Annotated in this window: 63 protein-coding genes and 1 riboswitch (2 of these 64 cut by a window edge); of the genes, 14 read left to right on the forward strand and 49 right to left on the reverse strand. The window is 30.3% G+C overall.

What is annotated here, in order from left to right:
- The 8 genes from GOQ27_RS07765 to glpX all read right to left on the reverse strand — a co-directional run.
- A protein-coding gene (locus GOQ27_RS07765; RefSeq protein ID WP_203366280.1) for a Na(+)/H(+) antiporter subunit B crosses the window boundary here: on the reverse strand, positions 1-137 show its 5' end (the start). It extends 397 nt beyond the left edge of the window; the window shows 137 of its 534 coding nt (coding positions 1-137); the start codon lies at positions 135-137; its stop codon lies beyond the left edge, outside the window.
- On the reverse strand, positions 134-427 hold the full coding sequence (mnhG, locus tag GOQ27_RS07770; RefSeq protein WP_203366281.1) for a monovalent cation/H(+) antiporter subunit G: 294 nt from the start codon (positions 425-427) through the stop codon (positions 134-136). Before mnhG ends, GOQ27_RS07765 begins: the two co-directional genes overlap by 4 nt.
- Complete coding sequence (locus GOQ27_RS07775) at positions 424-687, reverse strand: MrpF/PhaF family protein (RefSeq protein ID WP_350445887.1); 264 nt, start codon at positions 685-687, stop codon at positions 424-426. The genes mnhG and GOQ27_RS07775 overlap by 4 nt, the downstream gene beginning before the upstream one ends.
- Positions 674-1,174, reverse strand: coding sequence for a Na+/H+ antiporter subunit E (locus tag GOQ27_RS07780; protein WP_203366282.1), 501 nt, complete (start codon positions 1,172-1,174; stop codon positions 674-676). Before GOQ27_RS07780 ends, GOQ27_RS07775 begins: the two co-directional genes overlap by 14 nt.
- Positions 1,174-1,533: a hypothetical protein gene (locus GOQ27_RS07785; protein WP_203366283.1), complete on the reverse strand. Its 360-nt coding sequence runs from the start codon at positions 1,531-1,533 to the stop codon at positions 1,174-1,176. The genes GOQ27_RS07780 and GOQ27_RS07785 overlap by 1 nt, the downstream gene beginning before the upstream one ends.
- Positions 1,534-1,775: 242 nt before the next feature.
- Complete coding sequence (gene rho, locus GOQ27_RS07790) at positions 1,776-3,104, reverse strand: transcription termination factor Rho (protein ID WP_203366284.1); 1,329 nt, start codon at positions 3,102-3,104, stop codon at positions 1,776-1,778.
- 267 nt (positions 3,105-3,371) lie between these two features.
- A complete protein-coding gene (locus GOQ27_RS07795; RefSeq protein ID WP_203366285.1) occupies positions 3,372-4,112 on the reverse strand; it encodes an NADPH-dependent oxidoreductase in 741 nt (246 codons plus the stop codon).
- Positions 4,113-4,204: 92 nt separating this feature from the next.
- Positions 4,205-5,212: a class II fructose-bisphosphatase gene (gene glpX, locus GOQ27_RS07800; protein ID WP_203366286.1), complete on the reverse strand. Its 1,008-nt coding sequence runs from the start codon at positions 5,210-5,212 to the stop codon at positions 4,205-4,207.
- 229 nt (positions 5,213-5,441) lie between these two features.
- On the opposite strand from glpX, the gene GOQ27_RS07805 reads away from it, so the two are divergent.
- From GOQ27_RS07805 to pulA, 6 genes are all read left to right on the forward strand, one after another.
- Positions 5,442-6,254 (forward strand): M15 family metallopeptidase, encoded by an 813-nt coding sequence (locus GOQ27_RS07805; RefSeq protein ID WP_203366287.1) that lies wholly within the window; start codon positions 5,442-5,444, stop codon positions 6,252-6,254.
- Positions 6,255-6,394: 140 nt separating this feature from the next.
- A complete protein-coding gene (glgB, locus tag GOQ27_RS07810) occupies positions 6,395-8,302 on the forward strand; it encodes a 1,4-alpha-glucan branching protein GlgB (protein ID WP_207751279.1) in 1,908 nt (635 codons plus the stop codon).
- Positions 8,295-9,428, forward strand: coding sequence for a glucose-1-phosphate adenylyltransferase (locus GOQ27_RS07815; RefSeq protein ID WP_484477109.1), 1,134 nt, complete (start codon positions 8,295-8,297; stop codon positions 9,426-9,428). Before glgB ends, GOQ27_RS07815 begins: the two co-directional genes overlap by 8 nt.
- Positions 9,429-9,440: 12 nt before the next feature.
- Positions 9,441-10,565, forward strand: coding sequence for a glucose-1-phosphate adenylyltransferase subunit GlgD (gene glgD, locus GOQ27_RS07820; RefSeq protein WP_203366289.1), 1,125 nt, complete (start codon positions 9,441-9,443; stop codon positions 10,563-10,565).
- A 14-nt stretch (positions 10,566-10,579) separates the two neighbouring features.
- On the forward strand, positions 10,580-12,013 hold the full coding sequence (gene glgA / locus GOQ27_RS07825) for a glycogen synthase GlgA (protein ID WP_203366290.1): 1,434 nt from the start codon (positions 10,580-10,582) through the stop codon (positions 12,011-12,013).
- Positions 12,014-12,021: 8 nt separating this feature from the next.
- Positions 12,022-13,932 carry a type I pullulanase gene (pulA, locus tag GOQ27_RS07830; protein WP_203366291.1) on the forward strand — a complete coding sequence of 637 codons (1,911 nt, stop codon included), beginning with the start codon at positions 12,022-12,024 and terminating at the stop codon, positions 13,930-13,932.
- 24 nt (positions 13,933-13,956) lie between these two features.
- Here pulA and GOQ27_RS07835 read toward each other — a convergent pair whose 3' ends face one another.
- The 5 genes from GOQ27_RS07835 to GOQ27_RS07855 all read right to left on the reverse strand — a co-directional run bounded on the left by GOQ27_RS07835 (position 13,957) and on the right by GOQ27_RS07855 (position 20,660).
- Entirely contained in the window at positions 13,957-15,267 is a 1,311-nt protein-coding gene (locus tag GOQ27_RS07835) for a hemolysin family protein (protein ID WP_203366292.1), read from the reverse strand.
- Between the two features lie 74 nt (positions 15,268-15,341).
- Positions 15,342-16,583: a HAMP domain-containing sensor histidine kinase gene (locus tag GOQ27_RS07840; protein ID WP_203366293.1), complete on the reverse strand. Its 1,242-nt coding sequence runs from the start codon at positions 16,581-16,583 to the stop codon at positions 15,342-15,344.
- A 6-nt stretch (positions 16,584-16,589) separates the two neighbouring features.
- Entirely contained in the window at positions 16,590-17,285 is a 696-nt protein-coding gene (locus GOQ27_RS07845; RefSeq protein WP_203366294.1) for a response regulator transcription factor, read from the reverse strand.
- 181 nt (positions 17,286-17,466) lie between these two features.
- On the reverse strand, positions 17,467-19,962 hold the full coding sequence (locus tag GOQ27_RS07850; protein ID WP_203366295.1) for an ABC transporter permease: 2,496 nt from the start codon (positions 19,960-19,962) through the stop codon (positions 17,467-17,469).
- Between the two features lie 11 nt (positions 19,963-19,973).
- Entirely contained in the window at positions 19,974-20,660 is a 687-nt protein-coding gene (locus GOQ27_RS07855) for an ABC transporter ATP-binding protein (RefSeq protein ID WP_203366296.1), read from the reverse strand.
- Between the two features lie 243 nt (positions 20,661-20,903).
- On the opposite strand from GOQ27_RS07855, the gene GOQ27_RS07860 reads away from it, so the two are divergent.
- On the forward strand, positions 20,904-21,725 hold the full coding sequence (locus GOQ27_RS07860; protein ID WP_203366297.1) for an undecaprenyl-diphosphate phosphatase: 822 nt from the start codon (positions 20,904-20,906) through the stop codon (positions 21,723-21,725).
- Positions 21,726-21,769: 44 nt separating this feature from the next.
- Here the strand turns inward: GOQ27_RS07860 and GOQ27_RS07865 are convergent, their stop codons facing one another.
- From GOQ27_RS07865 to GOQ27_RS07885, 5 genes are all read right to left on the reverse strand, one after another.
- Positions 21,770-22,360 carry a hypothetical protein gene (locus tag GOQ27_RS07865; RefSeq protein ID WP_203366298.1) on the reverse strand — a complete coding sequence of 197 codons (591 nt, stop codon included), beginning with the start codon at positions 22,358-22,360 and terminating at the stop codon, positions 21,770-21,772.
- A gap of 124 nt (positions 22,361-22,484) precedes the next feature.
- Positions 22,485-24,533, reverse strand: a complete 2,049-nt coding sequence (locus GOQ27_RS07870) for a thioredoxin domain-containing protein (protein ID WP_203366299.1) — start codon at positions 24,531-24,533, stop codon at positions 22,485-22,487.
- A 97-nt stretch (positions 24,534-24,630) separates the two neighbouring features.
- Positions 24,631-25,179: a GrpB family protein gene (locus GOQ27_RS07875; RefSeq protein WP_203366300.1), complete on the reverse strand. Its 549-nt coding sequence runs from the start codon at positions 25,177-25,179 to the stop codon at positions 24,631-24,633.
- 267 nt (positions 25,180-25,446) lie between these two features.
- Positions 25,447-25,671, reverse strand: a complete 225-nt coding sequence (locus tag GOQ27_RS07880) for a hypothetical protein (RefSeq protein ID WP_203366301.1) — start codon at positions 25,669-25,671, stop codon at positions 25,447-25,449.
- A gap of 381 nt (positions 25,672-26,052) precedes the next feature.
- Positions 26,053-26,586 (reverse strand): hypothetical protein, encoded by a 534-nt coding sequence (locus tag GOQ27_RS07885; protein WP_203366302.1) that lies wholly within the window; start codon positions 26,584-26,586, stop codon positions 26,053-26,055.
- A gap of 383 nt (positions 26,587-26,969) precedes the next feature.
- Here GOQ27_RS07885 and GOQ27_RS07890 point away from each other — a divergent pair, with 383 nt between their 5' ends.
- The 3 genes from GOQ27_RS07890 to GOQ27_RS07900 all read left to right on the forward strand — a co-directional run bounded on the left by GOQ27_RS07890 (position 26,970) and on the right by GOQ27_RS07900 (position 28,256).
- Positions 26,970-27,446, forward strand: coding sequence for a hypothetical protein (locus GOQ27_RS07890; RefSeq protein ID WP_203366303.1), 477 nt, complete (start codon positions 26,970-26,972; stop codon positions 27,444-27,446).
- Positions 27,447-27,648: 202 nt separating this feature from the next.
- Positions 27,649-27,900, forward strand: a complete 252-nt coding sequence (locus tag GOQ27_RS07895; protein WP_203366304.1) for a hypothetical protein — start codon at positions 27,649-27,651, stop codon at positions 27,898-27,900.
- Positions 27,901-28,046: 146 nt separating this feature from the next.
- Positions 28,047-28,256, forward strand: coding sequence for a hypothetical protein (locus GOQ27_RS07900; RefSeq protein ID WP_203366305.1), 210 nt, complete (start codon positions 28,047-28,049; stop codon positions 28,254-28,256).
- A 221-nt stretch (positions 28,257-28,477) separates the two neighbouring features.
- Here GOQ27_RS07900 and GOQ27_RS07905 read toward each other — a convergent pair whose 3' ends face one another.
- From GOQ27_RS07905 to GOQ27_RS17315, 3 genes are all read right to left on the reverse strand, one after another.
- Positions 28,478-28,852, reverse strand: a complete 375-nt coding sequence (locus GOQ27_RS07905; RefSeq protein WP_203366306.1) for a hypothetical protein — start codon at positions 28,850-28,852, stop codon at positions 28,478-28,480.
- A gap of 87 nt (positions 28,853-28,939) precedes the next feature.
- Entirely contained in the window at positions 28,940-29,839 is a 900-nt protein-coding gene (locus GOQ27_RS07910; protein ID WP_203366307.1) for a GNAT family N-acetyltransferase, read from the reverse strand.
- A 136-nt stretch (positions 29,840-29,975) separates the two neighbouring features.
- A complete protein-coding gene (locus GOQ27_RS17315) occupies positions 29,976-30,107 on the reverse strand; it encodes a DUF255 domain-containing protein (protein WP_203366365.1) in 132 nt (43 codons plus the stop codon).
- A 113-nt stretch (positions 30,108-30,220) separates the two neighbouring features.
- Between GOQ27_RS17315 and GOQ27_RS07920 the strand changes: the two genes are divergently transcribed.
- Genes GOQ27_RS07920 through GOQ27_RS07935 form a run of 4 tightly spaced genes read left to right on the forward strand, consistent with a single transcriptional unit; the run spans position 30,221 to position 33,429 of the window.
- The gene (locus tag GOQ27_RS07920) at positions 30,221-30,970 is read left to right on the forward strand and encodes a polysaccharide deacetylase family protein (RefSeq protein WP_203366308.1); all 750 of its coding nucleotides are present in this window, start codon (positions 30,221-30,223) and stop codon (positions 30,968-30,970) included.
- 17 nt (positions 30,971-30,987) lie between these two features.
- Entirely contained in the window at positions 30,988-31,911 is a 924-nt protein-coding gene (locus GOQ27_RS07925; RefSeq protein WP_203366309.1) for an ABC transporter substrate-binding protein, read from the forward strand.
- A gap of 26 nt (positions 31,912-31,937) precedes the next feature.
- A complete protein-coding gene (locus GOQ27_RS07930; protein WP_203366310.1) occupies positions 31,938-32,684 on the forward strand; it encodes an ABC transporter ATP-binding protein in 747 nt (248 codons plus the stop codon).
- Entirely contained in the window at positions 32,668-33,429 is a 762-nt protein-coding gene (locus tag GOQ27_RS07935) for an ABC transporter permease (protein WP_203366311.1), read from the forward strand. The genes GOQ27_RS07930 and GOQ27_RS07935 overlap by 17 nt, the downstream gene beginning before the upstream one ends.
- A gap of 82 nt (positions 33,430-33,511) precedes the next feature.
- Here GOQ27_RS07935 and GOQ27_RS07940 read toward each other — a convergent pair whose 3' ends face one another.
- The 28 genes from GOQ27_RS07940 to citE all read right to left on the reverse strand — a co-directional run.
- On the reverse strand, positions 33,512-33,955 hold the full coding sequence (locus GOQ27_RS07940) for a GNAT family N-acetyltransferase (protein ID WP_207751280.1): 444 nt from the start codon (positions 33,953-33,955) through the stop codon (positions 33,512-33,514).
- A 12-nt stretch (positions 33,956-33,967) separates the two neighbouring features.
- Positions 33,968-34,843 carry an alpha/beta fold hydrolase gene (locus GOQ27_RS07945; RefSeq protein WP_203366312.1) on the reverse strand — a complete coding sequence of 292 codons (876 nt, stop codon included), beginning with the start codon at positions 34,841-34,843 and terminating at the stop codon, positions 33,968-33,970.
- A gap of 92 nt (positions 34,844-34,935) precedes the next feature.
- Positions 34,936-35,481 carry a GNAT family N-acetyltransferase gene (locus tag GOQ27_RS07950; protein ID WP_203366313.1) on the reverse strand — a complete coding sequence of 182 codons (546 nt, stop codon included), beginning with the start codon at positions 35,479-35,481 and terminating at the stop codon, positions 34,936-34,938.
- A gap of 124 nt (positions 35,482-35,605) precedes the next feature.
- Positions 35,606-36,313: a YetF domain-containing protein gene (locus GOQ27_RS07955; RefSeq protein ID WP_350445889.1), complete on the reverse strand. Its 708-nt coding sequence runs from the start codon at positions 36,311-36,313 to the stop codon at positions 35,606-35,608.
- Between the two features lie 101 nt (positions 36,314-36,414).
- Entirely contained in the window at positions 36,415-36,687 is a 273-nt protein-coding gene (locus tag GOQ27_RS07960) for a hypothetical protein (protein WP_203366315.1), read from the reverse strand.
- A 21-nt stretch (positions 36,688-36,708) separates the two neighbouring features.
- Positions 36,709-38,133, reverse strand: a complete 1,425-nt coding sequence (locus tag GOQ27_RS07965; RefSeq protein ID WP_203366316.1) for a HAMP domain-containing sensor histidine kinase — start codon at positions 38,131-38,133, stop codon at positions 36,709-36,711.
- Complete coding sequence (locus GOQ27_RS07970; protein WP_203366317.1) at positions 38,117-38,821, reverse strand: response regulator transcription factor; 705 nt, start codon at positions 38,819-38,821, stop codon at positions 38,117-38,119. The genes GOQ27_RS07965 and GOQ27_RS07970 overlap by 17 nt, the downstream gene beginning before the upstream one ends.
- Positions 38,821-39,804 (reverse strand): hypothetical protein, encoded by a 984-nt coding sequence (locus tag GOQ27_RS07975; RefSeq protein ID WP_203366318.1) that lies wholly within the window; start codon positions 39,802-39,804, stop codon positions 38,821-38,823. The genes GOQ27_RS07970 and GOQ27_RS07975 overlap by 1 nt, the downstream gene beginning before the upstream one ends.
- Before the next feature lies 1 nt (position 39,805).
- On the reverse strand, positions 39,806-40,561 hold the full coding sequence (locus GOQ27_RS07980) for an ABC transporter permease (RefSeq protein WP_203366319.1): 756 nt from the start codon (positions 40,559-40,561) through the stop codon (positions 39,806-39,808).
- Between the two features lies 1 nt (position 40,562).
- A complete protein-coding gene (locus GOQ27_RS07985; RefSeq protein WP_203366320.1) occupies positions 40,563-41,249 on the reverse strand; it encodes an ABC transporter ATP-binding protein in 687 nt (228 codons plus the stop codon).
- Positions 41,250-41,380: 131 nt separating this feature from the next.
- Positions 41,381-42,694, reverse strand: a complete 1,314-nt coding sequence (gene thiC / locus GOQ27_RS07990) for a phosphomethylpyrimidine synthase ThiC (protein ID WP_203366321.1) — start codon at positions 42,692-42,694, stop codon at positions 41,381-41,383.
- 56 nt (positions 42,695-42,750) lie between these two features.
- On the reverse strand, positions 42,751-44,094 hold the full coding sequence (purF, locus tag GOQ27_RS07995) for an amidophosphoribosyltransferase (RefSeq protein WP_203366322.1): 1,344 nt from the start codon (positions 44,092-44,094) through the stop codon (positions 42,751-42,753).
- Positions 44,095-44,199: 105 nt separating this feature from the next.
- A riboswitch (TPP riboswitch) is annotated at positions 44,200-44,307 on the reverse strand.
- 53 nt (positions 44,308-44,360) lie between these two features.
- The gene (locus GOQ27_RS08000) at positions 44,361-44,696 is read right to left on the reverse strand and encodes a YddF family protein (RefSeq protein ID WP_203366323.1); all 336 of its coding nucleotides are present in this window, start codon (positions 44,694-44,696) and stop codon (positions 44,361-44,363) included.
- A gap of 65 nt (positions 44,697-44,761) precedes the next feature.
- Positions 44,762-45,277, reverse strand: coding sequence for a cob(I)yrinic acid a,c-diamide adenosyltransferase (cobO, locus tag GOQ27_RS08005; RefSeq protein ID WP_425475013.1), 516 nt, complete (start codon positions 45,275-45,277; stop codon positions 44,762-44,764).
- 943 nt (positions 45,278-46,220) lie between these two features.
- Positions 46,221-46,661, reverse strand: coding sequence for an NUDIX domain-containing protein (locus tag GOQ27_RS08010; RefSeq protein ID WP_203366325.1), 441 nt, complete (start codon positions 46,659-46,661; stop codon positions 46,221-46,223).
- Positions 46,662-46,769: 108 nt separating this feature from the next.
- Positions 46,770-46,940, reverse strand: coding sequence for a hypothetical protein (locus GOQ27_RS08015; RefSeq protein ID WP_203366326.1), 171 nt, complete (start codon positions 46,938-46,940; stop codon positions 46,770-46,772).
- 53 nt (positions 46,941-46,993) lie between these two features.
- Complete coding sequence (locus tag GOQ27_RS08020; RefSeq protein ID WP_203366327.1) at positions 46,994-47,368, reverse strand: YhfM domain-containing protein; 375 nt, start codon at positions 47,366-47,368, stop codon at positions 46,994-46,996.
- Between the two features lie 45 nt (positions 47,369-47,413).
- Positions 47,414-47,932: a GNAT family N-acetyltransferase gene (locus GOQ27_RS08025; RefSeq protein ID WP_203366328.1), complete on the reverse strand. Its 519-nt coding sequence runs from the start codon at positions 47,930-47,932 to the stop codon at positions 47,414-47,416.
- A gap of 139 nt (positions 47,933-48,071) precedes the next feature.
- Positions 48,072-49,394, reverse strand: a complete 1,323-nt coding sequence (gene citS / locus GOQ27_RS08030) for a citrate/sodium symporter CitS (RefSeq protein ID WP_203366329.1) — start codon at positions 49,392-49,394, stop codon at positions 48,072-48,074.
- A gap of 240 nt (positions 49,395-49,634) precedes the next feature.
- Positions 49,635-50,405: a Na-translocating system protein MpsC family protein gene (locus GOQ27_RS08035; RefSeq protein ID WP_203366330.1), complete on the reverse strand. Its 771-nt coding sequence runs from the start codon at positions 50,403-50,405 to the stop codon at positions 49,635-49,637.
- A complete protein-coding gene (locus GOQ27_RS08040) occupies positions 50,389-52,152 on the reverse strand; it encodes a sensor histidine kinase (protein WP_203366331.1) in 1,764 nt (587 codons plus the stop codon). The genes GOQ27_RS08035 and GOQ27_RS08040 overlap by 17 nt, the downstream gene beginning before the upstream one ends.
- A 117-nt stretch (positions 52,153-52,269) precedes the next feature.
- A complete protein-coding gene (locus tag GOQ27_RS08045; RefSeq protein WP_484477110.1) occupies positions 52,270-53,400 on the reverse strand; it encodes a sodium ion-translocating decarboxylase subunit beta in 1,131 nt (376 codons plus the stop codon).
- 15 nt (positions 53,401-53,415) lie between these two features.
- Positions 53,416-53,790 carry a biotin/lipoyl-containing protein gene (locus tag GOQ27_RS08050; RefSeq protein ID WP_203366333.1) on the reverse strand — a complete coding sequence of 125 codons (375 nt, stop codon included), beginning with the start codon at positions 53,788-53,790 and terminating at the stop codon, positions 53,416-53,418.
- A gap of 23 nt (positions 53,791-53,813) precedes the next feature.
- Positions 53,814-54,092, reverse strand: a complete 279-nt coding sequence (locus GOQ27_RS08055) for an OadG family transporter subunit (protein WP_203366334.1) — start codon at positions 54,090-54,092, stop codon at positions 53,814-53,816.
- Positions 54,093-54,108: 16 nt separating this feature from the next.
- Positions 54,109-55,476 carry an oxaloacetate decarboxylase subunit alpha gene (locus GOQ27_RS08060; protein WP_203366335.1) on the reverse strand — a complete coding sequence of 456 codons (1,368 nt, stop codon included), beginning with the start codon at positions 55,474-55,476 and terminating at the stop codon, positions 54,109-54,111.
- A gap of 85 nt (positions 55,477-55,561) precedes the next feature.
- Positions 55,562-56,092: a citrate lyase holo-[acyl-carrier protein] synthase gene (citX, locus tag GOQ27_RS08065; RefSeq protein ID WP_203366336.1), complete on the reverse strand. Its 531-nt coding sequence runs from the start codon at positions 56,090-56,092 to the stop codon at positions 55,562-55,564.
- Positions 56,093-56,106: 14 nt separating this feature from the next.
- Positions 56,107-57,639 carry a citrate lyase subunit alpha gene (gene citF, locus GOQ27_RS08070; protein WP_203366337.1) on the reverse strand — a complete coding sequence of 511 codons (1,533 nt, stop codon included), beginning with the start codon at positions 57,637-57,639 and terminating at the stop codon, positions 56,107-56,109.
- A protein-coding gene (gene citE / locus GOQ27_RS08075) for a citrate (pro-3S)-lyase subunit beta (RefSeq protein ID WP_203366338.1) crosses the window boundary here: on the reverse strand, positions 57,629-57,671 show its 3' end. It continues 857 nt past the right edge of the window; 43 of the gene's 900 nt are visible here — the last part of the coding sequence; its start codon lies off the right edge, out of view; its stop codon occupies positions 57,629-57,631. Before citE ends, citF begins: the two co-directional genes overlap by 11 nt.

Raw genomic sequence — 57,671 nt, forward strand, 5'->3', positions numbered from 1 at the left:
CTATAAAAGTAATATAAACTTGCACAAATAAGAGAAAAAACGGAAAAGAATATTACCATATTTAAATTATCCTTACCAAATGTTATTACTAAAGATATTATTATGAGAAGTATTTGTAAATATATTATTATACTCATATTTCATCATCATCCTTTAAGGGAATACCATTTAAATAAGCAGATCTAGTAATGATATGACTACTTACAGGTCCTGTTAATAAAATAAATATCAGTATTATTATAAGTCGAATAGAAATTGGACTTAATCCAGCTTCAAATATTAGAGCAAATATTATAGTTATAAAAGCTACTGTGTCTATTTTGCTGCTTACTAGAAGTCTCGCATACATATTTTTAAATCTATATATTCCTATTAATCCAAAGGCTATAAAAATCCATGATATAGAAAAAAGCAATCCTGAAATCATTTTTGTCGTCCTCCCCGTAAGATAAATCTAGAAAGAAGGGTTATAGTCAAAAAACCAATAATTCCATAGGATATAGCTATATCTAATAGCATAATATTATCTCTATATACTCCATAGATAGCTAATAGTAATATTGTCTTTGCAGATATTAAGTTTAGGCATAGGAGTCTATCCCATAGTGTTGGACCTAATATCATTTTAATTATTAATCCTAGCATGCCTAGAATTAAAACTATTAATGTTATCCTAAGAAATATCACTATTATCTTCCTTTCTTAAAAATATACTTTCAAAAGTAGACTTGATATTATTTTCTACTTCATTATTCCTATCTTCTTTTATATATAAGACTAACAATTTACTACCCTTTTTTTCCACCGTTATTGTCCCTGGAGTCAATGTAATAGAATTTGCTACAATAGTAATTAAGAGAGGATCTTCTAATTCTAAATTCACTTCCACTATTGAGGGGGAATATTCATTATTTATTATTGTTTTAATAAGTTCAAAAGAAGCCTTATATATCTCTATAAATAGTATCATTATATATTTAAAGACCACAAAAAATGTAGGAAATTCAAATACAAATCCTTTTTCATCATATAAAATTCCATAGGATGAGTAAGTAACTAATAAACTGACAATAAGTCCACCTACGATATTCGAAGGATTTGTATTCATAGTTAATAAAAACCAAAATCCATAGAGAATTAAAAAGGTTTTAATATGGAACCTTTTACCAATCATTACTCTACCTCGGTAGTTCCTTCTTTTTTTCTTATTAATGTTAGATGCATATATTCTCCATCAAAATCTAAATGAAAGCTGTCTATCATTACTCCCAATAGATATAAATCTTCTTCCTCCAATGTATCTGACAATTCCCAGTAAGGTTCTTCTATATCCATACTTCTAGCATTATCTAATTTTTTTCTAAAGCCTTCAACTTCTTCTTTAGTTAAGCCTTCCATATTTCCTGATATATTTATCCTGGCTTCTATATCAGTATTCTCTACTTGAATGTCAACCTTTGTAGCCTTTCTTTTCAACATTATAGCTAATATGGAGCTTATCATGTTGGTGATTTTAAGTCTTTCTGTATTCATAAAATCCCTCCTATTTAAATACATTTATTTATTTATTTGTTATAATTTTATCAATGTTTTCATTTTTTTACTAGCTTTAAAATTGGATTTTAAATTAATTTAATAGATATGAATTAAAAATTAGTTTAATTTTATCTCGAATGAGATTAGATAAGGATTAAAAATATATTATGAGGTATTTACCCAGAATTATTACAATAAAACATTTTTTATAAAACAAGCTAGAAGATATACCTTCTAGCCTATTTCATATTTCTCATTAGTCCAATGAATTCATAGTTAGTTTTTGTTGCCATTAGCCTCTCTAATATCATCTCTGTTACTTCTATTGATGGAGAGTTACTTTGAGCTTTTCTTATATTCCATATAGTTTCAAGCTCTTTTTGGCTTAATAGAAGATCCTCTCTTCTTGTTCCAGACTTATTGATATCTATTGCTGGGAAGATTCTCTTCTCTGATAGTTTTCTATCTAAATGTACTTCCATATTTCCTGTTCCTTTAAATTCTTCAAATATTACATCATCCATCCTACTTCCTGTATCAATTAATGCAGTAGCAAGGATAGTAAGGCTTCCACCATCTTCTATTTTTCTAGCGGCACCAAAGAAGCTTTTAGGCTTATGTAATGCCCCTGGATCTAAACCTCCAGATAGGGTTCTTCCTGTAGGTGGTATTATAAGATTATATGCTCGAGCAAGACGAGTTATACTATCTAATAAAATAACTACATCTTTTCCATGTTCTACTAGACGTTTTGCTCTCTCTAAAACCATTTCTGCTACCTTTGTATGATGTTTAGGAAGTTCATCAAATGTAGAGTATGCCACATCTCCCTTTACAGATCTCTGCATATCTGTAACTTCTTCTGGTCTTTCATCTATTAATAATATTATGATTTCTATCTCTGGATAATTCTGAGCAATACTATTTGCAACCTTTTTTAGTAGAATAGTTTTTCCAGCCTTTGGAGGCGCTACTATCATACCTCTTTGGCCTCTACCTATAGGTGCTATAAGATCTATTATTCTAGTTGAAAGTTCATTAGGAGAAGTTTCAAGTGTTATCTTTTGAATAGGATATATAGGAGTTAATGTATCAAAGTCAGGTCTATTTCTTGCTTTCTCAGGATCTAAATCATTTACCTTTTTAACATATAAAAGGGCATTGTATTTTTCTCCAGCCTTAGCTGGTCTTGTGATACCAAATACTTTATCTCCTGTCCTAAGATTAAATCTTCTTATTTGTGAAGGAGATATATATACATCATCATCACTGGAAAGATAATTTGTACGTCTTAAAAATCCATATCCACCATCTGGGTGTAACTCTAATATTCCTTCTACAGTGTTTATCTCTTTGCTATTGTCTATCTCATCGGATAGTCTATCAGGCAAATCCTTTTTATGCTTCTCTTTTTCGCCTAGTTTTTCTATTTTTTCTAAATCTCCTATACTAAGTAATTCATCAATTAAATCTTCCTTTTTCAACTTAGTATATCCTTTTAGACCTACATTCTTAGCCATAGCCTTAAGCTGGTCTAATTTCATCGACTCTAGGTCAGTTCGTTTCAAAACTCCACCCCCAAATTTTTACAATTAATATTTAGTATACACAATAATAAATATATCTATAACCCATTGGTTAATATATACTTCAAATAAATCCATCTATTAAATTTAAATTTATAATTTTATTCAGAAATAACAGGGAAATAACCGAAGAGAAATATGATAAGCTTATATAATAAGACTCTTGTATCAGATAAATATATACTATCACTTGGATATTTATAAGTCAATTATAATATATGATTAGATGAATAGAGGCAAAGTCTGCCCCTATTCTGATTTATAACCTTTCTTTCTTATAGCATCACTTACTTTAGGGAAATATACAAATGAGTACGTGGAAGCCACTGTTTCACTCCAATCTCTATCACTTTCCCCTTCTGTTCTTTCTTTCATATAATTACTGATAGTACTATCATATTCATCAATTAACCTTTCCATTTGAGATGTATCATATGTTTCTTTATGAAATACTGCATTCTTTGGTAGTCTAGGCTTTTGTCCTGGATCATGGTCAGGAAATCCTACACAAAGACCTGCTATTGGAAATACGTACTTAGGAAGCTCTAACATGTCTGATATGGCTTCTGGCTCTTTTCTTACAGCTCCTATAGGAACTATACCTAATCCTAATGACTCTGCTGCTGCAATACCTGCTCCCATACCTATTCCTACGTCTACTGCTCCTACTAATGTAGCTTCTATATTATCTATTAATTTTAATTCCTTATTGTGCTTTTTAAGGGCTAAATCACTTCTATAAAAGTCTGCACAGAATATTAACATAACTGGAGCTTCATCTACCCATTTTTGATCCCCTACTAATTGAGATAATTTTCTTTTCTTATCCTTATCAGTTACAGCAATTATTGATAGTTGCTGTCCATTTATAGATGTAGGAGCTGATTGTATAGCCTTAACTATACTATCTAAATATTCCTCTGGGACTTCCTTATCCTTATATTTTCTAATTGATCTATGGTTATTTAGTGTCTTTAAAACTTCATTCACAATATGCAACTCCTTTATCAGATTACTCTTTTATACTATACCCCTTGCTGATAAAATTTAATCTTAAAAAATAAGAACCCTTAATAGGGTCCTTATGCTTCACCATGCTTTTTCATTAAATTAACTAATATATCATTTTTATCAAGTTTATGAGTTGCCTCTACAAATCTGATTGTTCCAGTTTTTGCTCTCATAACTACTGAATGGGTAGTAGCTTGATTATTTCCTTTATATACTACTCCTTTTAGTAACTCTCCATCACTTATTCCAGTAGCTGCAAAAAATGCTTCATCACCCTTTACTAGATCATCTAGCATAAGTATTCTATCTATTTCATCTTGAGTAAGACCTAAGTCCTTACATCTTTCCATTTCTTCGTCACTTCTAACATTTAGCTGTCCTTGCATATCTCCACCTAAGCATTTTAGTGCCGCAGCGGTTATAACTCCTTCAGGAGCTCCACCGATACCCATAAGCATATCTACTCCAGTATCATCAAAACATGTAGCTAAACTAGCTGCCACATCTCCTTCTCCAAATAGCTTTATTCTAGCTCCTATTCTCCTGATTTCCTTTATCAATTCATAATGTCTAGGTCTATCTTGGATTATAACTGTTAAATCAGATATATCTTTATCTAATGCTTCAGCTACAGCCTTAATATTCTCTTCTACAGGAGCCTCTATATCTATTTTACCTTTAGCCTTAGGACCTACAGCTATTTTCTTCATATATGTATCTGGCGCATGTAATAAACAACCTCTTGGGGCCATAGCTATTACAGCTATTGCATTAGGTAATCCCTTTGCTACTAATGTAGTACCATCTAATGGATCTACAGCTATATCTACTTCCATAGCATCCTCATTTCCCGCTCCTATCTCTTCTCCTATAAATAGCATTGGTGCTTTATCCTTCTCTCCTTCACCAATAACCACTGTACCTCTTATATCTGCTAGATCAAAAGCTCCTCTCATTCCATCTACTGCTGCTTGATCTGCTGCTATCTTATTTCCTCTACCCATATATTTGGCAGCTGCTAGCGATGCTATCTCTGTAACTCTAACTAAAGACATGGCTAAATTTCTATCAAGTTTCATCCGATTCATCCTTTCAATCTTTATATTATTTAATATTTTTTCCCTATTGTATGTTACTTTATCATATAAAGTATACTTTTATAGCAGTCTTTAGTCAAATAATTTCCCTGGTAAATCTTAATAGTATGTAAAATAAGTCTAACTTTGTTATAATAGTAAATAATATAATTTAAATATTGCATATTATAAAACTTACATTAAAGTTTTGACTTAATTAAGGAGGATAAATATGAAAAAATTACTAATGATGATATCCATTCTAGTATTTATATCCATAAGTGGATGTGGAATAGTAGATAATGATACTAATGATATAGAAGATACACCAAAGGAAGAAGAACCAGAAGAGCCTAACGATAAAGATGATAAAGATCAGGCTAATAATGAAGACAAAGAGCCAGTAGAAAAGGAGCCTTACTTAGAATCTACTATAAGAACCGATTCTGATGGTAAAAATATAGTGACAAATCCTTCAGATATAATTGTATTAGTTAATAAAAATAGAAATCTTCCTTCTGATTATGAGCCAGAGGATTTAATCTCCCCTGGAACTCCTTTCCGTCAAGGACAGGATAGTCCTGTAAGATTTATGAGGGAAGAGGCAGGACTTGCTTTAAGGGAAATGTTTGCTGCAGGAGAAGAAGCAGGATTTATATACTATGGAAGATCCGGATATCGATCCTATCAAATCCAGCAAATATTATTTAATAATTATGCAGAGGCCCATGGTGAAGAGGCTGCTAATAAATTTAGTGCCCGCCCTGGCCAAAGTGAACATCAAACCGGTTTAGTTATGGATATTACAAGTGAAGTAGCCAATTTTGATCTTACTGAAGAATTTGGTGAAACAGAAGATGGAAAGTGGCTACAAGAAAATGCCCATAGATTTGGTTTTATCCTCCGATATCCTAAGGGAAAAGAAGATATTACAGGATATCAGTATGAGCCTTGGCATTACAGATATGTAGGTAAAGAAATGGCAAAAGAGGTATATGAATTAGATGTAACTTTAGAAGAATATTTCAAGGACTACTATAATTAGTAGTCCTTTTTTATTACAAAAAAATAGGACAAAAAGTCATATTTAAAAACAAAAATCTATACTATATTATAAGGGCTTGTATTCAATAAACAGAGGAGATATCTGCTTATATAACTTGAATTAACAAAGGGGTGATTAAATTGAAAGATACAGGAGAAAAGTTTTTTTATATTAAAAATGAAGATTTAGATGTTCATTTATTTCATGAAGGGACCTTTCATAAAAGTTATAAGTTTTTAGGTGCTCATCCTATAGAAGATGATACAGCCATTAGATTTGTAGTGTGGGCTCCAAGAGCTAAATCAGTTAATTTAATGGGTGATTTTAATGATTGGGATGATAATAATCTTCCTTTAAAAAGAATAGAAAACACTGGTCTTTGGAGTATATGTGTAAAGGATGTAAAGGAATTTGATAATTATAAGTACAGAATACTCTCAGCTAAAGATGAAGTTAGAATAAAGGCAGACCCTTATGCTTTCTATGCTGAAGAAAGACCTTTAACAGCTTCAAAGTATTACGACATTAGAGGGTTTGAGTGGAAAGATGATAAATGGATGGATAAAAGAAAGAATGAGGATTCACAAGAAAATCCCATGATCATATACGAAGTGAATTTATGTTCCTGGAAGAAAAAAGAGGATGGGTCTTTGTACTCCTATAGGGAGCTAGCTGACGAATTAGTAAAATATGCCAAGTATATGGGATTTACCCATATAGAACTAATGCCTATAACTGAACATCCCTATGATGGATCTTGGGGATATCAAAACACAGGATATTTTGCTCCTACTTCCCGCTTCGGCACTCCTAAAGATTTTATGTATTTCGTAGATAGATGCCATAGAGCAGATCTTGGGGTGATAATAGACTGGGTTCCTGTCCATTTTACAAAAGATGATCATGGTCTAGCAAGATTTGATGGGACCTATTGCTATGAATCCTCAGACTATATCAAGGCAGAAAATGAAGCATGGGGAACATTAAATTTTGACTTTCATAAACCAGAAGTATTTAGCTTTTTAATTTCCAGTGCCTTATATTGGATGGATTATTATCATATAGATGGCATCAGAGTCGATGCTGTAGCTTATATGATTTATCATGATTCATATGGAAAAGATATCAAAAATATTTATGGTGGAAGAGAAAATCTACAAGCCATAGACTTTATAAAGAAACTAAATAGTGCAGCGAAAAAATATTTTCCTCATGTTTTAATGATAGCGGAAGAATCAACCACCTGGCCTAAGCTCACATATCCAGTAGAGGTTGGAGGATTAGGATTTGATTATAAATGGAATATGGGTTGGATGAATGACATATTAGAATATATGGAGACAGATCCCTTATTTAGAAAGGGTAATCAAAAAGCATTGACCTTCAGTATTGATTATGCCTTTTCAGAAAATTTCTTATTACCCCTAAGTCATGATGAGGTTGTCCATGGAAAAAAATCTTTAATAGATAAGATGCCAGGAGAATATAACGAGAAGTTTTCAAACTTAAGACTCCTATACCTCTATATGTTTACTCATCCTGGAAAGAAACTCCTATTTATGGGGGGAGAATTTGCTCAATTCGTTGAATGGAATGAATGGAAAGAACTTGACTGGTTCTTATTAGAATATGATAAGCATATAGAACTGCAAAAATTCATAAAGGAACTTAATAAATTATATACCAGAGAAGAAGCTTTGTATTCTATCGATAATAAACCCCAGGGGTTTAATTGGATAGAACATACAAATCATCAAGAAAGCATCATAGCTTTTGAAAGAATAAGTAAAAAAGGCGAAAAAATTATTGGTATCTTCAACTTTACTCCTGTTAAAAGGAAAGATTATTCCATTGGAGTAGATCAAGAAGGAATATATAAAACGATAATGACCAGTGATCATACAAGATATGGCGGTAATACAAAAAGGGTTAAATCCTATAAGACCTATGCTGAACCAAAGCATGAAAGGGACTATAGTATCAGAGTGTATTTACCCGCGCTAGGTGGATTACTTCTTAAAATAAAGGGAGGTCTTAATGATGGATGATAAAGTGGTTGCCATGTTGTTAGCTGGAGGACAGGGTTCAAGACTTAAAACCTTAACAAGTAAAATTGCAAAGCCAGCGGTTCCCTTTGGTGGAAAATATAGAATTATTGACTATGCTCTGAGTAATGCTACAAACTCAGGTATAAGGGATATTGGAATTTTAACTCAGTATAAGCCCTTTTTATTAAATAGTCATATAGGAATAGGATCTTCATGGGATTTTGATAGGACTTTTGGAGGTTTGAAAATATTACCTCCCTTTACTTCAGAAGATGGCGGAAGATGGTATACCGGGACTGCCAATGCTATCTATGAAAATATTGATTTCATAGATAATCTAGCCCCAGAATACGTCTTGATATTATCAGGAGATCATATTTACAAAATGAATTATCAACATCTATTAGATGTTCATAAAGAAAACAATGCCAATGTAACTATTTCTGTTCTAGAGGTTCCTTGGGAAGATACCTCTAGATTTGGAATAATAAATGTAGATAGAGATAAAAGAATAATTGAATTTGAAGAGAAACCAGAAAATGCAAAGAACAATATGGCCTCAATGGGAATATATATGTTCAATTGGAAGGATTTACGAGAATATTTAATTAAAGATAATGAAGATGAAAACTCAAGTAATGACTTCGGGAAAAATATATTACCTAAAATGTTGGATGACGGTAAGAGAATGTATGCTTGGGTCTTTGAAGATTATTGGAAAGATGTTGGTACAATAAGAAGCTATTGGGAAGCAAATATGGATTTATTGGATGAAAAAAACACCCTAAATCTCTATGATAGAGATTGGAGAATATATACTAAAAATAAAAATCTTCCTCCTCAACACATAGCTAAGAACTCAATAATAAAAAACTCTCTAGTTAATGAAGCCTGTGATGTAAAGGGAGAGGTTAAAAATAGTGTTTTATTCAGTAATATAGTAATAGAAAAGGATGCAAAGATAAATAACTCGGTTATATTATCAAATTGTGTGATCAGATCTGGAGCTGAGGTAAATAATGCTGTAATTTTAGAAGATATAACTATTGAAGTAGGATCAAAAATTGGAACAAAAAATGATGATAATATCTACTTAGTTTCTGATGAAGGTATTCTAATTGAATAGGAGGTATATTGAATGGATAGTTGTTTAGGTATCATTACCACAGGAGATATTGATTTCAATTTTGGTGTCCTTTGTAATCATAGGCCTGTCTATATGTTACCCTTTGGTGGAAGATATAGACTAGTTGATTTTGCCATTTCTAATATGGTTAATCATAACTTATCTACAATAGCATTATACACTGGAGAAAAGATAAATTCTACAATGGATCATTTGGGTAATGGAGAGCCTTGGGACTTAAATAGAAGATTTAGTGGCTTGTTCCTCTTTGCACCTATGGTTGAAAAAGATCAAGGGATACCCCTAGGTGACATATCTCAATTCTGCAGTACAGAAGAGTTTTTTAATAGAGTAAAAGAAGAGAATATTTTAGTTCGACATCCAAACTATCTAGCTAAGGTGAATTTAACTGAGGCCTATAAATACTTTATAGATTCTGAAGCTGATATCACCTTAATATATCATAAGTCTAAAGATACTGAAGGCAAATTAGTCAACTGCAATAAAATGTACTTAGACGAAGAAAGTAATCTCATAGATATTGGAATCAATCTAGGCACTGAAGAAACTTTTAATCATTTTATAAGAATGGCTTTTCTAAAGAAAGATGTATTTTTAAGATTAGTAAAAGAATCGAGAGAAAAAGGAGATCCAAAGTTCTTAATTGATGCTATAAGCCAATATAGAGGTAAACTCAAAATAAATGCCTATGAATTTAAAGGTCATGTAGAAAGCATTAAGGACTTAAAGTCTTATTATGATGCTAATTTAAATTTATTAAAAGAAGATGTTTCTAAGGAAGTTTTCTATGAAGGAGGTCAAGTCTTTACTAAAACCAAGGATGAACCCTCCACCTATTATACTGATGAATCTAATGTAGAAAACTCCCTAGTCGCTAATGGTTGCATTATAAAAGGTAAAGTTGAAAACTCTATTATTTTTAGAGGAGTAAAAGTCGGTGAAAATGCTATAGTTAAAAATTCTATTATAATGCAAAAAACTCAAATTCAAGATGGGGCTATTGTTGTAAATTCTATTATAGATAAAAGTGCCACCATTTCAGAAAAGGTGAATATTGCAGGAAGTTCTGCTATGCCTTATATAGTAGAGAGATATAGACATATCACCAATGATTAGAAAGGATTGATATAATGAAAATATTGTACTCAACTTCTGAAGCTGTTCCATTTATTAAAACAGGAGGTCTGGCAGATGTAGCCGGCTCCCTACCTATTGCTTTAAAAGAAAAAGGCAACGATGTTAGGGTGATAATGCCTCTTTATTCTAGTATATCTAAAGAATATAAAGAAAAAATGAAAAAAATATGTGATTTCAATGTGGATCTAGGATGGAGAAGACAATATGCTGGAGTATTTTCTTATACATATAATGATGTTATTTACTACTTTATAGACAACGAGTACTATTTTAAAAGAGATAAAATATATGGAGAATGGGATGATGGTGAGAGATTTATATTTTTCTCAAAGGTTATAGCCCTTTTACCTAAAATATTATCCTTTAAACCAGATATCGTCCATTCAAATGATTGGCACACTGGTTTAGTTCCTCTATATATAAAAGATTTTTCAAAGGGTGATCCTTTTTATAAAGATATAAAAACAGTGTTCACTATTCATAATCTAAAATATCAAGGAGTCTTCCCTGTAGGTATATTGGAGGATGTTGCTGGATTACCCATAGAATACTATATTGATGATGGAGTAAAATTTTATGATAATGTAAATTTCATGAAGGCTGGGATAGTATATTCTGATGCTCTAACTACGGTATCTAACTCTTATTCTGAGGAAATAAAATATCCTTATTTCGGAGAACAATTGGATGGTATTATAAGAGAAAATGAAGATAAGTTGGTAGGTATAGTAAACGGTATAGATTGTACTAAATATGACCCTGCTACTGATAAGGCTCTATCTGAAAATTATAGTATAGAAACTCTACATAAGAAAAAAGAAAATAAAAGTGCCCTACAGAAACTTTTTAACCTACCTCAAAGAGAGGATATTCCTCTAATAGGTATGGTATCTCGATTAGAATCAATGAAGGGACTAGATTTAGTTTCCCATATATTAGATGAATTATTACAAGAGGACATTCAATTTGTGTTACTTGGAACTGGAGACAAAAAATATGAGAATATGTTTAATAATTTTAGTGAAAAATATCCTGATAAATTAACTTCTAGAATTTACTTTAACGAAAAAGAAGCTCATTTAATATATGCTGGATCTGATATATTCCTTATGCCCTCTATGAAAGAACCCTGTGGGATATCCCAATTAATAGCCTTAAGATATGGATCTATACCTATAGTTCGAGAGGTGGGAGGACTTAAAGATACTATAACCCACTATAGTCAGTATACAGGGCAAGGAAATGGCTTTAACTTTAAAAACTTTAATGCCCATGATCTTCTCTTTACTATTAAGGATGCTTTAAGTTTATATACTGATAGAGAAAAGTGGAAAAGATTAATGATAAATGCAATGAACTCTAAAAATGATTGGGAGAAATCCTCAATAGAATATATTGAATTATATAATCACACAAAAGATAAGTAGGTGTATATATGGAAAATAATATTTATACTGACAAAACCCTAGGAATGATATATGAAAAGGATAAAACAATTATTAGAGTATGGTCTCCTCTTAAGGAGGAGATCTCTTTAATTCTTTATCCTAATTCTAAGTCTTTTAAAAAAGAAGTATTACTTATGACAAAGGGTAAGGATGGAGTCCATGAGATAATTTTAAAAGGTGACTATAATGGATATTTTTATACTTTCTTAATAGATGAAAATAAGGAGGTAACAGACCCCTACTCCATTGGATCCTCTATGAATTCTACCCGTTCAGCTATAATAGATTTAAAAGATACTAACCCTAAAGGATGGGATAATCACTCTATACCTGATATTAATTCTAAAAAGGATGCTATTATTTATGAAGTTCATATAAAGGACTTTACTTTTAGTAAAGCCTCTGGAGTAAAAGAAAGAGGAAAATATTTAGGATTTATAGAATATAACACAGATTATAAAGGATTTAAAACAGGTCTTAACCATCTAAAGGAGTTAGGAGTTACCCATATACACCTTATGCCTATATATGACTTCTTCACAGTAGATGAAGATAAAAAGAAGTTTTCTAGGAGTGACAACTATAACTGGGGCTATGATCCTGAGTTATACAATGTTCCAGAAGGATCCTATGCTACAAATCCAGAAGATCCTATAACAAGAATAAAAGAATTAAAGACATTGATAATGACCTTACATAATGAAGGATTCAAGGTAATAATTGATGTGGTATACAATCATACATATAAAAGTCAAGATTCGAATTTTAATATAATAATGCCTAATTATTATCATCGTTTAAATCCCAATGGAAGTTTCTCCAATGGATCTGGTACTGGAAATGAAATATCTTCTGAAAAGCCTATGGCTAGAAAATTCATAATAGACTCTCTATTATATTGGGTAAAGGAATATAAAGTAGATGGATTTAGGTTTGACTTAATGGCCCTTATAGATATAGATACTATTGAACTAGCAATAGAAGAATTAAGAAGGATAAATCCTGCTATACTCATATATGGAGAGTCCTGGACCGCTGCTAGCACTCCCCTTCCCTATGATAAACTTACCCTTAAAGGAAAGCAAAAGAAATTATCTTTTGGATTTTTTAATGATAGATTTAGGGATGGAATCAAAGGAGATAATAATGGAATAAGTAAAGGATTTGTAGGGGGAAATACGGATTTGAAACTAGATGTAGAGTCTGGTATAACAGGTTCTATTGATTATGACTATTTACATATTGGCTTTGCTAAAAAACCTATAGAATCGATAAATTATATAAACAGTCATGATGATCTGATTGTGTATGATAAGTTTAAGAACACCTTCCCTCATATGGCAGAGGAGGATATTGAAAGATTAAATAGATTAGCCTTTAGTATAATTTTCTGTTCCCAAGGTATACCTTTTTTCCATGGAGGAAATGAGTTTTTGAGAACTAAATATATGATTCACAACACTTATAAATCTAATATAGAAATAAATCAAATAGACTGGTCTCTAAAAGAAAAAAACATAAACTTTTTTAATTATTTTAAGGATTTAATCATTTTAAGAAAAACTTATGATGAGTTTAGGATTAATGATGTGAAAGAGATAAAGAAACGCTTAAAATTCTATCATTATACCAAGTCAGAAAATGTAATTGTATATACTATAGCTAAGGAAAATAATCACCTATTAATAATACATAATAGTGAATTTTTCTCTATTGATATATCAAAGAATAATATACTTGAACACCTAAATACCTCCTATGGATTAGATAAAAAGAACCTTAGAGTTACCCCTATATTTACTAATGAAGGATTAATAAAAGACAAAACATCTATAGATTTAAAAGCTGAAAATCTAGAAATACCTTATTTTTCAACATATATTTATGACATAAAATAAGATGGTAGGAATATTCCTACTATCTTATTTTATTGTAATTTTTAAAATTTTAATCCTTTTATTCTCTACTTTCTCTACTTTAAATATTATATCCTCATAGGTAACCATTGGATTTTGACCCTTTGTAGGTATATCATCAATTAAGCTAAGTACAAATCCCCCAATAGTGTCTGATACATCTAAAGGAATATCTATTTCTAATTCTTGATTAATCTTTTTAACACTTTCTAATCCATCTACTATATACACATTTTCTTCTAATTCCTTTATAGATTCTACCTTTTCTTCAAATTCATCAAATATCTCTCCCACAATCTCTTCTAATATATCCTCCATTGTAACTAATCCAGATATTTTACCATACTCATCTATAATTATTGCCATATGGTTTTGACTTGCTTTTAATTCTTTATACAATACATCTATCTTCTTTGTCTCGGGAATAAAGTAAGGATCTCTTAATAACTTTCTTATATTAATTTCTTCCTTTGATTTATCCTCCATCTCAGAGAATAAATCCTTAATATATAATATACCTATAATCTCATCCTTATCCTTTTCATATATAGGCACTCGAGACAACTGTCTTTTTATAATTTTATCAGTCAATTCTTCTACAGGAATTTCTATATCTAATCTAAACATCTTATTCTTAGAAGTCATTATATCCTTAGATTCTTTATCATCAAACTCAAATATCCTTTGAAGCATCTGAGTCTCAGTTTCATTTAGTACTCCATGCCTTTTACCTTTATTAATCATATTCCTTATTTCACTTTCGGTTATCTTCTCTTCTGCATTTTCAGTTTTACTTCCTAGAAGTCTAGCTACAATATCTGTGGATTTTGTAAGAATAAATACTACTGGTTTCATTATTTTAGCCAAAAAGGTTATTGGCTTTACTGCAATTAAGGCTACTTTATCAGTATATTCTAAAGCTAGCCTTTTAGGTACTAGCTCCCCCAATACTAGAGTAATAAAGGATAGTATCACTGTACCTATTACTACTGCAATCTGCTGAGCAAATCCAGCTATAAAAGGTATCCCTGTAGCCTCTAAAACCTCTGCAAAGGGTCTAGATATGGTTACTGCTGCTGATGCACTGGCTAAAAATCCTGCTAGGGTTATACCCACTTGAATAGTAGCTAAAAACCTACTGGGATTTTCCGTTAAATCCAGTAAAAGGACTGCTTTTTTATTTCCTTCTTCTCTCTTACTTTTTAATTTATCTCTATTTACTGATACCAAAGCAAACTCTGATGCTGCAAAAAAGCCATTAAGCAGTACCAATATAAGTATCAAACCTAAATCTATCACTAATTTTTGTGATTCCATAAAAAATCCTCCTTAGTAAAACTATCCATTACAGATAATATACCCTAAGAAGGCTCAGGATAATATATAGTTTTTTAATACTGTAAAAAAGTAATAATAAATTTTGTCCCCACTCCTAATTCACTTTGGGCCTCAATTACCCCCTCATGTCCTTCTATTATTGTCTTTGCTAAAGCTAATCCAATCCCTACCGAATCACTATTTTTAGATGTTTTTGCTTTATAGAACCTCTTAAATATATTTGGTAAATCTTCATCACTAATCCCGGTCCCATGATCTTCAATAATAATCCTTTTATATATAGGAGTTTCTATTAATTCTATATTTACTTCTTCTCCCTTTTTACTATGCTGAATACTGTTTACTAAGATATTTATTAACGCTTCCTTTACCCAGTAAAAATCCTGTTCCAAGAGAACTTCTCCTTTAGAACTGAAGTGAATTGGTATGTGTTTTTCTAAAGCTTTATTATCTACGGATTTGATTACCTCTTCTATAGTCCTATTTATACTTCTATTCTCTTTTTCAAACTTTATGGCTTGAACATCTAATCTTGCCAGCTTAAGAAGACTTTTAATTAACCATTCCATTCTCTCAAGCTGCTTTTGGTTATTTCCTAAGAAAGTTAGTTGTTTATTTCTAGGTAACTCTTTTTCCATTAAAATGTCATTATATACGATCATTGAAGAAAGGGGGGTTTTCAATTGATGGGAGATATCTGATAAGAGGTCTACTAAAAATTGTTTTTCTTTATTCAATTCTTCTAAATTATTTCTTATAATTTTTCCCATTGAATTAAAGGCAGTGGTAAGCTTAGGAAAATCACCTTCCTGGTCTTCCTCTATGTATGTATCATATTTACCTTCTACTATGTTTTTAGCTCCAGAAGTAATTTTTCTGGCTCTTTTATAAAAGTAAGTATGTTGATAATAATTAAAAATGAATAGCACTAAAGTCATAATGATAAAAATAGAAATAAAAGTTTGATTATTCACTTTGAATGTAGTGTTTATATATGGAAACAATGAATTCTCAAGATCTTTACTTAATCCATATTCTCTTAAAATCTCAGCCCCTTTAGTTGCTTCTTCTTGAGATATCTCTGTTGTGAGAAGAGGTATAACCTCCTTAGCTAATTCAGGATCCTCTTCATTTATCTTTGCAACTATTCCCCCAAAACTATGGACATAATCCTCTTTTAATTGGCTATAGTGATTATTTAGTAATACAAATATTCCTATTATAAATATGACCATAATCATACCTAAACTTATTGAGCTTTTCTTTAATTGTGGATTTATAAAATAGCTATTCATTTTTACCTACTCCTTTATTACTTCCTTTTGCCATCTGTATCCCAGTCCCCTTTGAGTAATAATATATTGAGGATCCTTTTGATTGTCTTCTATTTTTTCTCTTAGTCTTTTTATATAAACCGATAAAGTATTCTCATCAAAGAAAGCCTCTTCTCCTTCTGTTAAAGCCTTTAGTATTTCCTCCCTCTTTAATAATTGTTGGGATTTATTAATAAAAATCAATAATAATTTATATTCTAAGGCCGTAAGGTTAATTTCTTCCCCATTTTTATCTATATGGGCAGTGGCAGTATTTATGTTTAAATCTCCACTTTTATAAATTGCATCAATATTATCATTTTTCGAAGTTCTTCTTAATATTGCTCTAATTCTAGATAAAAGCTCCCCTACTCTAAAGGGCTTTGTGATATAGTCATCCCCACCGATATCTAATCCTAACACGATATTTACTTCTTCATCTAAGGCAGTCAGAAAGACTATAGGCACATCACTAGAAGTCCTTATATATCTGCAAAGGTCATATCCACTTCCATCAGGGAGATTAATATCTAATAAGATTAGGTCAATGGATTCCTTATCATATAGCTTTTTACCTTCTTCTAAGGTACTACCTGTGTGGACTATATATCCCTTTTCATTTAAAGTAAATTCTATCCCCATGGCTAAAGCCTTATCATCTTCTACTAATAATATTTGACTCATTTCATCACCCCTTAGTATTTCTATTTTCTTAACTTCATTATAACAAATAGAGGAGAATATATTCTCCTCTATTTTATGATTTGAAGAGAAGCAGTGGGGACGGTTCTTTTTGCTTCTCCTCTATTTGTTAATTTTATTTATTCTATATTTTCTTCTGTCATCCTAAACCTAGTGAGGTACCTTAATAATCTCCCCGGATGGTTTCTATTAAATTATCATTCTTAACTTTAGCCAAAGGATATTGTACCGAAAGATATCCAATCATCAATGTAGCTATTGTAGCGATACCAATAGTACTCCATGGGATACTCCAACTAAACTCTCTCATGTCTCCTAATCCCTTATATAAAACAAAAGATAACAGAGTCCCTACTATAGCTCCATATATTATACCCATTACTCCATAGAGCATCCCTTCTAGCACGATCATTTTTCTAAGTCCCTTATGGGTAAGACCAACGGACCTTATTGTAGCAAATTCTCTTTTTCTTAAGAGTATATTTGTAGTCAATGTGTTTATTATATTTACACTACCAATCAAGGACACAACCACTACAAATCCATAAAGTAGTATTTGTACCATTAACTCTCCAGATTTTCCTCTTCTATTATTATCTATATGATTAATTATATTTAAATTTGGATTATTCTTTATAGCATTCTCTATATCTGCTACTGCTACTTTTTCACTATCCTTATTATCTAATACAATATTTAAATTTATTGGTTTAATGGTTTTTTCCTCCATCAATTTCTTTGCTACTTCCTCGGAGGTTATAAGCTTCAAATATTCATGATGCCCACGATAGCTAAACACTTCTTGTTCTATTATCGCTACTACCTTTAATGTTTCTCCTACAGCCCTATTTTTTTCTTCTCTTTGGTACATTTCTTGTATAACATCTATCTCATCTCCTACTTTTATATCTGCCACGGGACCATAATAGGTCTTTTCTGAGTTATAATTATATATCCTATTTCTTCTAATTAGAATTACTCCATTTTCTTTATTCAATTCATCTATATCAATATTCCCTGATTCCACATATTCCTTAGTGTCCTCAAATGCTTCTTTATCATAAATATTTATATTTCCATATACTTTAGTTTTATCCTCTGCATCTGAATCTCTATAAATTTGCTGTCCTAAAGCTTGGATTTCTTTTAGCTCACTATTTTTGTCTATTTCCATATCAAATTGATAGTCCTGATAGACATTATAAATTTTATTAACTGTAGGAATGTCTTTAATTTTTTCTATAATATCTTCCTCGATCCTTATATCTTTTTCTGTTCCTTGAACATCCCTTACTACAGAAAAATGTACATTTTCAGTTTCTCCCATACTATCAGTTATACTGAAAGACATATCTATGAAAGATTTGAATGTGATAAAAAGCATTACACTTATTACTATAGAAAATACAGTTATACGATATCTTTTTCTATTTCTCTTTATATTTTTATAGGCCAGCTCTCCTTCAAATCCTAAGGTCTTTCTAATAATTTTAATAATGGGCCCCTTTCTTCTTTTTATCTTTTCCTTTGTTATAGATTTTCTATTGCTAATGGCTACCAACGGTGAGATTCTTCCAGCAAATATTGCTGGTAATAAAGCGGAAAGATATATTGAGAACAGACCTATCATCCCACTTCCACCCAATATAACTGGTGATATAGAAGGCTTTATAATTATTAAATCCTCCCCACCAATTAACCTGAAAACCAAGCTAATAGAATAAATAGCCACTATACCAAATAACAATCCTATAGGTATCCCTATAAGGGATAATAAAGTAGCTTCTCTTAATATGAGTTTTCTTATTTGTTTAGGTGTTGTACCAACTGCCCTTAATAGCCCAAACTCTTTTATACGCTCCATTACACTGATTTGGAAAGAATTATAAATTACTGCTATAGTAGATATAACAACTATGGCAATAATAACAGCTACTACCATATACAGACCGAAGAATCCTTCATCACCTCTTGTGGCCCCTTGCATAGCAAGTAAATTGATATTTTTCTGAACTTGTCCCTCCTTACCCAAAGCTTCTAATTCTTCTACTGCAGATTTTAAATTTGTCTTTGGGCTAACTTCCGCTAATAGTATTGCTTCTTTATCTTCTGTATAATTATTTCGTGTCAATATAATACTTCTATTATTTATTTGTTCTGTAATATTGTTCTCTAATATTCCTACCAATCTATAGGCTCTATTATTTACATTTATGTTTCCTCCAACATCTGCATTGGGATTAATATGTCTCAATAACCATCCTTCAATAGCCACTTCTCCCTTTTCTTCTGGTAATCTACCCCTTTTAACTTTAGCAGGAAAAAGCTCTAATGCTTTGTTTGTAGCTCCAATTTCCAAGACATTTATTTCCTCATCCAATATAAACTCTGACTCTATATTATAGGTACCACTTCTTCCAACTTTAGGATGATTAGATATCTTTTCTATAAGTTCTCTATCTACATTGTCATAATGTAAATGATAGGAACCATAAGTGTTTCTCATATCTTCTATTTGAGCATCTTGCATCCCTTTTAAAAATAATCCAATGGAGGAGATCAGAGCTACAGATAAAATAATTCCAACAATAGTTAATATAGCTCTTTTTTTATTACTTTTTAAATATTTCTTAGTAAGTTGTTTATATCCTGTAATCATCAATTCCCCTCCTATTCATTCTTTAAAAATTTATCAGAGACTATTTCTCCATCTTTTAAGGTAATAATTCTATCTGCCATAGTAGCAATATTCAGCTCATGGGTTATCAAAATCAATGTTTGATTATATTTTTTTGCTGTAAACTTTAATAACTCTATAACTTCTTTTGAAGTCACACTATCAAGGTTTCCTGTAGGCTCATCAGCGAGGATAATAGAAGGCTTATTGAACAATGCTCTTCCAATAGCTACCCTCTGTTGCTGCCCCCCTGATAATTCTGAAGGAAGATGGGTTTTTCTATCTTCCATCCCTAGAATCTTAATTAATTCATTTAAATATCCTCTATTTATTTTGTCATTATCCAATAATTCCGGAAGGGCAATGTTCTCTTCCACATTTAATATTGGTATCAGATTAAAAAATTGAAATATGAATCCTATTTTCCTTCTCCTAAATATAGCTAGCTTTTCTTCCTTGTAATTATAGATATCTTCACTATCAACTATTACTTTGCCATCAGTAGGTCTATCTAAGCCTCCTAATAAATGAAGAAGGGTACTTTTCCCTGATCCAGAAGCCCCTATAATTGATACAAATTCTCCACTTTTCACTGATAGATTTACATTTTTAAGAGCTTCTACCTTATTTATTCCACTTCCGTAAGTTTTATTTAAGTTTTCTACTTTTAATATCTCCATTTTTTCACTCCCTTTATCTTTATCTTTTTCTCTGTCTCCATTATATTTGCTTTAATTTGTCTTTTCTATAGCAGGTATCTTACAACTTTAAAAGCTATCTTACTATTTAGTAAGATAGCCTTAAAATCATAACCTTCTTCTTGCAATATTAGGAAAACCGTAATAATATATATAATTGTTAAATACTTATTTTAAAAGTAGATTTAGCTAAAGTAATAATTATATGGGTGGAGGTATAAGTAGATGTTTATAGAAATATTAAAAACAATATTCTTAGGAATAGTTGAAGGGATTACCGAATGGCTCCCTGTAAGTAGTACCGGTCATATGATTCTAGTTGAGGAATTTATAAAGCTAAAAGTTTCTCCAGAATTTAAAGAAATGTTTTTTGTAGTGATTCAGTTAGGGGCTATCATGGCTGTAGTGATGTTATTTTTCCATAAATTAAATCCTTTTTCACCTACAAAATCCCTAAAAGAAAAGAAAGATACTATAACATTATGGTTTAAAGTAATCATTGGAGTTATTCCAGCAGCTGTATTAGGACTATTATTTGATGATTGGTTAAATGAAAAACTATACAATTATCAAACAGTTGCGATTATGTTAATTGTTTATGGAGTTTTATTTATTATAGTTGAAAATATGCATAAAGGTCGAGATGGGAGAATCAAAACCTTTAAGGATTTAACTTATAAAACAGCATTCTTAATCGGTATGTTCCAAGTCTTAGCTTTAATTCCAGGCACATCCCGTTCTGGTGCAACAATAATTGGAGCAATAATACTTGGTACTTCCCGTTACATTGCTGCTGAGTATTCATTCTTCTTATCTATCCCAGTAATGTTTGGCGCAAGTGCCTTGAAATTAGTAAAATTTGGTTTTGATTTTACTGGTACAGAAGTAGCTATTTTATCTATAGGTTCCATTGTAGCTTTCGTGGTTTCTATTATATCAATCAAATTCTTATTAACATACATCAAGAACAATGACTTCAAAGCCTTTGGATGGTACCGAATCATTTTAGGTATTATAGTTATTGGATACTTTATTTTATTTGGATAATAAAAATGACTGTCAAACTTAAATTTGACAGTCATTTTTTGCAACTAAAAATTTATCCCAATTTTATTCATTAGAGAATGTAATCTTCTGTTTTTTACTTGATGGGGAAACCTTATCTGCTTTAGATTTCCTTCATAGATGATTTCACCTTCTATATTTAGGAGATTTTGAGGTCTAACAAGATTTCTTGACACTTTAAGATCAGCAATATAACTTTCATTTAAAATGTAATATACAAATTCTGAGCATAAAAATCTATCATCCTTACACACTGGTTTATTTAATAAGTTATATATTAGTCCCTTGTAATTATATTTATATGAATCGCTATTCAGTATAAAATGATCTAATAAGATTTTAGCCCTTTCATATTGCTCCTTTGTTGTCTCAACCTCCATTACTAGCCCCGGTACATCTCTGTGAAATCTATATATTCCCTCATTTATATCCTCTTGTTTGAATCTTCCAATAAAAGGATTATACGTATTTCTTCTTCCAAAGCTATACATATACTCAATATCTTTATCTAATGAAATTGATGCATGAGTAAATTGATCATTCTTAATCAATTTAATCATTTTTGATACTGCTGTATTAGGCCTCGAAAGAACTATATATAAATAGTACTTTTCCATAATAAACCTTTGCCCCCAGTAATTTATTTAGTTACTCTATTATATAATATAATCAAAAAAAATACCTTAATAATAGCATAAATAATTATTAAGATATTCTTAAGTTCTTATATATTAGTATAAACTACTTTAATTGTTCTTTTAAATTATCTAAATCATTAGTTGGCATATTACAAGTAAAATCCTCACAAATATAGGCTGTGGTTTTTCCATCTATTATTTTCTTATACTTTATGCTGGGTACTATCTCCTGTAATTTATTAGAATTATCATTTGCCACTACTGAAATAAATGGCAAGTATTTTTCATTTATTTCTTTGATCATATCATTAAACAAATCATCCTTTTCTTTTATAGATATGACTATAGATTTACCAGATTTTAAGTAGTACATATATGCCATTAAAAAGAAAGAATAGGCTGGTGGATTATCTTTTATTTCTGAAGAGAATTTTTTAAGCATAACCCTGAATTTTTCAGTATACCTCTCACTTTCTGCCATTTTATCTAACCTAAGCATATTTAGAGCAGCTACTGAATTTCCTGAGGGTATTGCTCCATCATATATATCTTTAGGTCTTAGGACTAACTTTTCTCCGTCATGACCATTTATATAGAATCCTCCCTCATCCTTATCCCAGAATAATCTAAAGGATTCCTCCATTAGATTTAGAGCCTTTTCTAAATATTCTACCTTGAATGTGGCCTCATATAGCTCTATCAATCCCCAAGTTAAAAAAGAATAATCTTCTAGATATCCTAAAAATTTAGCTTCTCCATCTCTATATCTAGCTAATAATCTTCCTTCATCATTAAATAAATTTTTATATATAAAATCTATAGCTCTTTCTGCTATTTTAATATATAGTCCATTCTCTAATATCCTACTTCCATAAGCTAGTGCTGCTATCATTAAACCATTCCATGAGGTTAATATTTTATCATCTTTATGGGGATGCACTCTTTTTTCCCTTGCATAAAATAACATATCAGTATAAGCATGAACTCTGTATTTAAACTCTTGAGATTTATCTATAATCTTAATATCTTGTTTGATTAGATTTGGAATACTTTTACCTTCGAAATTCCCTTTTTCTGTTATGTCATAATAATTACATACTAGATTTGCCTCTTCATCTCCTAAAATATCCTTTATCTCTTCAGGATCCCACACATAGAATTTACCTTCTTCTCCTTCAGAGTCAGCATCCTCTGCAGAGTAAAATCCCCCTTCTTCTGATGTCATATCCCTAATGATATAGGTAAATATCTTTTCTGCTACCTCTTTATATATAGGTTTTTTAGTAGCTTGATAGCCTTCAAGATAACTAAAGGCAAGTAGAGCATTATCATATAACATCTTTTCAAAGTGAGGCACTAACCACTTTTCATCTACAGAATATCTAGAAAATCCATAGCCTATATGATCGAAGATTCCTCCTTTATACATTCCTTGTAGAGTTTTTTCCACCATTTCTAAACTCTCTTTATCTCCTGTGTCCTTCCAATATCTTAATAATTGTAATAGATTATGGGCCATGGGAAATTTAGGTTTGTTTCCAAAGCCTCCATATTTAGGATCAAAACTTCTTTTATTATCTTCAAATATATCTTCTAAAATTGATTTATCTAGTTCTTCTCCCTCTATATCTCCTTTTGACCTATTTAAAGCTTCTATAATATTTTCACTGGACTCAATAAGTTCATTTTTCTTTTCCTTCCAAGCCTTACTTAGTTTTTCTAACACATCAAGAAGTCCTATCCTATTCATGATACTTCTCTTTGGAAAATATGTACCGGCATAGATAGGCTTTTGTTCTGGAGTTATGAATACATTCATAGGCCATCCACCCTGACCAGTCAGTGCTTGAGTTATATTCATATAGATATTATCTAAATCTGGACGTTCTTCTCTATCTACTTTAATAGCTATAAAATCCTTATTTAAAGCCTCTGCAACTTCTTCATCTTCAAAAGACTCCCTTTCCATCACATGACACCAATGACAAGTGCTATAGCCTATAGATAAAAATATTAACTTATCCTCTTCTTTGGCCTTTTTGAAAGCCTCCTCACTCCATGGATACCAATCTACAGGATTATAGGCATGTTGAAGTAAATATGGCGACTTCTCCTTGATCAACCTATTGGGTTCTATATTATTTGTTGTCATAGCACCACCTCCAATCTTTATTCTCTACTTTTCTATTATTTCCTATTATTGAGAATATACCCATTAAACATATTCATAAGAGTTCATACATACTCTATTACAATGTTAGCTCTGCTATTTTTAAAACTTTGTTTACAATCACACCTTTAGCTTTTCTATATTCTCCTCTGTCATTTGGATATATAGATACTAATTCAATTTTACGCCTTTTATATATTTGTGCATACTTATAATTCTTAGTTAAGAAATTTTTAAATAATAAATATTCCTCATACTTTCTACTCTGACTACTCACTATATGAATATGATGTGTTATTACTTCCCTATCTTCATCTCTTCCCTTCACAAGGAAAATACACTCGTTGTTGAGATCCCAAGAAACTTGTTCATATCCTAAAAAATTTAATAAGAATGATATTTTACTAGAATATAACTCGAATTTTTTTGATACTAACATCATATCAATTATTGGTTTTGAAGATATTCTTGGAATAGATGTACTCCCTATATGATATATTGTAAAATTATCTAATTCAAAATGATCTTTTAATTTTTCTTTAATCAATATTTTTTCTGCTTCAAAATAGTCTTTCCATTTATCATCATATGGTACTATTCTTAGTTCATTACTTTTTAATCCCAGCATTTAATATACCTCTCATTTAATTATAATATTTTATATCAGAAAAATTAGGCTGTGTTAGTGTAGATTGCATCCATTATTAACCCAAATTAAATTTCTCATAATATAGCTAGAATATGAGTTATGATAACCAGAAAGAGATAAAAAGTGTATAATCTATCCAAGTAGTATCAATGCTTATGGTGCTTTCTCTGAGTTTGTCATAATGAACATTAAGTAAAACTCAAATTTCTTAGATTCATATAGATATTCTTGTTGTAACTGAAATTTTTAAGCATTTATAAGAAATATAAAATACCCTATAAACATTAATATGATTCCAAGTATCATTGAAATAATATATACTTTTTTTATTATGTTTTCTATATTACCCTTTTTAAATTTTATCTTTTCAGAAAGAAATATATCATAAAATATAAAAATTGATACAAAAATTTTGAAAACAACTCCTATTAACATAAAAACAATTCCCATTATTAAAATAGGGTTAATCATTTCAATATGCCTCCTTATACAAGCTTAAAATAGTATTTTATGAGAAAGGCCAGAAGTAAAAATAGAAATAAAACTATTATTTGAAATTTAGATGACTTTTTTAAAAATTCTTTTTCTTTTTTTGATTTACCATAAAAGAAATAAGTAAAATATCTAACTCTAAATACAACAATTATAATACTCAATATGAAAAATAAGAAAAAGATAATAGCATATTTAAATCCCACTTTATTATCACTTCTTTCTCTATATATTAATTTATAGCTAGAAAATCCGTTCAGTTTATCATAATTACTATTAAGTAAAACTCATATTTCACTATTACAAAATAATATAAAAAATCAAGATTAAATATTAATGCCTTTAATTAAATGAGATGATCTAAGCAAAGAATGAAATAATATATATGGAACCTAATAGTAGAAAAAATAAATTTATTTTTGTAACTTTAATTTTATCTTCATTTTTTAGAAGATAAATTGGGCTAAGATTATATGTATTTTTAATACTAATTATTTTTTTGCCGCTTTTAGTTAAATTAATAGAAAATAGATTTTCTGCTAAATTTAATTCTTTAGCAAATTTAGTTTTCGCACTTTTGATATCTACATCATTAGCATTAAACATTACAAAATTACTAAGATCCTTATACTCTTTATTAAAATCAGGGTTAAACTTTTTAGTATCTATAAATAAAAGTGCAAACACAATAATGCTTATAAAAGATAATAAAATATATAAATAAGAAAAGTCATAAATACGAATACTCAGTAGAAATAAAGTTCCAAGTATATAGTTGTGGGTAGTACTTAGTAATTTATTAAGATTCATTGAAGTAACTATATATTTATTATTTAATCTTAATAATGCAAAAACAAGGTATATTATCCCCATTATGAAAATGAACCACTTCAATCTAATCCCCCCCTTTTTGTGTTTATAAATAATTATTGACTTGAAATATATTTGTTATATTATACCATATATTAACAATGAGAGTTTTAATATGACACATAAGGATTTTAAAATAAAGCCAAAATTTTAATACAAAAGATTATTTAAGAATATTAATGACGCATAAAAAATCTTTTGTGTCACAACTTCATTTTTAGTACGAAACCATACATTATTTCATTTTAGAATTCGCTAATAAATAGTATATTTAGAAAAATATTGATTATAATTAGAGGAATTTAATGCTTTCTTATAGAATTTTAGTTTATTACATAGTTGTAGAATAATTCGACATTAAAACAATATGGATATCTGCATAAATATAGATTTAACGGAGGTTAAAGATGCGAAAAGTTTATTTAGATAGAACAGAATTCACTGGAGCTATAAGTGTATTTTTAAAAGATACTGAGATTATATCAGCAGGTACAACAATTTTTTCTATGAGTGTTAATGATAGAAATGAGGAGTATCAAAGATATGCTGACGATTATGATATTAAATTTATATTTGACGACCATATTCCATATTTAGAATTTTATACAGTTCCACAAGTAGATATTATGGCAAAAGATAGTAAAGGTGGATTTATCGGAACCATTGGCGAATCATGTGACTTAGAAAGTGATGCACCAATTTGTTATATCAATAAGGATTTGGAGTGCTTCATAATTTCTGAAAATGAAACAGATTTTCTGAGTAATATAGAATCATGGCAAGACAACTTGAAACCCTATGATAAAATTACCCTTTATCGTTCGAAATCAGAAGCAGAAATGAAACTTGAATTTATCGATTTGTCTCAGATAGGAATAGATTAAGTAAACTATAAATTTTAAGTCATAATAAGTAAAAAATATTTATTATGTCGCATCTTTTATAAACTATGCATTATGCTCTAATCTGAGTTTTACTCAATAGTAATTATGATAAACTCAGAGGTTCCTATGGCTAGGAAATCTCATACATGGTAAAATAAGTATAATGAAAAAGGATTGTTATAATTATATTGGATGGGATGGGGTGAACATAATCACTATATCTAAAGTATCATTAATAATACTGATAATGTTAACGGTAGTTCTATTTATATCAATAAATAAAGGAATTGAAATTTATAAAATACCTTTAACGAATATTCTAATGACTATTATGTTTATTATAGGAGCAATAGGCCTATTAAATACTAATGAAAACAATAAGATAGGTGCTAAAATACTTTTTATAGTAGCATCATTTAACATAGTTTTCATTATTTTTATTTATATTATCTAATTAAGATATAGCTTATAGAATTATGTAGGAATGAATTTTACTTAAGTACCATTATGACAAATTCAGTAGATTTCATTGTTCTGGATTCTTATATATGGCTAAATGCTAAAAATAAAAGTTTGAATTAGATATGGAGGAATTACACTATGCATAAGTTAAAACTAACAAATATTATCGATATATTGATTAAAGTATTGATTGTTACTTTCATACTTTTGAGTATATGGTTTATTGGGATTAAAAATACATTATCAAACCCTGAAAGTTATGATATAAGAACATTATCATCCATTTCTGGTATGCTTCTATTTTTGATAATAATAAAATTTGTTTTTAAGAAAAATACTAATAGTTGATAAGTCTAACAGTAGTAGGTGAGTTTTACTTAATGTTCATTATGATAAACTTAGAAAAAGCTATCTAAATATTGATATTACTAGGACAAAGCAGAAAATCAGATTTGTCCTTTTTTATTTTTGCTTTTTGAGTTTGTCATAATTAAAATTTTAGCTATGTTATGACAAATTAGAATTCACATAAATCTACCTTATATAATTTTAAAAACTCCATATATAAACTAAAAGTACTCTTTATTAGGTTTGCGATGAATATAAACTTGAGATGTTACTTTATAATCATGTTTGCATTTTTCAAACCATAATTGAATATCTTCTGAAAACTTCTTACTTATATATTTATTCTCTACTTCTTCTATATTTTCTAAAATTTTAAATACATTTGTATCACTATCTATTGTATTCTTTATATGATAATCTTCTAACTCTTTATAATGCTCACTTGAATAATATGGATATTTTAAAATGCCATTTTCATAAATACCTAATACATATCTTTCAGAAGAAATATTAATACATCTAATTGCCGTAGCTTCCACGTAATCTTCACATGCCTTAACCTTAACTTTTTTGCTATACTTAGGTTCCCGGTCCATAAAAAAACACCTCCAAGTAGATAATGTAATTTTAATTAATCACACGGTCTACTTTGGAAGTATCATATCACACGACTCTATATTGCTTTATTTTGAATTTAAATAATATTCATGGCATATTGCCACAGATTCTTTTTCAAATCCTTCATTTAAATATAAGGAAACTGCATTCTCATTTTCTGCATTGACAGATAGCATTCCTTTTTGTATACCTTTTCTTTTTCCAAAATTCAATGCAACTTTTAGTAGATTTCTTCCTAACCCCTTTCCTTGGTGTTCAGGAATAACACATAGTGATGAAATAAATACATATTCAATATCATCTTCTACTTCTTTACTTGCACGAACTTGCCCTATTGGCATATTTTTATGATATAGCATTATTATACCGCCAGGTAAATGCCCATAATCTTTTTCCATTTCATTGTACATTTCAGGCGTTTTTGGCGTATCACAACCTTCAATTTTACTAAATCCTAAGTTTCTTACTTTACACCAATCTGCTTCATCCCTCCCAGCTTGAAACTCTCTTAGTTCATAACCGACAGGGAATGATGCTTGCATATCTTCTAAATCATGGTTGATAAGCGTGTAAGAATATCTTTTAATGTCAAAATTTAAATTTTTCAATACTTCAGCCATTTTCTTATCTTCACCATCTATAAACATAAATACCTTCTGCAGTCCCTCTATATGTTTTAATGCTAAGTTTAACATTTTTTCATATGTTTCTTTATTAGATTCTATTGTATGAAAAATTCTAAAACGACCCGAGCCAGCCCTTCTATAATATGAATTAATCATTAGAGAAACTGCTCCAATAACGTTATTATTATCTAACAAAATATACGTTGGGTTTTCTTCATTAGGTTCAAAACTTATCAAATCTTGATCATCCAAAAAAGTAATATCAAACTCATTCCTATACTTCATACAATAATTGATAAAATCTAATTTTCTTTCTGAAGTCAATTTAATTATATTCATAATATCTCCTCTTAAATCTTATAATATATCTCAATTATATAATTTATTACCATGTATTGTAAATAAATATATCAGTATAAGGTATAAGAATAATCTGTTTCAATATAATAATAGATTCTATTATTCGGAAAAAACCTTAGAATATCAACTTATCCTCTTCTTTAGCCTTTTTGAAAACCTCCTCACTCCATGGATACCAGTCTACTGGATTATAGGCATGTTGTAAAAGGTAAGGAGATTTTTCATTAATTAATCTATCAGATAATATTACTGATAGCTTTTTACTTTCCTAATCTGTTATATTGTAAAAAAGTATGATATTCTAATTCTATTATTGATAAAAATAAAACAAAAAACTAAAGATATATAGGGGGGTTAATTATGTTAGGTTTTAATGTATTAATGTACCATGAGATAGTTCATAAACAGGACTTTGATTATAATGAGTATAAAGGAATTAAAGTTCAACAAGATTACCAAGATGTTTTACCACCAGTTTTATTTGCTTACTTAGAAGAATTTGAAAAACAAATTAAGTATTTATTTGATGAAGGGTATGTAACATTGACATTAAAGGATGTTATAGACTTCTATTATAATGATAAGAATTTACTTGAAAAATCAGTGTTATTAACCTTTGATGATATGTATAAGTCCATCCTTACTAGAGTTTATCCTATATTAAAAAAATATAATTTCCATGCAATAGGTTTTGTAGTAAAAGATTGGATTTTTGATGAAAAACAGGATAACTCCAAAACCAAGTCAGTATGTTTATCAAAAGAAGAACTTGAACAAATGAGGGATGTTTTTGAGTATGCTAATCACACAAAATCTTTACATACAAGAATGGATGGACGAGCTGCTCTTGAAACTATAGATAAGATTTCTTTTTTAAAAGATCTTAGATCTTGTGAAGAATTTGTTAGTACCAAAAATGCTTTTGCCTATCCTTTTGGAGTTTACACTGATGAAAATATAGATTGGTTAAAAGAAGAAGGATTTATGCTAGCATTTACCTCAGAAGAAGGGAAAAACACTAAAGAGACTAACCCTTATAAACTACATAGGGATGGTATTTTATTAAACTATAATTTAGAGAAATTTAAGTCTATATTAAATTATAACTAATTAATGGAGGGATAACTATGAAAAAAATATTATCGTTATTATTATTAATAAGTATTCTATCAAGCTTCATCATAGCATGTGAAAAGGATGAATCTTTAGATTATACACTGAAATTTGGTACTTTACCTGCTGAATCAGCTATTCCAATCATCATAGCAAAAGAGAAGGGTTTTTATGAGAAAGAAGGATTAAGTGTAGAGATAGTTCCATTCAATTCTCCAAATGATCGTAATGTGGCTGTTCAAGCTAAAAAAATTGATGCAATAATCGGAGATGTTATGACTTCTTTGACTTTCCACAAAGCAGATTTTGATATGAAGATTACATCTGATATAAATGAAGATTTTAAATTGTTGACTTCACCAAACTCTAGTATTACTAGTATTGAAGATTTAAATAATAAGGATGTTTCATTAGTACCAAATTTTGTTCTAGAATATATCATGGATAAAATAGCACAAGAAAACAATATTGAATATAACCTTGTTAGCATACCATCTTTTACTGCAAGATTTGAAGCCTTGTTAGCAGATGAAATCGACGGTGTAATCTTTACCGAGCCTCAAGCTACTTTATTAGACTCTAAGGGTGCTAATATAATTGCATCATCAAGAGATTATGGCATTAAAGCTGGTACATTATTATTTAATGGAGAAACTTTAGATACACACCCTGCTGAGATAAAAGCTTTCTATAGAGCTTATAATAATGCGGTAGACTATATTAATGATACTGATCCAACTGAGTACAGTAAGGTTTTAAATGAATATGGATTTCCTCCAGCGATAGAGGATTATTTAAAGAGTGAACCAACATATACCAAAGCTCAAGAAATTAGTAATGAAACTTTTAAAGATGTATTGGATTGGACTCAGTCTAAGAATTTAATTAATAAAGAATATAAACTAGAAGATATAAGTGATTTCTCCTTTATAGAGTAATTTTAAGTGGAAGGAAGTAAAATTATATGATTCAAATAAATAACTTGAACTATAGCTATGGTCAAGAAGAAGCCCTAAAAAATATTAATTTAACTATCCCGGAAAATTCAAGCTATGCTGTTATTGGAGAATCCGGATGTGGAAAGACTACCCTGCTATATACTTTAGCAGGACTTCTCCATTATATAGAGGGTGAGATTATCATTAATGATGAAGTTATAAATGGGGTACGAAAGGAAACTGGTATAATACTTCAAGATAGTGGCCTTTTACCCTGGAAAAGAGTATCGGAAAATATCTCTCTAGGTCTAAAAGCTAGAAACATAGATAAGTATAATATCAAAGATATAGTAAATAACACCTTAAGAGAATTAAATCTACTACAACATAAAAACAAATATCCTAATGAATTAAGTGGAGGACAAAAACAAAGGGTAGCAATTGCAAGAACACTAGTAATGGATATAGATACTTTGCTTTTAGATGAGGTTACCTCTTCTTTAGATGCTATTACTAAAGAAAAAATACAAGATTTAATTTTAAAACTATATCATGAAAATCCTATGACTATCATTTTAGTTACTCATAGTATAGAAGAAGCTGTTTTTTTAGGTCAAAAGATTATAGTTATGGAAAAAGGAAGTATTAAAAAGATTATTAATAATCCATATTTTGGGGATAAAGATATCAGAGACAAAGAAGAATATTATATTTTATGTAATGAAGTAAGAAAATGGCTTTATAAGGGTGATAATGATGAGAGTCTTAAATAAATTAACTAAATATAAATCGATATATGGTTTTATTATAATATTAATTCTTTGGTATATTTTACATAAAGGAATTGATTCTAGTATTGTTCCTAGTCCCTATGAAACTATTATCGCATTTATAAATGCTTTAATTAATGGAAGTCTTCTCCTTCACCTTTTAGTAAGTCTATTAAGGATAGTATCCGCGGTGTCTATAGCTATGATTATAGGAATTCCTATGGGTTTATGGATGGGCTCTAATAGTAGAGCTGATGCTATTATATCCCCAGTTACTTATCTATTATATCCTATTCCTAAAATAGCTTTTCTTCCAGTTTTTATGCTACTATTTGGTCTTGGTAACTTGTCTAAAATCGTCCTTATTATAACAATTATTTTTTTTCAAGTACTTTTGGCCACAAGAGATGGAGTAAAGGAAATCCCAACAAACCTAATTTACTCTGTAAAATCCTTAGGGCTAAATCACTGGCAAACTTATCTACATCTTGTTATACCTTCTACTCTACCAAAAATAATTTCTGCCCTAAGAATCAGTGTTGGGATATCAATATCTGTATTGTTTTTTGCTGAAAATTTTGCAACTACCTACGGTATAGGCTATTATATTATGAATTCCTGGGCTATAGTTCAATATAAAGAGATGTTTGCAGGTATTTTAGGTCTTAGTCTAATGAGTTATCTAATTTTCAAGATAATAGATCTAATTGAGGGTAAAGTATGTGCTTGGATGTTCGTAGGAAAATAAACTATAAAAACAGCTATCAAATAATATCTGATAGCTGTTTTATTTTAATTAAAGTCGAAATGAGTACACCAAATTATATCAACTATATTTCTTTTCCCATCATGGACATAAAATCTAGCCCACTAAAACCATTTCTTCTATAGAATTTATCTGTACAATTATCCTTTTCTGTAAACAATATAATAGTATGTACTCCTAAATCCTTTGCTCTCACTTCTAATTCCTGTAACATCTTACTACCTATTTTTTTTCCCTGTAGTTCATTAGTTACATACATCTCTCTTAAATTAAAATGCATACCTTCATACCATTGTTCACAGTTTCCAAATAGTGCTGCTTTTATAATATCTTCTTCAACATATTTAATACCTACAAATCCTGGTGATATATAAGTGTCTCTTAATCTATTATAGGCAGTTTTGGTAGTCCATTTATCATTCCATGGCTCTTTATTAAATACATCAACATAAAGTTCAGCACACTCCTTTATATCTTTCTCTTCTAATTTAAATACCCCTGATATCATCAAATCCACTCCTTATAACCCTTTATAGAACTCTCGAATCACTTCACTAAATTTTCTTGGGTATTGAAATGCCACATAGGCATGAAAGCCACCTGGAATAATATCAACTTTACTTTTCTTCAATAATTTCTGATAATTTTCTATGCTTTCCTTTACTTCTGGTGTAGACCATTCATCTTCACTAGGTATCATTAAAACTGGGCATTTTGTTTTTTTAAAGTATTTTTCAAATTTTATATCCCAATAATTCTCTACATAATTATCAACCACCCATTTTGGACAGCTTGTAGTAAATTTTCCATCCTCAGTTTCTACGGTATCATATTTTTCAAATTTTTCTATATGACTATCCCACTCAATACCGCCTTCTTCAAAATCTTTTCTTTTAGTTTCAACCTTTTCTTCTATAGAGTTATAAACAGGAGTGATCCTTTCTTTCCGCTCTTTTCTGATCTCCTCTTTTTTATTAGGAATCTCTTCTTCTGGTATATCATAGGATCCATTTTTACCAAAAAAATTCTGAATTGCCCCTTCTGCAACAACTGAAACTATTCTATCAGGATAATTTGCTGAAAGGTTTACTCCGATCTCTCCCCCTAGTGAACTTCCTACTATATGAGCTTTGCTTAAATCTAGCTCATCCATTACCCCTATAACATCTTTAGCCATATTATCTAATGTATAGCCTTCTTTTAATTTTTCTGATTTTCCATGCCCTCTAATATCCATAGTGACAATATTATAATCATCCTTAAAATAAGGTATAATTCCACTCCATTGAGCTAAGTTACCTCCTGAGAAATGTAAAAATATAATTGTATCTCCCTCTTTAGGATAGTGATTTACCTCTAGTTCTACTCCATTTGCATTAATCTTTCTATTATCCATTTCAAACTCCCCCTAAATATAAAACATTTTTATTTTCTATGTATATATATGCTTGGCTTCTATTTAATTCCCCCAAGATTAAACGCCATATATTATCTTTCTATAACTTCTTCTAAACTAGGACATTCTTCACGTAAAAGTCCGAGTAATTCACAGTTTTCATATTTACCGTTCTTATAATTAGCACCTCTTTTTAGACCCTCATATTTGAAACCACATTTCTCGGCAACTCTTCTACTTCCAATATTTCCTTGTGCTAATTCAATCTCTAGACGATTTATATCTTTTGATGCAAAGAGATAAGCAGTGAATATTTTTAGCGCCTCTGATACATATCCTTTACCTCTGTCCTCTTTTCGGAATATTTGATATCCTACTTCATATCCTGGCATGTACCATAACCCTTTAAAATAAGTGATATCTCCAACAATCCTATCATCTTTATCAGTGATTAACATAGTTCCATAATCATTATTCCAAAGACCTGTATCTGCATACCTTTTTTTCAAAGATCCTCTAGTTTGTAAACTATAGTGCCAATACTCTCCCCGTTGAGATATATCACTGTTTAATCTATATATCTCATCTAAATCTCCCTCTTCTACTAACCTCAAATTTATCAATTTCCCCTTTAACATTAAATTCATCTCCTTGACTTTCAATTTCTGAATATTTAATATTTTCAGCTAATTATACCACTGAGAAGAAATACTAGGCAATATAAAAATCTATTTAGAAACTTAAGCTCAAAAAAAGAGCCTCTTAAGGCTCTAATACATCCGACTCCATTTGATAAGGCGAAATACTGATATTTCCTTCACTATCCATAGCTGCAAAGAAAACATCTTCAACTCTTGAATACCCTTGTTTATTAAGAATTTTTAATATATCCTCAGGATTTAAATTTAGTCTTTTAATATTTTCTGTTTGTAATTCTTTTTCTACCACTACCGCTACTGGTAATGATGCTTTCTTAGTTACGATATTCATATCCCTTTTTATCACTTCATCATACTCAGTTCTTTTAAGTATCGATAACTTACCGCTAGATTCTATTACCCCATATTCTATTGTGTTAATATCAAATATGTCTTTTTCTCTCAAAAGCATCAATACTTCATCAATTGAGTATTTTATCTTTTTAATATTTTTATGTATTAACTGTCCATCCTGAATTATTATAGTCGGTTCAAAAGTAACCCATTTTTTAAACTTTTTATTCTTAATTATCATTTCACTAACGAACCTTTGAAGAGCGGCAAGGATTATGACAGCAAAGGCAGTTGGAAGATGCTCAATATTTGGATCTGCTATATCCGCACCAACTATAGCCCCAATTACAATAAGTGAAAGAAAGTCAAACACTGGTAATTCACCTATAGGTCTTTTCCCCATAATAAATAAGGTTGAAAACAAAAGTAAAGTCATAATAGTAATTACACGAAGTAGGACAAGTAAATAGGGGTTCATAAAATCATTCCCTTCATTTTTTATATATAATCCCCCAATTTAGTAATGATATATTCAAAAAAATAGAACCTATTTCTAGGTTCCACATCTTTTTTATCTAGTTAATTAAATGCTACTATTAACTGAGAAGTACCGGCAGCAATATTTAACGTTACTGCTATTAGTCCAACAATAAGGGTAAACCTCCACTGACCTTTCTTTATACTGCCCTGATTATATCTCTGTTTATTTGAATAAATGATACTTAACATAACAATTCCTAAAGAAAAAGGACCTAAAGCTGGTATATAAATGTCCTTAATCAGAAATATCAACGAGTTAGATATAGTTATTACTGCTGCTATAATACCTATTATTCTAATTATTTTCTTCACTCCACACTCCTCCTATAGCCCTTAATATTTTGGTAATCTGATGATGAACTTGGTTAGGCTGGTATCATCATCAAGGATTAGCTGCCCATTATGTTTCTCAATAATTCTCTTTGAAATAGCAAGTCCTAGCCCACTTCCTCCACTACTACTTCGAGCTTGATCTCCCCTTACAAAAGGGTCAAAGATATTATTTCTTAAAGTTTCTGGTATTCCCACACCATTATCAGCTACCTGTATCTCTATGTTATCTTCATTATATATTAGTTTAATAAAAAGAGTAGTTCCTTTAGGGTTATATTTAATCGAATTGGAAATTAAATTAGATAGTACCCGTTCTATTTGTCTAGAATCAAAGGAATAAAAGAGTCTTTCTTCTGGCATATCAATGTTTAGTTCAAATCCTTTTTCTTCTATCTCTTCATAATATCCAGCAATAGTTTCTCGAATAAATTCTGTTAAATCCTGATTTGTAATATTAAGCTTATATTCCATGGTATCTAGCTTCACATATTCAAATAGCATATCAATTAAGTTAGTTACTTTAATAGATTTATTATAGATAGTATTCAAATATAACTGCTTTTTCTCATCATCCTCTACCATTCCTTCAGATATTGCCTTTGAATATCCTTGAATAGTAGTAATAGGAGTCTTTAGGTCATGGGAAATATCAACTAACATGTTTTTCTTTTTTTCTTCTATCTGATTTTTTTCCACTTCAATTCTTTCCAGCTCAGAAACCATATAATTAAAGGCATCTCGAATATTAGCAAATTCACTTTCTGCTTCAAAGTTTAATCTTGTATTATATTTCTTCTGAGACATCTTTTTTAACCCCTCTATTATATAAGATAGAGGTTTTGTAATTTTCTTTGTCATCCACCTACTATATAAGGCTACATTCAAGATAAATAATATTAAAAATATACCTAAAGTGTATAATGCAGACTTAATAAATATTTTATTTACAGCATAGGGAACATTTTTAAAATTCATTTGGATACCAATCTTGTCTCCAGGAATCTTTATCAGAGCAATATATTCTTTTCCATCCTCACCTATAAAATATGTGGAAGATGTAAAGTACTCATAATCTTGGTCAATTGTACTTAAAAGCTGAAAAAATTCCTTTTCACTGTAGGATGAATTATATTCTCTAGGAGTTCCTTTGATATATACTACATTTCTATCGGTATCTAAAATCTCTAACCATCCACCCAAAAGTATGATATCACTTATATCTATTTTTTTATAATCAGCTTGAACAATGTCAGTAGCTCTAATATTTGGTAACTCTCCATCTTGAACACTTCTTTCCATAAACACTCCTAGAAAGATAAAAGCGATAATCACTATTAATACTATAGTTAAACTAAAAAATACATAATTTTTTATAAGGGTAGAATATAGCTTTTTCCCGGTTTTTTTATTAAATATTTTTCTCAAATTTATACCCCAATCCTCTTATGGTCTTTAGATAAATTGGATGCTTAGGATCATCCTCTATCTTTTCTCTAATTTTACTTATATGAACCATTATTGTATTATCATCTCCATCGAAGTACTCTCCCCATATCTGTTCAAATATTTGCTTCTTTGTATATACTCTACCGGGAGTTTTTAAGAGATAATTAATGATTTTATACTCAGTGGATGTTAAATCTATTACTCTTTTGTTTTTATATAAAGTACAACTAGACTGATCTAGTTTTAATTCTCCTAGACAAATATTACTTGGATATTCTATTTCTTTCAAAGTTTCATTAAATTGATAAGAACGTCTAAGCTGAGCTTGAACTCTTGCTATAATTTCTAAGGGATTAAAGGGCTTTGTAATGTAATCATCCGCCCCTAATCCAAGACCTAGTATTTTATCACTATCCATATTCTTTGCTGATAAAATAATTATTGGAATCTGATATTGAGCTCTAATTCTTTTCACTAATTCAAATCCATTTATCTCTGGCATCATTATATCTATTACTGCTAGGGAAATATCCTCATACTTTACCTTATCCCATGCCTCTTTACCATCATTAGCTTCAATTACAGTGAAACCATCCTTTTCTAGATAAAGTCTTAAAAGCTCTACTATTTCTTTCTCATCATCGGCCACTAATATCTTTTCATTCATTATAGTCCCTCCAATGCATCTTCTAATCTTTCATTTAAAGGAATGGGGTTTCTAAAAGCATCTTTCTTCCAAGATATATTAAAGCGATCTAATAGTAGACAGATACCCATTCCAGTATTATAATATTTCTGCTTTCCTTCTTGTAATTCCTTTATAGTTTTTAAATATTTTTCTACTATTTCTTCCCTTTCTAAATACTTAAGGATCTGTTCCTCCATATATTTAGCTGTTCCTTCAACCAGTTCATAATAATGTTCTTGCTCCTTTAATACTTCTAGTTCTTCTCTTTTCCAGTGTTTTTCTAAAAACTGTATGCGTTTTTTCCTAGCACTTACATATTCTTTTGCTAAAGATATAGATTCTTTATCATCTTGTGTAGTAATAGCTTGATAAAGTAACTCTCCTTCCTTTTCATAATAGGAAACAATAGCTTCTTCATCTACTCTCCTTAAAACTTCTTTTTCATCTATTTCTTTATATTCATCTTTAGCTATGTTCATCAAATTTTTCTCATAATATTTTAATTGATAAGCATGAAGTCCTTCATGATACATTATGCTTAAATATTGTTCATCAATCATTTTTTTCTTATCTAATCCAAATTGATTGATTAAAAATTCTTCTTCATTTCCAATTCCTTCAGCAAAATCTCCTAAGGTATCTAATTCTTCCTTTGATAACATAAACACATTTACTTCTCCATCTACAGGATAGGCAGTGCACGCAATTACAGGAAGTACAGGGGTTCTCTTTCTCATCTCTTCTTTTCTAAATACATATTCTGTATTCCTTTGTCTGATAGCTACCGGATAATCCCCAAAATTAAAGTCCTTCCACAGATTTTCTTCCACTTCCTTACTTAAATCTAAGGCCTTTCCATATAGTTCTTCTGTTTTATCTGATAATCCTTGGAATCCTAAATATATTAATGAACTAATAAGCACTACACCTATCAATCCATAGATAACAAAAATTTTTTTCATACTAAACCTCCTTCCTAAAGGTTACAAAGGTAAGAGCTAATATTATATATAGAAATAACCCCTGTAGCACAAGGGGATAAATATCTACATAATTCCCTGTAACTAGCTGTCCTGATTGCTTTTGCACAGCTGCAAAGTTTGGTACTAATGTCATAAGTCCTTCTAATAGAAATCTACTAAATCCTTCTCTAGTTTTTACAAAAATAGATAGCATAGAATGAAAAACTCCTACAAAATATATTAAAATCCCAATAAATCCTGTAATAGTTTCTGGTAGTTTAATGCTCAACCAGCTTGTGATTGCACTTAATACACTGATATTTAACCCAAGTATCAAAATACTTCCTAGTATCTTTAATAGCACTTGTATCTCCCCTTGTACTAATGCATAGATTATAACCGATATAGATAAAAGCCCAATACTAAACAAAGATATTATTATATTACTTATAGTTAAAGCTAGAATAAACTGCCATTGCTTGATACCCCTTACTAGTACTAAATGGGTAGTTTTTCTCTCAAACTCTTTTGGTATTGTAGATAGAGATAGCATAATAGCTAATATACTAGCAAATAGATTAACCATTACTAATACTATAGGCACTAATTCATGACAATCAGTTAATATCTTATCATCAAAGCTAAAGGAACCGTTCAAAGCAAGAAATAATATTATAGCTACACCTATACCTCCAACGATATAAATAGTTTTACTCCTAATTTTTTCTCTTAATGAATTTATAATAATGGCTCCCATATCACATACCTCCTATGGATTTAATAAATCTTTCCTCTAATTTCTCTTCTCCATTTTTACTTAGCTTATGAACATCTACTTCTTCTATCATCTTACCTTTACTTAAGATAATCACTCTATCTGCTACTCGTTCTACATCATTTAAGATATGACTATTTAAGAGAATGGTTTTTCCTTCTTTTTTTAAAGAATCAATTAATCCTAGCATCTCAATCCTTCCTAAAGCATCTAATCCTGCTGCTGGTTCATCCAAAATCAAAAGCTCAGGATCTCCCAGCAATGCTTGAGCTACAGCTAAACGTTGTTTCATCCCTTTTGAATAGCCCTTTACTTTTTTATGTTGGTCTTCACCTAATCCTACTTTTTCTAATAATGTTTCTATTTCTTCTTTAATACTCTTAGAAGGTAGTTTTTGTAGCTTTGCAAAAAACTTCATTACTTCATATCCACTAAGAAAAGGATGGAAATATGGTGTTTCTGGAGAATAACCTACAGTCACATTATCCTTGATATAGATATCTCCCTTGGTAATGTTTGTAAGTCCTAATATCATTTTAATAGTAGTGGTTTTTCCCGCTCCATTAGCTCCAAGTAATCCAAACACTTCTCCTTCTTTAACTTCAAAACTTAAATTTGATACTACTTCTTCTTTTCCATATCTTTTTATCAAATTATTACATTTAATCATTATCTCGACCTCCCTTACACTTATAGTCTACTCACCTAATCTTTCAGATTTCTAAATAAAACCTTAAGATTACCTTAAGAAGATTAAAAAAAGGCTGCTAACAAATTTGTTAGCAGCCTTTGATCATAATTCTAAACATCTTCTCTTAAAATATTTATATTTTTCCCTTCCATTACTTTGTTCATATTTCTCATTGAACACATCTTTCCACACATTGTACAAGTATCTTCATGCTCTGGAGTAGATTCTGCTCTATATCTTCTAGCCTTCTCTGAGTCAATTGCTAAGTCAAACATTGTATTCCAATCAAGGGATTGTCTAGCTTTACTCATTTTATAATCCCATTCTTTTGCTCCCTTTACATTGGTAGCTAAATCAGCAGCATGGGCAGCAATTTTTGAAGCTATTATACCTTCCTTCATATCATCTAAGTTTGGCAGACGTAAATGTTCGGCAGGAGTAACATAACATAAGAAATCTGCACCATTAGCTGCAGCTATTGCTCCTCCAATAGCACTGGTTATATGGTCATACCCTGGAGCAATATCTGTTACTATAGGTCCTAGTACATAGAAGGGAGCACCATGACATAATTTCTTTTCTAGTAACATATTTGCTTGAATTTCATTTAGAGCCATATGTCCTGGTCCTTCTATCATAACTTGTACATTCTTCTCCCAAGCTCTCTTAGTTAATTCCCCAAGAACCATTAACTCTTTAATTTGACTGGCATCAGTAGCATCATTAATACTCCCTGGACGACAAGCATCCCCTAGGCTTAAGGTTACATCATATTCTGCACAAATGTCTAAAACTTCATCATAGTACTCAAAGAATGGATTTTCTTTATTATTTAACTCCATCCAAGCATATAATAGAGATCCTCCTCTAGAAACTATATTTGTTAATCTCTTGTTTCTCTTAAATACTTCAGCTGTTTCTCTATTTATTCCAGCATGAATAGTCATAAAGTCTACCCCATCTATGGCATGCTTTTCTACTACCTTTAAAAATTCTTTAGCTGATATGTCACTTAATTCTTTATCATAAAATCCCACTGCATCATACATAGGAACAGTACCAATCATAGCTGGAGACATGTTTATCAGCCTATTTCTAAATTCTTCTGTTTTACCAAAAGAACTTAAATCCATGATAGCTTCAGCCTTCATATCTATAGCTGTTTGCACCTTTTCTAATTCTGCTTCTATATTAGGGCAATCCTTAGATATACCTAAGTTCACATTAATCTTAGTTCTTAATCCTTGTCCAATAGCCTCCGCATCTAAGGATGTATGATTTTTATTAGCAGGAATTACTATCTTTCCTTCCGCAATAAGTGATCTTAGTTCTTCTACATCCACATTTTCTTTCTTAGCCACTACCTCCATTTCTTTGGTGATTGTCCCTTTTCTTGCTGCATCCATTTGAGTTGTATAATTCATTTGATTATTCCTCCCTTTATTTATTATTAAAATTCAATATAAATTTGAATTTCCTACTATTGTGTAAAACATTTCAAGCAAGTACATTTCTGTCCTATAGCATCTTTTAGGCCTTCAATACTTATGTATTTTAAACTATCTGCATTAATTGCCTTTCTAATCTCCTCTACTTTCATATATGAGCCTAATAAGTTGCTACAATCCGCTGTATCTATACCATAGAAACAAGGATATTTTATAACGGGAGAAGCAGATCTAAAATGAATCTCCTTTGCTCCTGCATCACGAAGAAGGGAAACGATCTTTTTGCTGGTTGTTCCTCTTACTATAGAATCATCTACTACAACTACTCTTTTTCCTTTTATACTATCTTTGATAACCCTCAATTTAATATCTAAATTTTTTTCTCTTTTCTTAGATTCCGGTTCGATAAAGGTTCTGCCTATGTAATCATTCTTTACAAAACCTATATCATAGGGAACACCAGAAGCATTAGAGAACCCTATGGCTGCTAAGTTCCCTGATTCGGGGACCCCAATTACTATATCAGCTGATATAGGAGCTTCTTCCCATAACTTTTTTCCCATGTTGATTCTAGATTTATATACACTTAAATTATCAATAATACTATTTGGCCTTGCAAAATAGATATATTCAAAAGCACAAATTGCACTATTATTTTTCCCTTCTATATAACTAGATGATACTCCATTGAAATCTATGGTTACTATTTCTCCCGGATTAACTTCTCTTATTAATTCTCCTCCTAGAGCATCAATTGCACAACTTTCAGAGCATAAAATATAAGAATCTTTTAACTTTCCAATGCAAAGAGGCCTAATTCCTTGAGGATCTCTAAATCCTATAAGTTTCTCCTCTGTTAAGATTAATACAGAATAGCCTCCATTAATTTTTTCTATAGATTTAGATATTGCCTGTTCAATAGGATCTTTATCTAGCTTTTGTATCAGTTTTAATATAACTTCTGAATCTACAGAGGTTTCAAATCCTACTCCTTTATTCATTAATTCTTCTTTTAATTCCATTCCATTAACTATGTTTCCATTATGAGCAAGGGCCATTTTATTACTTAGTATAGGCTGAGCATTAATGAGGTTACTTTCTCCAGAAGTAGAGTAACGTACATGACCTATAAAAGACTTTCCTTTAATCTTTCTTACTTCTTCTTTAATAAAAAAATTAGACACAAGACCCATTTCTTTATAGCATTTTAACTTACTATCTTCATAAATTGCTATACCACAACTTTCTTGCCCCCGATGTTGAAGAGCACTGAGGGCTATATATGAAATATTAGATATATCCACATCTTTATTGTTAAATAAGCCAAATACTCCACACTCCTCTTGCATCTTATCTACAGTATAATTTCTCTCCATGATTCCACCTCCATTAAAGGAAATTTATGCAATAAAAAAAGCACAAATCCATAGGATTTGTGTTTACATTACTCAAGATAAAAATATCATAGTATTAATAATATATTCTCTTAGCAAACAACTTCCTACGCTGGTATTATCCAGTTCAGGTTATAAGGGTCAAAGAATACATCTTAATCTCAGCTGGTTAATCCAGCCCCCCTGTTGTTACATATTAATTCAATTTTTCTATTTTAATAGTACCATACTAATATACTATATACAACTTAATTTAATCTTTTCATTAATTTTAAGTTGTATCCTATTTTCTCCATTTCATATCGTGTTAAAATCTTTCCTTCAGGAGCTCTTTCCTTCATTTTTAATACTATGGCGTATTGTCCAATTTTTTGATGGAATTCGATTCTATTTCTAGGTACTTTCATCTCTAATATTTCTGATAATATTTCAGCTGTAGCTTCATGGCCAATTGCTGAAATAAACCCATGGTCTTTAATCATATTTCTTGCTTCAGCTAAACCTATATCACTTATTTTATATGTTCCATTAGTAGTTGCTATAGTTCCATTAAATAAGGCTATTGGTAGTTTTTCATTGCTCATTTCTTCCCACCCTTCCTTGATCCTTATATTAATTTTACCCTTTTATTAATGTATAAAAATATATTTTAGCTTTCTATACCTTTTCTTGCCTGGACTCCCTGTTGATAATAATGCTTTATTTCCTTCATTTCAGTAACTAAGTCAGCTATTTGGATTAGCTCTTCTGGAGCATATCTACCTGTAATAATGACTTCTACTTCTGGTGATCTATTTTCTAACATTTTAAGCACTTCTTCCACAGTGAATAATTTATAATATAAAGCAATAGTTAATTCATCTAGTACAATGATATCATAATTACCTTCTTCTAATATATCTTTACATACTTTGAGACCTTCTTTTGCTATATCAATATCCTCCTGTTCAGGATCCTTCTCTATAAAGCAGGTTCTACCAAATTGATGTATTTCAAAATTAGGTAGATACTCTACAGCCTTCGTCTCACTATATTTCATTCCCTTTACAAATTGTCCAAAATAGACTTTTTTACCAGCACAAATAGCTCTCATAGACAGTCCTAATGCAGCAGTAGTCTTCCCTTTACCGTTTCCTGTGTATATATGAAAATATCCTTTACTCATCCTTCTCATCCTTTCTAATAAATGTTACTCCTAATCTCTATCTTCAATAAAAATATATTTTCTCCTTTAATACATTTGCCTTTTAACTTAAGAATAATAAAAAATAATCTATCACACACTATTTTTGTGATAAAAATAGTACTAGATGATTTCGAGGTGTTAAAATTGGATAATGAAAACTACGTACAAAATAATTCAGGAAACAATAGTTATTAATTTTGCATCTATTTTCATAGTCAAAGATAATACCATATGATATCTCAAGATAATTAATTTCTATGTTATTAAAACTACTTCTATCAACAAATTTATTAAAATTAAGTGGTATAAACCAATGACCTATTCTTGGGACATTAAGAACACGACCTGAATAAAATAACCTTGATTTTATCCACTTCTATCATAGGATCCACTCCTTATATAAATTTTGCCTAACGGTGTTGTGTTTACAACACCTTTGAGGTCTACCAAGAGCTACATATGCGACTGAATATCACCGTCTTTTTCTTCCCAACTATTTATATGTACTTTTTAGACTTTATAAAGAGATAGCTTTGAAATATATCTTTCAAATGTTTCACTTCTTTTTACTGAGCTCCAATAAGCACAACTAACATCATATAAAAAGTCAGCCCCACTTCTCAGTTATACTCTCAATTGGAATGTAGCTAAGGTCATGTTATATGATGTGGTGCCTGCTTTTCATACTTAAAAATGAAATTTACTAAATAATTTACATTATTATTCACCTTAAAATGTTCTCTATTTATTATTATTTTAAATATTTCATTTGATTTTCTAATTCAAATAGCAACACTAATCTTAGACCTAAAAATATAATATAAATAATCCTTCGTTTTAAAAATGTATTATAAGATATTAATATATTTTTATTTTTTTATAAAATAAATTCAATGTATAAGATGATAAAACCAATAATTTTCTAATAATTATAAAAAATCTCTGCTTTATATTTTGATTCTTCCTTATTTTTTAATTCTATTAGTAATAGTTTTATAAATCCTCCCAAATCGTAATTATCAATTTCTTTTAAATCTACCCACTCATATTCTTGAGCCTCTTCATTCAATATTACGTTATAAGAATCCGTTTTACATATATAATCAATGAATATAAAGTGCTTTTTTTCATGAAAAGATTCATTATGTACACTTTCTTTTATGCTAATTAATTGAATGTCATATATTTCCAATCCAGTTTCTTCTAATATCTCTCTTTTTAATGCTTCTTCCATTTCTTCACCTAATTCAATATGGCCACCAGGAATTATATATTTATTATTCCACTTGTGAGATTTACAAAGAAGTATTTTATTATCTGGATTAAAAATAATAGCACCAACAGTTGGTTCAGGATATCTCATTATTTTGCTCCTCTCTTTTTTTATTTCTTAAAATAATTTAATCTGATTTTAAACACCATGTCGCCTAACGTTTTGAGACTTAACGACGGTTCATATGTTTCTTGTGAACTATCGTGAATACTTTGTTATAGGAAGTGATGACTTTTTACCACCTATCTTACTCCCACACATATTACAATGAATCATCCTTATTGCTATACCTACAATGGTCCAAGGCTGTTTATTCCGTTCTTCAAAAATTACATATGCAAGTAGTTTTTCTTCCTCACTGCCTGGCACTATATTTTTCTTTCAAAACAATACTCTAAGATTTATTTTACAAACTAACTTGTCTATTTTTTTATAATAATATCTTTTAATTTATTACTCTGTTCCTCTGTAATTAAATAATAATTTTCCCTAGGTCTTAATGTAATTGCAGTTCCATCTTCTAAAAACCATATATATGCCCATATTTCTGCAACCCCATCCTTATTTAATGAAATAAATGTATCAGGTTCTCGTGTTAAATTATCAGAAACATCAATTTCTTTTAAGCTATTGAAAATACTACGTACCTGTTGAATCGTTTCTTTATCTTTAATCTCTATATCAAATGTTATTGTATCTTCATTTGGAGAACCTATTCTAAGTATTTCATTAGGTGAACACCCAGTAGTAATTAACACTATTAAAATTACTATAATAATCAAACCTCTTTTAGTCAATTTGATTCCCCCTTTAAACTTAGATTAAATATATTCATCTCCTTATTATTGATAATCCTCGATTTTAATAGTCATGATATAAGAGCCTACATCATTTCCTTCTCTCTTAAATAGCTTTTCTCTATATTCAGTAACCTTAAATCCAACCTTTTCATAGCAGCTAATAGCATTTTTATTAAAATCAAAAACTGCTAATGTAATTTGATTAAGATTATATTCATCAAATCCTATTTGAACTATATTTTTTAATACTCTCTGTCCAAACCCTTTGTTTCTATTCTCTTCATTACCAATTAAAAATCGTCCTATATGACCAATACCTTTTTCTTTATCTTTTAATACTAATTCTATAGTTCCTATTATTTCTTTATTTTCAACATCTACTATTTGAAATATCTGTATCTTAGACCCTTCTTTTTCTATCCTTTCATTAATAGTTTTTTCTGTTAACGGACTAGAATATACAGGGCCTGCCCACTGTCTTATATAATTAGTGGTCTTTCCCTCATTCCACTCTACAATTTTCTTTATCCCCTTATTATTTATCTCTTCTATTCTTAACATTTTTATTCCCCCTAAATTATTTTTCCTACTTATATATTTCTACTCTTTTTATATTATTCCTTCTCATGAAAAAAGCCAGGAGATGAGCAATCATCTCTTGGCTTTTTATCTATAAAGTGTATTTCACTTTAAGGTGATTTTAGAATATCAATCCAAACACAATACTTCCTATAACTAATACCATTCCTCCACCTATCCTTGAAGAAATTTGTCCATAGGATATTAAATCCATTCTCTTAGAAGCACCTAGTACTGCAATATCCCCAGATCCTCCTCTGTTTGCCATACATAACCCAGCAGTAACTGCTGTGTCTATTGGGAAGAACCCTACAAAATAACCAACTATAGCACTTCCTAATACTGCACCAATAACAACAAATGCTGCTATAAATACATTTGAAAGAGTAATTGCTGCTACAAGTTCTCCTAAGTCAGTAAAGGCAATACCGACACCAGCCATTATTACCCAAATAAACTGTCCTGTAAAGAATTTCTGTAACTTTTTAGCTCCACTTCTTAATTCTTCAGGAATTAATCCTAAAGCATTAAATATTGCTACAAATATAACCATATATGCGAAGTGATGAATTACTACTCCACCTATTGAAGGAAGTAAAGCTTTAGAGAATAATCTACCTAGTGAATAGAATGTTGTTGCTAAAATAAGTCCTGCTGCTACATCTCTAAAAGTAGTTTTTGTTTCCTTGTTATCTTCATCAGTTAAAAGGGCTTTTGAATTTCTAATTAATTCTTCCCCATTTCCTGTTAAATTAGGTCTCATTTGTCCAATTTTATTTAATATAGCACCTATAAATATTGCTACAATGTTAGCTATTGTAAGGATTGAAATTGCAAAGGAATAATATGCATCTCTTGGTTGTCCAGTTACTTCTTCCCATATTTCACTTAAAGGAATAGCTCCTGCACCATTTCCTCCACCCATAATAGGTAAAACGTATTTTATAGCAATTTCTTTAAAAGGAACTCCAACTATAAGGCCTGCTATTCCTCCAAATAAGAAAGCAAATGCAAGACCGCCTAAGATAGCTGGAACATATCCTATAAAAGATCTTATTAATAATTTTCTATTTACCGCTAATATTGATCCCGTTATTAATACACTAATAAATAGTGTTAAAAAGTCTGAATCATCCATAAATACTACTACAGAATCAACATATTTCTCTGGTAAAATTCCTTTATATACTAGATATGCTGCACCTAAGAATGCTAATATTGATCCTCCCCCTATATATTCCTTCCAGATAGGGATTCTATCTCCTATTTCTCCAAATACAATACCAAGTAAGAATAATACCGCAAATCCACCAGCTAAATCTGTTGATAAACTTCCTGTTGCCATACCTGCTATTATTACTATTGCAAATATTGCAAATACATGAACAGGCATTCCAAAAAGCTTAAACTTTTGTCCATTATTTATACCTTTAGTCCCTTCCATTGTTTACACCCCACTATTATTTTTTTAATAAAAAAAAGGCCAACTTTGGCACATGAAGTACCAAAGTTGACCTTATTTAAGCTAAGTTAATTAACTTTCCTAAATCAAAATCAACATAATTAATGTTATTAAATTTTATATAAAATTTATTGCTATTATGAAAGTGTTTTCCTCAAACCCTCTCATACTTAGCAGTAACTTAATTATATATTTTTATTGTTACCTTGTCAATAATTTCACTTAATAAATTTCAAATTTTAGTAGTGTTTTATCGTCAGATAAATCAACTTCTATTGAATCCAGTTTTATATCCCAAATAAGATATTCCTTAATTATCTCTTTCATCTGTTCTTCATGATCCCTATATAATATTTCCCTATTATATTTAATAATAGATTTATTTTTATCTAATTCCAATAGGGTCTTTTCCATCCTCGTAAGGGTTCCTAGGACTTCTATCTCTAATACATTAGAATGAATAAATGCCTTTATATTTTGGGGTCCTTTTCCTGTTCTATCTTTAATAAATTTGCCTATAGCATTTTTAATCTGTTCCTCTATACCTATTTTATCTTCCTTTGTTAATACTTTATTTCTTACTGCTAATAGCCTTCCTTTATCCTTTAAAACCTTTATCGCTGTTTTTCTCAACACTTCTGTTAATTCTCTAGCATCTATAGGCTTCACTATATAATTTTCTATCCCTACATCTACAGCCTTTAAGATTATTTCTTTATCAGAAAAGGCTGTGGTAATAATTATTGGTACATCACTTATTTTTCGAATTTCTCGTGCCATTGAAAGACCATCCATTATAGGCATCTTTAGATCAGAAATAATGATATCAGGTCTGTCTTCTTTAAAGGCTTCTAATCCCTCTTTTCCGTTTTGAGCTACTATCAATTTTCCTACTCTTTTTTTTAGAAAAAAGAGCATTTGCTCTAATATTTCTTCTTCATCTTCTACATAAAGTACCTTTATATTTTTCAGTAAGCTACTTTCTAGTGGCATCCCCATCCTCCTTTATTAATATTATTCTTTCTTTTACCCCACCCTCAGTATTTTCTATAAACAAGTCTCCGTTAAATTTTTCCTTCAATATAATCTTTGAAATATATAGTCCTAATCCAGTCCCATGGTTTTCTTTAGTAGTAACGTAGGGTTCAAACAATTTATCCTTTATATCTTCTTTAATTCCTCCACCATTATCCTCTAATTCTATAACTATATTTTTTTCTTCTTCGTGAACTAATATTTTTAAATATCTATCTCCCTCTATATCACTTAAGGCATCTATTGAGTTGTTTATCAAGTTTAAAATAACCTGAGAAAATATATTACTTTCTCCTATTGTGGTAATATCCTTATCTCCCTGGATATCAATATTAATTTCAAAATTATTTATTCTATCTATATTTAAATCTATTGAAAACATTATGGCATTATAAACATTAAACTCGCCATTTTTATTTTGAGGCTTAAAAAAGAATTTAAAATCATCTATTGTTTCAGCCATTTTATCTATAAATTTATAGTTTGATTTAAATAGAGTATTTAAATACTCTTCATCATTTTCCTTTAAATAGTAGTAGTCTTCTATATTATAAAGAGCAAGCTTTAAAGCATTTAGGGGCTGCTTTAATTGATGAGCAATAGTAGCTAACATCTCTCCCATAGCTGCAAACTTAGATTGATGCATCAATAGAGCATTTTTCTCCTGAAGCTCATTGTGATAAATTGATTCCACTAATAGCTTGTTCTTTTTACTTTCAACGGTATATATATATACAATCATTATGATTCCTGTTATTATCATAAGCACTGAAATTATTACTGTTATTTCAGTAATATTCCTTACACTTGATATTACTTCTTTGTAATCAGTGGATAGATTTACTATCAAAAAAGTATCCCCTATAATACAAGGACTATATCCACTTATTTTTTTTACTCTTTTATCTTCTCCGGGCCAGATTGAATGATACTCCCCTACTCCGCTCTCTCTATTCATTTGCTTATTTACTATCTCTTCTAACTCGCTCCAATCATAGTTTGGATATTGTCTTTTTCTAGCCTTTACAACCTCTTCACCATATCCAATATTAGAAGGATGTAGTAGAATTCTTCCATATCTATCTTTTACCGAAATATATCCCTTTTGGTTTATTTTATAATCTTCTAAATAGGTTTCATATATATAGTCTGAATCTATTTTCATCCTTACAAAACCTTGGCTATCTCCTTCTATTAAGACAGGGTGAATTATATTTATGGTACCACTATATTTTGTATCTACATAATATACATCATCCTGATATTTTATTGCCTTATCTATATCCATACCTCTTCTATATTCATACTCCCTATCAGAGGTATAGACTTTTAATAAATTCCCTTCTTTGTTTATTAACTCTATAGAAATATTCTCCTTGCTTTGGATATCATACAGTACTTCCATGAGAGGAACATTCTCTTCTCCTTGGAGTAACTCATTAAATTGACTTTTAAACTGAGATTTATTTATAACTTCCTTTAAATAATAATCTTTTCTATCTAAATATAATTCAAGCTGAGATGATACAGTTGAAACTAAGTTCAAAATATCATTTTTCTCTGTTTCTATTACCATCTTTCTATAATAAAAATAACTTCCTATTAAAATCCCTAGAATAATAGACATAATAATCACTGCAATCAATATTAATTTAGTTATTTTATAATAGGACTTTATATTTAAATCTTTTATTCTAGTTTCCATGGCATCCTCTGCTTTCCTTATCTATAAGAATAGTTTCTACTTATGACCTATATATGATATCACAAAGTCATAAGTAGAAAACAATTTTAATAACGCTTATTTAATTCTCTTTTAGTATTAAAATACTTTTAGTAATATTCCTGCTGCCACAGCTGAACCGATTACACCGGCAACATTAGGTCCCATAGCATGCATTAATAAGAAATTCGATGGATTTTCCTCTTGACCAACCTTTTGAACAACCCTTGCTGCCATCGGTACTGCAGAAACTCCTGCTGCTCCAATCATTGGATTTATCTTTCCACCACTTAGCTTATACATAAGCTTACCAAATAATACTCCAGACATTGTTCCTATAGCAAAGGCAACTAAACCTAAGGCTGTTATCTTAAGAGTTTCAATACTTAAGAAAGCATCTGCACTAGCCTTTGCTCCTACTGTTAATCCTAAAACAATTGTAATTATATACATCAAGGAATTCTGTGCTGTTTCTACTAGCTTTGGAACTACTCCTGATTCTTTGATTAAGTTTCCAAACATAAGCATTCCGATCAAAGGAGCTGCTGATGGTAGCAGTCCTATAGTGAATATTGATACTACCACTGGGAAAAGTATTTTTTCTCTTTTAGATACCGGTCTTAATTGTTCCATTTTTGTCATTCTTTCTTCTTTTGTGGTAAATAACTTAATTATAGGTGGTTGTATAATTGGTACTAAAGCCATATAAGAATACGCTGCTAGAGCAATAGTTCCTAAAAGTTGAGGGGCTAATTTTCCTGTTAAGTATATAGCCGTCGGTCCATCAGCTCCCCCTATAATTCCAATAGATGCAGCTGCAGGACCTGCAAATCCTAATAATATGGAACCTATAAATGCAAAGAATATTCCAAACTGTGCTGCTGCACCCAGTAATATCGTCTTAGGATTTGCTATCAGAGGTCCAAAATCTGTACCAGCCCCTACACATAAGAATATAATGGGTGGATATATTCCTAGTTCCGTACCTTTATATAAATAGTATAATAGTCCACCAGCTTCACCATTCTCAGGATATAGCATTAAATTTGCTCCTGGCATATTTACTAAAAGCATACCGAAAGCAATAGGTATTAATAGATATGGTTCATACTTCTTACTTATTGCTAAATATAAGAACACACAGGCAATTATAATCATAACTACTTGTTTAATTTCAGTGATTGCAAATCCCGAGCTAATCCAAAAATTATATAACATTTCTTTCATGATACTACCTCCTTTTGCTTATCCAATCTGGATTATACTATCTCCGAGATTTACATTTTGTCCTTTACTTACATTTATAGCAGTTATTTTCCCATCTACTGGAGCTACAATTTCGTTTTCCATCTTCATAGCTTCCAGGACTACTAAGGTTTGTCCATTTTTTACGATATCTCCCACATTTACAGCTATATCGAATATTGTTCCTGGCATAGGTGCCTCAACATCTTGACCTCCTGCAGTTACCACAGTTTCACTTACATTCTCTTCTTTAACTTCTTCTTTTTTTACTGGTGTTGCTGCTAGAGATGGGGCTTTAGCTCCTGCTGCTACTTCTTCTATTTCTAATTCATATACCTTGCCGTTTAGTTTAATATGATATGTTTTTGAATTCATTTTTTCCTCCTAAGTTATCCTTCTTATTTAATTCTTTTTATACTAGAAATATGAAAGTTTGGATTTACCTTTCCTTCACCTGCTATTATTGAGGCAGCTAAGGAAACCACTACTCTATCTTCTTCTTCTATTTCTAATTCCTTTTTAATATTTGCTTTAACAGGGACCTTTTTATCTACAACCTCTTCTTTGTAGATAAAGGTTTTAAATGATTTTAATATGAAAAATATCATTGTTAAAGTTATAAATACTAAAGTCATGCTAAAAACTGTTATTGTTAATGCTTTAGACATTGTTATCATTTTTTATCACCCAACTTTACATAGTCACTGTAATATAGTGTACATCTGTATTTTTATTTTCTAAAAACTTCTTTGTTACTTGGGGGAATAGTGCATAGGATAATACATCCTCTGTAGATTTTGCAAGATCTCCTATTTCTTTTTTATATTTATCAAAGGCCGGTTCAATCAAATCAGCAGGACGAACCGTAATTACTTCTTCATTTCCTATAATTTTTTCTTTTATTTCCTTCTCTATAGGAACCGGTGGTCTTCCATAAAGACCTTTAACATACTCTTTTATTTCCTTTGGTATGATTTTATACCTATCTCCAGATAAAATATTAAATACTGCTTGAGTTCCTACCATCTGACTTAATGGAGTAACAAGGGGTGGGAAACCTAAGTCTTCTCTTACTCTTGGTATTTCTCTTAATACATCTTCATATTTATCTAAGGCATTTTGTCCTTTTAATTGAGAAAGTAAGTTGGATAACATACCTCCTGGAACTTGATACATTAATGTATTTGGTTCTACATCCATTACCTTTGGGTTTAGTGTTCCATCTTCTCTATACTTTTCCTTTATAGGTTTAAAATATTGAGCTATTTCATTTAATGCATCTAAATTTAATTTTGGTCCCCTAGAATCTTCTGCTAAGGTAAGAGCTATAGATTCAGTTGGGGGTTGGCTTGTCCCATTTGCAAAGGGAGATATGGCTGTATCAATAATATCAATTCCAGCTTCTACTGCCTTTAAATAAGTCATAGAAGCAATTCCACTGGTACAGTGAGTATGAAGTTCTAATGGAATATTCACTACTTCCTTTAATCTTGTTATAAGTTCATAAGCAGAGTAGGGAGTTAAAATTCCTGCCATATCCTTAATACATATGGAATCGGCTCCTAAATCTTCAAGACTTTTTGATAACTCCACATAATATTCAATATTGTGGACTTTACTTGTCGTATAACTTATGGCACATTGACAGTGAGCTCCTGCTTCCTTTATAGATTTCACTGATGTTTCTAAATTTCTTATATCATTTAGGGCATCAAAAACTCTTATAATATCAATTCCATTTTCTACGGACTTTTTAATAAAAGTTTCTACTACATCATCGGGATAATGTTTATACCCTAAAATATTTTGACCTCTTAAAAGCATTTGAAGTTTTGTGTTCTTAACTACTTTTCTTATCTCTTTTAGTCTTTCCCATGGATCTTCATTTAAAAATCGAAGACAAGCATCAAAAGTTGCCCCTCCCCAAACTTCCATGGCATGGTATCCTACTTCATCCATCTTTGATAGAATTGGTAATATTTCTTCTGTTTTTAGCCTTGTTGCAATTAGAGATTGATGTCCATCTCTAAGGGCTGTTTCAGTTATTTTTACTGGATTCACTGCTGTTTTGCCTCCTTATTAACTAAGACTTAGTTTAGATAGAGTCTAGGCTCTGTCTAAACCTAAAGTCATCGGTTAAGATATCCTATTTATTTTTAAAATAGTCTGTTGCCATATTTTCTATTTTAGTGAGCAACTCTTTCAACTCATGATTTCTAGACCTTCCACATTCAAAGGCATTTTTATCACATACTAAGCATTTTCTAGGATTCATATCTTTATCCTCTCTACTAATCTGTGACCCTTTTTCATCTAAAATATCAAAATCAAATAATCTACCCAAGGGATGTATTTCTTCTATCAGCGTGCATAAATTCTTTACCTCTAAAGGAGAATATTTAAAGCTAATAAAGCATTCAGGACCACTATATTGATAAGTTATTTTTTGATATGAAGTTTCAATTTTTTGTTTTTCTAATACCTTTGTTATCTCTAAAAGTCCCTCATTAAATATATTCTTTATTAAAGGATTGTATTTTACTGGCCCAGGAATATTTAATTTATATGAAATAATAGGATTACTGTATTTCTCTAATAGCTCTCTTTGAAATGCTACTCTTTCATCCTTAGCTTTTAAAATATCCTGTAAAGATTGCTCTACTCCTTTTATGCACATTTTAATTACACTCCTTATTTTACTTTTCTAATAACATCGATAATAGTTCCATCTCTATACTCTACTAAAGCTACTACTTTATCCTCGTATTGTATCCTTTCTGGCTTTCCTACTACCTCTATAGCTTTATCTTTTAATTCTTCTATTGTATATACAGGAACATCTAAATTCTTAAATTCTTCAATTAAATCCTCTCTTCTTGGATTAATTGCTATTCCTATTTCAGTAACTACCACATCAATTGTCTCTCCTGGAGTGATAACAGTATTTACACTATCTACAATAGTTGGTATTCTGCCTCTCACTAAAGGTGCTACTATCATGGTAAGCTTTGAACCAGCAGCAGTATCACAATGTCCGCCGGAAGCTCCTCTAATTACTCCGTCAGATCCTGTTATAACATTTACATTGAAATCTGTGTCTACTTCCAATGCTGAAAGTATAACTATATCCAATTTATTTACAGCAGCTCCCTTATTATGAGGATTTGCATAGAATGTAGAGGATATTTCTTGATGTCTTTCATTTTTACTTACTGAATTTGCTGCTACTAGATCGAAACTTTGTACATCAAATATAGTATTAATTAATCCTTCTTCTAGCATTTCAACCATAGGCTTTGTTATGCCACCTAGGGCAAAGCTTGCATTGATATTTTGTTTAATCATTTCATTCCTTAAAAATCTAGTTACTGCTAATGAAGACCCTCCTGTACCAGTTTGGAAAGAAAAACCCTCTTTAAAGTACTTTGATCCTACTATTGTTTTGCTTGCGTAATCAGCAATTAATAATTCCTTAGGATTCTTTGTAAATCTTGTAGCTCCTGAAGCTATTCCAGATGGATTTCCTATTTCATCTACTTTAACTACATAATCTACATTAGTTTGTAAAATACTAGCTGGCATATTTGGATATTCTACAATATTATCTGTAATAATAACTACATTGTCAGCATACTCTGCATCTATTTGGGCATATCCTAAAGGTCCACATATAGCCTTCCCACTAGCTCCACTGGCATTTCCATATTCATCTGAAGAGGATGCGCCTAAGAAGGCAACATCTATCTGTATATCTCCTGCTTCAATAGCCCTTGCTCTACCACCATGAGAACGGATTATTACTGGTTCTTCCATTAGTCCATTGGATATCTCTTCTGCTAATTCTCCTCTAAGACCACTGGATGTAATCTTTGTTATAACTCCATTCTTTATATGTTTTATTAAAGGAGCATGGACACTAGTTAGAGAACTTGGAGCTAAGGTAAGATCCTTGATTCCCATTTCTGCAATTAAATCCATTACCTTATTTACAATATAGTCTCCTGATCTAAAATGATGGTGGAAAGAAATTGTCATTCCATCCTTTAATCCACTCTTTACTATCGCATCTTCTAGAGACTCTATCAATTTACTCTCTCCTGGTTTAACTCTACTAATCTTTGGAGATGCTTTTCTGCCTAGGATTTCTTTGTCAAAGGATCCTTGATAAACTTCATATTTTTCTATTATTTCTTCTGGAATTTCTCTTCCTATCTTATTTTTCATCTCCAAATTCCTCCTTATATACACCAGCAGCC

It is taken from the genome of Anaeromonas frigoriresistens (genome assembly GCF_016820655.1).
Classification (GTDB): Bacteria; Bacillota; Clostridia; order Tissierellales; family SIT17; genus Anaeromonas; species Anaeromonas frigoriresistens.

What these genes read in the sequence shown, in the direction of transcription:
- mnhG (WP_203366281.1), bottom strand. Translation starts at nt 427, where the DNA reads ATGATTTCAGGATTGCTTTTTTCTATATCATGGATTTTTATAGCCTTT.
- GOQ27_RS07780 (WP_203366282.1), bottom strand. Translation starts at nt 1,174, where the DNA reads ATGATTGGTAAAAGGTTCCATATTAAAACCTTTTTAATTCTCTATGGA.
- GOQ27_RS07785 (WP_203366283.1), bottom strand. Translation starts at nt 1,533, where the DNA reads ATGAATACAGAAAGACTTAAAATCACCAACATGATAAGCTCCATATTA.
- glpX (WP_203366286.1), bottom strand. Translation starts at nt 5,212, where the DNA reads ATGAAACTTGATAGAAATTTAGCCATGTCTTTAGTTAGAGTTACAGAG.
- GOQ27_RS07805 (WP_203366287.1), top strand. Translation starts at nt 5,442, where the DNA reads ATGAAAAAATTACTAATGATGATATCCATTCTAGTATTTATATCCATA.
- GOQ27_RS07815 (WP_484477109.1), top strand. Translation starts at nt 8,295, where the DNA reads ATGGATGATAAAGTGGTTGCCATGTTGTTAGCTGGAGGACAGGGTTCA.
- glgD (WP_203366289.1), top strand. Translation starts at nt 9,441, where the DNA reads ATGGATAGTTGTTTAGGTATCATTACCACAGGAGATATTGATTTCAAT.
- glgA (WP_203366290.1), top strand. Translation starts at nt 10,580, where the DNA reads ATGAAAATATTGTACTCAACTTCTGAAGCTGTTCCATTTATTAAAACA.
- pulA (WP_203366291.1), top strand. Translation starts at nt 12,022, where the DNA reads ATGGAAAATAATATTTATACTGACAAAACCCTAGGAATGATATATGAA.
- GOQ27_RS07835 (WP_203366292.1), bottom strand. Translation starts at nt 15,267, where the DNA reads ATGGAATCACAAAAATTAGTGATAGATTTAGGTTTGATACTTATATTG.
- GOQ27_RS07840 (WP_203366293.1), bottom strand. Translation starts at nt 16,583, where the DNA reads ATGAATAGCTATTTTATAAATCCACAATTAAAGAAAAGCTCAATAAGT.
- GOQ27_RS07845 (WP_203366294.1), bottom strand. Translation starts at nt 17,285, where the DNA reads ATGAGTCAAATATTATTAGTAGAAGATGATAAGGCTTTAGCCATGGGG.
- GOQ27_RS07850 (WP_203366295.1), bottom strand. Translation starts at nt 19,962, where the DNA reads ATGATTACAGGATATAAACAACTTACTAAGAAATATTTAAAAAGTAAT.
- GOQ27_RS07855 (WP_203366296.1), bottom strand. Translation starts at nt 20,660, where the DNA reads ATGGAGATATTAAAAGTAGAAAACTTAAATAAAACTTACGGAAGTGGA.
- GOQ27_RS07860 (WP_203366297.1), top strand. Translation starts at nt 20,904, where the DNA reads ATGTTTATAGAAATATTAAAAACAATATTCTTAGGAATAGTTGAAGGG.
- GOQ27_RS07865 (WP_203366298.1), bottom strand. Translation starts at nt 22,360, where the DNA reads ATGGAAAAGTACTATTTATATATAGTTCTTTCGAGGCCTAATACAGCA.
- GOQ27_RS07870 (WP_203366299.1), bottom strand. Translation starts at nt 24,533, where the DNA reads ATGACAACAAATAATATAGAACCCAATAGGTTGATCAAGGAGAAGTCG.
- GOQ27_RS07875 (WP_203366300.1), bottom strand. Translation starts at nt 25,179, where the DNA reads ATGCTGGGATTAAAAAGTAATGAACTAAGAATAGTACCATATGATGAT.
- GOQ27_RS07880 (WP_203366301.1), bottom strand. Translation starts at nt 25,671, where the DNA reads ATGATTAACCCTATTTTAATAATGGGAATTGTTTTTATGTTAATAGGA.
- GOQ27_RS07890 (WP_203366303.1), top strand. Translation starts at nt 26,970, where the DNA reads ATGCGAAAAGTTTATTTAGATAGAACAGAATTCACTGGAGCTATAAGT.
- GOQ27_RS07900 (WP_203366305.1), top strand. Translation starts at nt 28,047, where the DNA reads ATGCATAAGTTAAAACTAACAAATATTATCGATATATTGATTAAAGTA.
- GOQ27_RS07905 (WP_203366306.1), bottom strand. Translation starts at nt 28,852, where the DNA reads ATGGACCGGGAACCTAAGTATAGCAAAAAAGTTAAGGTTAAGGCATGT.
- GOQ27_RS07910 (WP_203366307.1), bottom strand. Translation starts at nt 29,839, where the DNA reads ATGAATATAATTAAATTGACTTCAGAAAGAAAATTAGATTTTATCAAT.
- GOQ27_RS07920 (WP_203366308.1), top strand. Translation starts at nt 30,221, where the DNA reads ATGTTAGGTTTTAATGTATTAATGTACCATGAGATAGTTCATAAACAG.
- GOQ27_RS07925 (WP_203366309.1), top strand. Translation starts at nt 30,988, where the DNA reads ATGAAAAAAATATTATCGTTATTATTATTAATAAGTATTCTATCAAGC.
- GOQ27_RS07930 (WP_203366310.1), top strand. Translation starts at nt 31,938, where the DNA reads ATGATTCAAATAAATAACTTGAACTATAGCTATGGTCAAGAAGAAGCC.
- GOQ27_RS07935 (WP_203366311.1), top strand. Translation starts at nt 32,668, where the DNA reads ATGAGAGTCTTAAATAAATTAACTAAATATAAATCGATATATGGTTTT.
- GOQ27_RS07940 (WP_207751280.1), bottom strand. Translation starts at nt 33,955, where the DNA reads ATGATATCAGGGGTATTTAAATTAGAAGAGAAAGATATAAAGGAGTGT.
- GOQ27_RS07945 (WP_203366312.1), bottom strand. Translation starts at nt 34,843, where the DNA reads ATGGATAATAGAAAGATTAATGCAAATGGAGTAGAACTAGAGGTAAAT.
- GOQ27_RS07950 (WP_203366313.1), bottom strand. Translation starts at nt 35,481, where the DNA reads ATGTTAAAGGGGAAATTGATAAATTTGAGGTTAGTAGAAGAGGGAGAT.
- GOQ27_RS07955 (WP_350445889.1), bottom strand. Translation starts at nt 36,313, where the DNA reads ATGAACCCCTATTTACTTGTCCTACTTCGTGTAATTACTATTATGACT.
- GOQ27_RS07970 (WP_203366317.1), bottom strand. Translation starts at nt 38,821, where the DNA reads ATGAATGAAAAGATATTAGTGGCCGATGATGAGAAAGAAATAGTAGAG.
- GOQ27_RS07975 (WP_203366318.1), bottom strand. Translation starts at nt 39,804, where the DNA reads ATGAAAAAAATTTTTGTTATCTATGGATTGATAGGTGTAGTGCTTATT.
- GOQ27_RS07980 (WP_203366319.1), bottom strand. Translation starts at nt 40,561, where the DNA reads ATGGGAGCCATTATTATAAATTCATTAAGAGAAAAAATTAGGAGTAAA.
- GOQ27_RS07985 (WP_203366320.1), bottom strand. Translation starts at nt 41,249, where the DNA reads ATGATTAAATGTAATAATTTGATAAAAAGATATGGAAAAGAAGAAGTA.
- thiC (WP_203366321.1), bottom strand. Translation starts at nt 42,694, where the DNA reads ATGAATTATACAACTCAAATGGATGCAGCAAGAAAAGGGACAATCACC.
- purF (WP_203366322.1), bottom strand. Translation starts at nt 44,094, where the DNA reads ATGGAGAGAAATTATACTGTAGATAAGATGCAAGAGGAGTGTGGAGTA.
- GOQ27_RS08000 (WP_203366323.1), bottom strand. Translation starts at nt 44,696, where the DNA reads ATGAGCAATGAAAAACTACCAATAGCCTTATTTAATGGAACTATAGCA.
- cobO (WP_425475013.1), bottom strand. Translation starts at nt 45,277, where the DNA reads ATGAGTAAAGGATATTTTCATATATACACAGGAAACGGTAAAGGGAAG.
- GOQ27_RS08010 (WP_203366325.1), bottom strand. Translation starts at nt 46,661, where the DNA reads ATGAGATATCCTGAACCAACTGTTGGTGCTATTATTTTTAATCCAGAT.
- GOQ27_RS08025 (WP_203366328.1), bottom strand. Translation starts at nt 47,932, where the DNA reads ATGTTAAGAATAGAAGAGATAAATAATAAGGGGATAAAGAAAATTGTA.
- citS (WP_203366329.1), bottom strand. Translation starts at nt 49,394, where the DNA reads ATGGAAGGGACTAAAGGTATAAATAATGGACAAAAGTTTAAGCTTTTT.
- GOQ27_RS08035 (WP_203366330.1), bottom strand. Translation starts at nt 50,405, where the DNA reads ATGCCACTAGAAAGTAGCTTACTGAAAAATATAAAGGTACTTTATGTA.
- GOQ27_RS08040 (WP_203366331.1), bottom strand. Translation starts at nt 52,152, where the DNA reads ATGGAAACTAGAATAAAAGATTTAAATATAAAGTCCTATTATAAAATA.
- GOQ27_RS08050 (WP_203366333.1), bottom strand. Translation starts at nt 53,790, where the DNA reads ATGAATTCAAAAACATATCATATTAAACTAAACGGCAAGGTATATGAA.
- GOQ27_RS08055 (WP_203366334.1), bottom strand. Translation starts at nt 54,092, where the DNA reads ATGATAACAATGTCTAAAGCATTAACAATAACAGTTTTTAGCATGACT.
- citX (WP_203366336.1), bottom strand. Translation starts at nt 56,092, where the DNA reads ATGTGCATAAAAGGAGTAGAGCAATCTTTACAGGATATTTTAAAAGCT.
- citF (WP_203366337.1), bottom strand. Translation starts at nt 57,639, where the DNA reads ATGAAAAATAAGATAGGAAGAGAAATTCCAGAAGAAATAATAGAAAAA.